Source organism: Chitinimonas sp. BJB300, from assembly GCF_002735695.1.
GTDB lineage: Bacteria > Pseudomonadota > Gammaproteobacteria > Burkholderiales > Chitinimonadaceae > Chitinimonas.
This window is the reverse complement of sequence record NZ_PDZH01000028.1, coordinates 1-42,594: the sequence shown is the minus strand read 5'-3', so window position 1 is coordinate 42,594 and position 42,594 is coordinate 1. Positions and strand designations below refer to the sequence as shown.

At 54.9% G+C, this 42,594-nt stretch carries 27 protein-coding genes and 2 pseudogenes; 22 read left to right on the top strand and 7 right to left on the bottom strand.

Features of this window, described 5'->3' with window-relative positions:
* The first annotated feature begins 627 nt into the window (after positions 1-627).
* The 9 genes and pseudogenes from CSQ89_RS06875 to CSQ89_RS06830 all read left to right on the top strand — a co-directional run.
* Positions 628-1,050, top strand: a complete 423-nt coding sequence (locus tag CSQ89_RS06875) for a hypothetical protein (RefSeq protein ID WP_099405440.1) — start codon at positions 628-630, stop codon at positions 1,048-1,050.
* 188 nt (positions 1,051-1,238) lie between these two features.
* Complete coding sequence (locus tag CSQ89_RS06870) at positions 1,239-1,469, top strand: hypothetical protein (RefSeq protein WP_099405439.1); 231 nt, start codon at positions 1,239-1,241, stop codon at positions 1,467-1,469.
* A 396-nt stretch (positions 1,470-1,865) separates the two neighbouring features.
* A complete protein-coding gene (locus CSQ89_RS06865; protein WP_158228928.1) occupies positions 1,866-17,801 on the top strand; it encodes an FG-GAP-like repeat-containing protein in 15,936 nt (5,311 codons plus the stop codon).
* Positions 17,798-18,184, top strand: coding sequence for an SMI1/KNR4 family protein (locus tag CSQ89_RS06860; RefSeq protein ID WP_099405437.1), 387 nt, complete (start codon positions 17,798-17,800; stop codon positions 18,182-18,184). The genes CSQ89_RS06865 and CSQ89_RS06860 overlap by 4 nt, the downstream gene beginning before the upstream one ends.
* A gap of 52 nt (positions 18,185-18,236) precedes the next feature.
* On the top strand, positions 18,237-18,809 hold the full coding sequence (locus tag CSQ89_RS06855; RefSeq protein ID WP_099405436.1) for a DUF2247 family protein: 573 nt from the start codon (positions 18,237-18,239) through the stop codon (positions 18,807-18,809).
* Between the two features lie 589 nt (positions 18,810-19,398).
* Complete coding sequence (locus CSQ89_RS06850; protein WP_099405435.1) at positions 19,399-19,680, top strand: hypothetical protein; 282 nt, start codon at positions 19,399-19,401, stop codon at positions 19,678-19,680.
* A gap of 64 nt (positions 19,681-19,744) precedes the next feature.
* Complete coding sequence (locus tag CSQ89_RS22000) at positions 19,745-20,011, top strand: hypothetical protein (protein ID WP_139022986.1); 267 nt, start codon at positions 19,745-19,747, stop codon at positions 20,009-20,011.
* Between the two features lies 1 nt (position 20,012).
* Positions 20,013-20,273 carry a hypothetical protein gene (locus CSQ89_RS06845; RefSeq protein WP_099405434.1) on the top strand — a complete coding sequence of 87 codons (261 nt, stop codon included), beginning with the start codon at positions 20,013-20,015 and terminating at the stop codon, positions 20,271-20,273.
* 1,164 nt (positions 20,274-21,437) lie between these two features.
* Positions 21,438-21,632 (top strand): annotated as a pseudogene (locus tag CSQ89_RS06830) (hypothetical protein); the annotation flags it as partial.
* A gap of 2 nt (positions 21,633-21,634) precedes the next feature.
* Here CSQ89_RS06830 and CSQ89_RS06825 read toward each other — a convergent pair.
* From CSQ89_RS06825 to CSQ89_RS06810, 4 genes are all read right to left on the bottom strand, one after another.
* Positions 21,635-22,603 carry a hypothetical protein gene (locus CSQ89_RS06825; RefSeq protein ID WP_099405431.1) on the bottom strand — a complete coding sequence of 323 codons (969 nt, stop codon included), beginning with the start codon at positions 22,601-22,603 and terminating at the stop codon, positions 21,635-21,637.
* Positions 22,604-22,814: 211 nt separating this feature from the next.
* A complete protein-coding gene (locus CSQ89_RS06820; protein WP_099405430.1) occupies positions 22,815-23,411 on the bottom strand; it encodes an SMI1/KNR4 family protein in 597 nt (198 codons plus the stop codon).
* A gap of 1 nt (position 23,412) precedes the next feature.
* Positions 23,413-25,824 carry an RHS repeat-associated core domain-containing protein gene (locus CSQ89_RS06815; RefSeq protein ID WP_099405429.1) on the bottom strand — a complete coding sequence of 804 codons (2,412 nt, stop codon included), beginning with the start codon at positions 25,822-25,824 and terminating at the stop codon, positions 23,413-23,415.
* 3 nt (positions 25,825-25,827) lie between these two features.
* The gene (locus tag CSQ89_RS06810; protein WP_158228927.1) at positions 25,828-28,104 is read right to left on the bottom strand and encodes a hypothetical protein; all 2,277 of its coding nucleotides are present in this window, start codon (positions 28,102-28,104) and stop codon (positions 25,828-25,830) included.
* Between the two features lie 737 nt (positions 28,105-28,841).
* Between CSQ89_RS06810 and CSQ89_RS22405 the strand changes: the two genes are divergently transcribed.
* Complete coding sequence (locus CSQ89_RS22405) at positions 28,842-28,997, top strand: hypothetical protein (protein ID WP_233202979.1); 156 nt, start codon at positions 28,842-28,844, stop codon at positions 28,995-28,997.
* Positions 28,998-29,345: 348 nt separating this feature from the next.
* Here CSQ89_RS22405 and CSQ89_RS06800 read toward each other — a convergent pair whose 3' ends face one another.
* Entirely contained in the window at positions 29,346-29,675 is a 330-nt protein-coding gene (locus tag CSQ89_RS06800) for a hypothetical protein (RefSeq protein WP_099405426.1), read from the bottom strand.
* Positions 29,676-29,935: 260 nt separating this feature from the next.
* Positions 29,936-31,231 carry a CAP domain-containing protein gene (locus CSQ89_RS06795; protein ID WP_099405425.1) on the bottom strand — a complete coding sequence of 432 codons (1,296 nt, stop codon included), beginning with the start codon at positions 31,229-31,231 and terminating at the stop codon, positions 29,936-29,938.
* Between the two features lie 289 nt (positions 31,232-31,520).
* On the opposite strand from CSQ89_RS06795, the gene CSQ89_RS06790 reads away from it, so the two are divergent.
* The 12 genes from CSQ89_RS06790 (at position 31,521) to CSQ89_RS06735 (ending at position 42,040) form a co-directional block, all read left to right on the top strand.
* On the top strand, positions 31,521-32,102 hold the full coding sequence (locus tag CSQ89_RS06790; protein ID WP_158228926.1) for a lytic transglycosylase domain-containing protein: 582 nt from the start codon (positions 31,521-31,523) through the stop codon (positions 32,100-32,102).
* A 277-nt stretch (positions 32,103-32,379) separates the two neighbouring features.
* The gene (locus CSQ89_RS06785) at positions 32,380-32,706 is read left to right on the top strand and encodes a TrbC/VirB2 family protein (RefSeq protein WP_158228925.1); all 327 of its coding nucleotides are present in this window, start codon (positions 32,380-32,382) and stop codon (positions 32,704-32,706) included.
* A gap of 18 nt (positions 32,707-32,724) precedes the next feature.
* On the top strand, positions 32,725-33,015 hold the full coding sequence (locus tag CSQ89_RS06780; RefSeq protein WP_099405422.1) for a VirB3 family type IV secretion system protein: 291 nt from the start codon (positions 32,725-32,727) through the stop codon (positions 33,013-33,015).
* Positions 33,008-35,548, top strand: a complete 2,541-nt coding sequence (locus CSQ89_RS06775; RefSeq protein WP_158228924.1) for a hypothetical protein — start codon at positions 33,008-33,010, stop codon at positions 35,546-35,548. Before CSQ89_RS06780 ends, CSQ89_RS06775 begins: the two co-directional genes overlap by 8 nt.
* Positions 35,545-36,234 (top strand): type IV secretion system protein, encoded by a 690-nt coding sequence (locus tag CSQ89_RS06770; protein WP_158228923.1) that lies wholly within the window; start codon positions 35,545-35,547, stop codon positions 36,232-36,234. The genes CSQ89_RS06775 and CSQ89_RS06770 overlap by 4 nt, the downstream gene beginning before the upstream one ends.
* A gap of 91 nt (positions 36,235-36,325) precedes the next feature.
* Entirely contained in the window at positions 36,326-37,336 is a 1,011-nt protein-coding gene (locus CSQ89_RS06765; protein WP_139023140.1) for a type IV secretion system protein, read from the top strand.
* Between the two features lie 6 nt (positions 37,337-37,342).
* Entirely contained in the window at positions 37,343-38,029 is a 687-nt protein-coding gene (locus CSQ89_RS06760; RefSeq protein WP_099405418.1) for a type IV secretion system protein, read from the top strand.
* Positions 38,026-38,973, top strand: coding sequence for a TrbG/VirB9 family P-type conjugative transfer protein (locus CSQ89_RS06755; RefSeq protein ID WP_099405417.1), 948 nt, complete (start codon positions 38,026-38,028; stop codon positions 38,971-38,973). The genes CSQ89_RS06760 and CSQ89_RS06755 overlap by 4 nt, the downstream gene beginning before the upstream one ends.
* On the top strand, positions 38,963-40,258 hold the full coding sequence (locus CSQ89_RS06750) for a TrbI/VirB10 family protein (protein WP_158228922.1): 1,296 nt from the start codon (positions 38,963-38,965) through the stop codon (positions 40,256-40,258). Before CSQ89_RS06755 ends, CSQ89_RS06750 begins: the two co-directional genes overlap by 11 nt.
* Positions 40,259-40,289: 31 nt before the next feature.
* Entirely contained in the window at positions 40,290-41,288 is a 999-nt protein-coding gene (virB11, locus tag CSQ89_RS06745; protein ID WP_099405415.1) for a P-type DNA transfer ATPase VirB11, read from the top strand.
* Positions 41,269-41,676 (top strand): hypothetical protein, encoded by a 408-nt coding sequence (locus CSQ89_RS06740; RefSeq protein ID WP_099405414.1) that lies wholly within the window; start codon positions 41,269-41,271, stop codon positions 41,674-41,676. The genes virB11 and CSQ89_RS06740 overlap by 20 nt, the downstream gene beginning before the upstream one ends.
* 7 nt (positions 41,677-41,683) lie before the next feature.
* Positions 41,684-42,040 (top strand): hypothetical protein, encoded by a 357-nt coding sequence (locus CSQ89_RS06735; RefSeq protein ID WP_099405413.1) that lies wholly within the window; start codon positions 41,684-41,686, stop codon positions 42,038-42,040.
* A 69-nt stretch (positions 42,041-42,109) separates the two neighbouring features.
* On the opposite strand, the pseudogene CSQ89_RS06730 reads toward CSQ89_RS06735, so the two are convergent.
* A pseudogene (locus CSQ89_RS06730) lies at positions 42,110-42,363 on the bottom strand (IS5/IS1182 family transposase); the annotation flags it as partial.
* Positions 42,364-42,594 lie beyond the last annotated feature (231 nt).

Sequence of the window (42,594 nt, the reverse complement as noted above, 5' to 3'; positions counted from 1 at the left end):
GGGTACTCGTGACACCGCTCCCCGGCATGGGCGTGTGTCATCGTATCGGCGATAGATCAATCAGCCTGCCTACGGCCAATTCAGCGCTCGGGGGCCAGATCAAATCCCCATAGGCCATCGCCTACTCAAATATCCCGCAGCATCCCGCGGTTTCCTCCCTGGAGGTTTATTCAACGTCTGCCCGCTGGCGCCATCTCGCGGGCACGCTCATCGCGTATGGGCAGACGTCGAACAAACCTAAACCAAAACAGACGTCCAACCCTGGGCATCTCAGTGTCTGGTTCTCGGCCTTATGGAAAGCTTTCCATAAGGCCGAAAACCGGACAGTCAGAAACATCAACCGATACTTACGCAACCGGCTGAACACGAACAAACTCCATCTGGTTTAAACCTCAACAAGCCGTTAGGCTAAACCATAGCCTTCTGCATGATGTGAATCCCCCCGGATATTGAGGAGGCTCCATTTTCTCAATATCCGGGGGGATTCAAACAACCAATTCTTGCGAGTGCACCCAGGCTTAGTGATCGATCAATCGCATTTAAACTACCGTCAACCAAAAGCAAATCTATATGAATCCCCGAGCTTCATTACCCCTGAAAGTCGCCTACTGTCTTGTACTCCTAGGCATGATCGTCCCATTCGGTCTGGCACAGTCAGGTTGGATAGGGGCTGCAACTGGCGGTAGCGCATTTTTCGGTATTTCTTTTGTTGGTCCACTCCTGTTCTTGGCGCTGGGTATTTATCGCATCTATTTGGTTGCTCGCGTTCCCGGCATTCTGGATTCGCAGACCTCCACTGGCTTCATTGCTTTCATGCGTGTCATCGGCACCCTTTGCCTCTACTTTGGGGCTGTAGTTACAGTACTCGGCTGGGTAGCAGGTCCGTTGATGCGCGTATTCAACACGGTGAAATCAGAAAGTGGCGTAGAGTATTTTGTTGTCGGACTGTATCTGACGCTTGCTGCTGGCATAGGTGTTGTTGGCTTATTTCTCTATGAGTACAGCCGATTACTTGCTTTCGAACGTAATGCGCTTCAAACCAGGGACTGACTACTTCGGGCCGGAGTTAGAATTGCGCATTACGATCAAACGTATACTACCTACCATTCTTACAGTGCTCATTTCTGCACTTTCTGTTTCACTCGCCGATCCATCAAATCAAGCCGAGCAAGCTGTTATCGTTCGCTTTTAACTACGGCTCTAACAACCTCTCACGGTTATTTCAACTTGAAGACAAGTTGGAGCAGGCAACGACACAAGCCAAGGTTGGCGAATATGACGGTCACGAAGTAGACGCCAATGGCGCTACGGTTCATTTGTATCTATATGGACCAAGCGCAGATCGACTATTCGAGACGGTCAAACCAATATTGAATTCAACTGAGTTTGTGACGAATCCAACCGTGAAATTGCGCTATGGCCCGCCCAAAGCTGGTGTTAAGCAAAAAGTTCTCGACCTCAAGCGCTGATTGTCAGCCATATTGTCTTGAGTCGACTCTTCGCAAACAGTCGCATGATCCATGTGATCGATAGGGCAACGGCCTCATCCAGGAAGAACTAAGCCCTACAGTCCTTCTAAGTCAGGTGAAAGTTACGCCGTTTTCGCCCCGAAAACTCTACCTCACTTACTGTTCTACAACTTTTTTCAAAAAATTTGCACCGGCCTGTGCTTCGCTGTAGGCCTATATTTATCAGATACATAGCTGCAAATATTGGGCATACAAAGTATACAAAATCAAGTTTTGATCAAAATTTCTCAACTTTTTTCATTCACCCCCTAAACAGTTGCGTACATCACCTGGACACATTGTTCGACTAACGCCGCTAACGCTATAGCGGCTCGCTTTTTTCGGAGAATGGTAGAGATGGTGGCAATCGTTGCAGGGCAGGATACGGGTTTGTTTCACGGCAGTCTGGCACCACGCTTGGGGGCCGGGCAGTCTGCCCAGACAGTTGGGCAGGCCGGCGAAGGCGTGTTCGTCAATGTCGCCCACGGCAATCTGGTCTTGCAACGCCGTGATGAATTACTGATCGGCCGCGGCGTGGACGCCGATGTCCTGCGTACCTACAACAGCCAAGCCAAGCTCACCGACGACAACGGCGATGCCTGGTGGCTCGGCGGCTATCGCCTGCTGCGCAACCTCACTGGCACGGTCAATACTGCCGGCAGCACGATCGAGCGCGTCAGTGCCTATGGCAGTGTGCAGGCCTTTACCTACGCCAATGGCCGTTATTCCAGCACCCAGGGCGACGGTGCCCACGACAGCCTGAGCTGGGACGGCAGCGCCTGGACCTGGACCGACGGCAGTACGCGGGTGCAGGAGCGCTATGCCGCCGATGGGGCGGTCTATCGCCTCAACCAGGTCAAGGACCCGGCGGGCAATGCGATTGCCTACCGCTTCAACAACGGCCTCTTGACCAGTGCCACCCTCGCCAATGGGGATAAGGTGGATTACGTCTACACCGGGCGTAACCTGAGCCAAGAGAAGATTACCCGTGTGGACGGCACCGCCGTCAGCCGTACCCACTACCAATACGACAGCGCCAACCGCCTCAGCGAAGTCCGCATCGACCTCAGCCCGGACGACAACAGCATCGCCGATGGCAAGGTGTATACGGTCAAATACACCTATGACGGTGCCAGCCAACGCTTGGCGGGCTTGACCCAGACCGATGGCAGCACCCTCAGCTTCACCTATCAGGAAGTCAGTGCCGGCGACTTCCGTATCGCCAGCGTCACCGACGGCCTCGGTCAGGTCACCCGCTTTGCTTACGATACCGCCCAACGCATCACCACCGTCACCGACCCACTCGGCTATGTCACCCGCTATACCTGTGATGCCCAGGGCCGCTTTACCCAGATCGACGGTCCGCAGGTGGACGGGCGTAGTCAAAGCCTGCGCTACAGCTACGATGCCGATGGCAACCTGAGCCAGACCACCGATGCCCTCGGTAACCGCGTCACTTACACCTACGACGCCCACGGCAATCAACTGAGCCAGCAGGACAGCGCCGGGGTGCGGATTGATCGGCGTTACGACAGCTTTAACCAGCTGATCGCCGAAACCACCTACCGCCAAGTGGACCCTGATGGCGCGGGGGCGGCCCAGGCCAGCGGCGCGCAGACCACGCGTTATGTGTATGACGACAAACAGAACCTGCGTTTCGTCCTTACCCCCACGGGCCGGGTCACCGAATACCGTTACGATGGCTTTGGTCAACGCAGCAGCCAGCTCGCTTACAGCCAAGCGCTGTATGACGTCAGTGCCCTGGGCATCGATGCCACCCCCACACTGGCTCAGCTGAGCAGCTGGGCGACGGCCCACACCAATGAGCAGGTCAGCCGGGAAGACTATGCCTATGATGGCCGCGGTGGTTTACAAACCACCACCCGCTTTGGCAGTGTCAATGCGCAAGGGGTGGGTATCGCGACCGATGCCACCATGACTCGCCACACCTACGACCTGTCGGGCCGGGTGCTGACTCAACTGGACGTCGCCACCGGCCGCCAACAAACCCATGGTTACGATGGCCTGGGCCGCTTGCTCAGCACCGTGGACAGCGCCACCCCGGCCCAGACCGTCACCCGCCAGTACGATGATGCCGGCAAGAAGTTGACGCTGACTCAGGTCAACGGGCGTATCGATACCCAGAGTTATGATAGCGCCGGCCAGCTCATCGGCGTGATCCAAGCCGGCCTCGCCCCCATCAGCTATCGCTATGACGCCCATGGCAACCGCATTGCCGAGATCGATGGCGACGGCAAGGTCACCCGTAAGGTGTACGACGGTAATCAACGGCTGCGCTACACGGTGTCGCCACTTGGTGTGGTCACGGAGCAGCGCTACGATGCCCTGGGCCGCGCCAGCCAGACCGTGGTTTACGCCAGCCCGATCAGTCTGGCGGACACGGCCAGCCTGCTGGGCCCGCTGACCCCGACGACGTTCGCTACCCGCCTCACCCCCAGCGGGGACGACCGCAGCAGCTGGCAGTTCTACGATCAAGCGGGCCGTCTGACGAAGAAGGTCGATGCCGAAGGCTATGTCACCAGCCTGAACTACGATGGCGCCGGTCGCCTGCTGAGCGAAACCCGCCACGCCACACCGACGGCCACCGCACTGCAAGCCACGTTGACGGCCGAAGCAGTCATCGTGGTGGCTGACGCTGCCAAAGACCGCACCACCCGCTACTTCTACGATGCTGACGGCAAGCAAACCGGGGTAGTGGATGCGGCAGGCTTTCTGACGGTGCACGACTACGATAGCGCAGGACGGCTGGTGCATACCGCTCGCCATGCCACGCCGCTGGATTACGCGGCGCAGATCAAGGCCAGCGGCGCCAAGGGTTATTGGCCCCTGAACGATGCCGATGGCACCGCGCGCAATGCCATTGCGGGTGGCCCCACGGGGCAATACCCCACCGCCGGTAGCACAGCGAATGGCTTAGCGGGGCATAGCGTCCAGCTCAATGGCGTTGACCAAGCCGTCAAGATCGAGAACCAGCCCCGCCTGATGGGTGATGGCAGTATCGAGCTGTGGTTTCAACCCACGGGTAAACAGACTTATCAGTATTTCTTTAATGGTCTTGCCGGTTGGCAATTCGGCACCGAAGCCCAACGTGGGCTGGCAATACATGACAATAATGAAATCGCTTATCGCGATTGGGTCACGACAGACGTTGCCACGGCCCTCCGTACCGGGGTGATCGCCGAACCAAACCAGTGGTATCACGCCGTGGTCACCCACAAAGCGGGGGTGGTCGAGGTCTACATCAATGGCGAGCTGAAGCTGTCGGCCACGCCAGCCCAGTCCGCCAATGCGTCTTCCACGCTGTTCTTTGGCGGGCTGGTGTGGCAAGCGGGGCAGAATCGCGCCCTCAATGGCAAAGTGGCGCAAGCCGCCATCTACGATGTCCCGTTATCCGCTGCCAGCATCGCACGCCATCATGCTTTGGGCCGTGCGACGCTGCCCGCCGATGCCCAACCGTTCTCTCTGGTGGCCTTGAGCCCGGCTGCTACACCCCAAGACCAGCACAGCTGGCGGGTGTACGACAGCCAGGACCGCCTGGTGGGCAGCATCGACGCCGAGGGTTATCTGACGGAAGTGCGCTATGACGCCGCCGGCCGTAAGATCGCCGAAACGCGCTATGCCACCGTGGCGAATACTCCCCCCACCGTCGGCGGCGTCCGCCCGACCCTGGCGGCATTGCGTCCTGCTGCCAACGCCGAAGACCGCAGCACCCTTTATACCTATACCGCCCGCGGTGAGATCGAAACCGAGACCGCTGCCGATGGCACGCTCACCCGGTATACCTACAACGCCGCCGGCCAGTTACTGCGCAAGACCACCGCGGCCAATGACGCCAGCGAGCAACGCAGCCTTCTTACCGACTACGACAACCTGGGTCGCGTCACGCGCGAACTGAGCGCCCAAGGCGTGCTGTTGACCGAGCAGGACACCCCGGCGGCACAAGCCGAACGCCAGCGGCTGGGCTACCCTGCCGCGCTGGCCAGCCTGAGCCCGGCGCAAAAGACCGCCCTGCAAGCGGCCCATGCCACCACTTACGCCTATGACCATGCCGGTCGCCGTATCAGCAGCACCGATGCGCGCGGCAACACCACCCGCTATTACTACGATGCCGCCGGCCAGCTGCGCTACACGGTCAACGCGCTGGGCGAAGTACGCCAGCTGGATTACACCGCGTTTGGCGAAGTCAGCCGCACGACGGTCTATACGCAACGGCTGGGCAACCTGACCGGCCTCAACGGCGGGCTGCTGACCGACGCGGTCAAGCAAACCTTGACCGCACTGGCCAACGCCAATGACGACAAGACCAGCAGCACGCACTACACCCTGCGCGGCCTGGTCAAGGAAGCGCTGGACAGTCTGGGCAAGTCCACCCGCACCACCTATACCGCCTTTGGGGAGATCGACACCCGCAGTGCGTCGATTGACGCCCATCGCCAAGTCCAGTCCCGTTTCCAGTACGACGCCCGCGGTAAGCTGATCCAGACCACGGAGGACGTCGGTGGCTTGCATGTCATCACCGCCACCGAGTACGATGCCTTCGGCCGCGCCACGGCCTTGACCGACGCCAACGGCCACACCACCCGCACCGAGTACGATCGCCTGGGTCGCACCGTGGTGGTGACCGACCCGCTCAATGCCAAACGCACCACGGCTTACGATGCGTTTGACCGCGTCCTCAAACAAACCGATGCGCTGGAGCACACCACCACCACTGAGTACGATACCGCCAACCGCCGTATCACCGTCACCACGGCCGATGGGGTCAAAACCAGCAGCGAACGCAACCGGCATGGGGAGGTGGTCAAGCTCACCGATGGCAATGGCAACACCACCACCTACCAGTACAACGCCGATGGCAAGCTGCAAAGCAGCACCGACGCCTTGGGCAATACCAGCCGTAAGGCTTACGACAGCGTCGGCAATGTCATCAGCACGACCGATGCCAATGGCACCGTTACGCAATACCAGTACGACGCCGCCAACCGGCAACTGCAAAAGCAGATCGACCCGACGGGCTTGAACCTCACCAGCCGCGTCACGCTGGACGGTCAGGGCCGCACGGTCACGAGCACCGACGCCAATGGCGTCATCACTCGCAATCACTTCGACCGCAAGGGCCAGCTGACGGCGGTGGTGGTGGACGAAGGTGGGCTGAAGCTGCGTACCGAATACGTCTACGACGACCAGGGCCGCACGCTGACGCTGATTGAAGGCGCCGGCACCCCAGCCGCCAAGACCACCCAGTACGAATACGACAGGCTGGGCCGACGGATCAGCGAGACGGTTGACCCCGCCGGCTTGAAGCTGACCACGCGGTTTGATTACGACGCCAAAGGCAATGTCATCGCCAAAACCGATGCGAGCGGAAACAAGACCCGCTTTGCCTATGACGCCTTGGGCCGCAAGGTCGGGCAGGTCAACGCCGCAGGTATCGCCACCGGATATGTCTATGACAGCGTCGGCAATCTAGTCAACACCACCACCTATGCCACCCCATTGAAGCCCAAGGAAGGCAGTGTCGACATCCTGGCGCAGGGGGACTTCAACGGCGACGGGATTCAGGACCTGTACGTCAACAGCCAGACCTTGGCCGGACTGCAACATATCCTGTACGGCACCCGCCATGGCAACTTCCGTGACCATGTGATGGCGCCGCTGCATAGCAGCTGGGCCGGCTACCAAGTACTGGCCAAGGGCGACTTCAATGGGGATGGCCGAACCGACCTGTACCTCAATGCGACCGATCTCGGTGGGAATAATCGGCAGCACATCTGGTACGGCAAGGCCGACGGGGGGTTCGAGGATGTGGGTATCGACCCCTTGTCCAAGGCCTGGGCCAACTATTCGATCCAAGCGACCGGCGACTTCAATGGGGACGGCAAGACCGACCTGTATCTCAACATCGAAAACCTCGGTGGCGGTAGTACCCAACATATCTGGTATGGCAAGACGGGCACTGGCTTTACTGACAGCGCTTTGCCGGCATTGCACAGCAGCTGGGCCAGCTATAAGGTGCATACCAGTGGTGACTTCAATGGAGATGGGCGTACCGACCTGTATCTCAACACGGGTAACTTGGGCGGCAATGGCACTCAACATGTCTGGTATGGCAAAGCCGATGGCGGTTTCCAAGATGTAGCGATAGCGCCCCTGCACAGCAGCTGGCTGCGCTACAAGGTCCGCGCCACGGGTGACTTCAACGGTGACGGCAAGACCGATGTCTACCTGAACATCGACAACCTGGGCGGCCAGGGTACGCAACATATCTGGTACGGCAAGGCGGATAGCGGCTTTACCGACAGTGCGTATGACCCCTTGCACCATACCTGGGGCAGATACGATGTGCTGGCGACCGGCGACTTCAATGGTGATGGCAAGTCCGACATCTACCTCAATGTGCCCGATCTGGATAAGGGCAATGCGACCCAGCATGTCTGGTACGGGCAGAATGCGCCCGGATTCAACGACCTGGGCATCGCGCCGCTACCGCTGGATTACGGCCCTTACCTGATCCTGGCCAGCGGCAATTTCGACGGCACGGCCAACCAACAGGAAATCCTGCTGGGACAGCGCGATCCGCTGGCAGAAGGTGCCAAGTTGCGCCTATGGCGCGGTAACGGCATGGTGGGGTTCTTGGATAGCGCCGTGGGCTTATCCCCGAGCTGGGACAGCTACACTCAACTCTTGGCGACGGTCACGCCGGCACAGAACCAACGCACCGAATACACCTACGATGCCCTGGGCCGCAAGCTGACCGAAATCGTCGACCCCAACGGGCTGAAGCTCACGACGAGCTTTACCTATGATGCTGCCGGCAATGTCATTACCAAGATCGATGCCAATGGCAATGAGACCCGCTTTGCCTATGATGCCGCCAACCGCAAGGTGGGGCAGATGGACGCAAAGGACGTCGCCACGGCTTACAGCTATGACGGTACCGGCAAACTAATCAGCACAACCACCTTTGAGACGACCTTTGCCAATTTCGATGCCCCAACATTTTGGGGTGGCGGCGGTGCACTAGGGAGCGCTGACGAAGAAATACAGGTACACGGCGACTTTAATGGTGATGGTCTGCCAGACCTGTTTGTAACCAGAAAGAGTCTGACCGGGGTGCAGACTATTCGTTATGGCACTGCCGACGGGGGGTTTCGCAACGAACAGTTGGGGGCATCAGATAAAAACTGGACAGGCTACCGAATCCTGGCGTCTGGGGATTTCAATGGCGATGGTAAGACCGACCTTTATCTGGATAGGGTCGATGGCAAGACCAAGGAGGATAGCCAACATATATGGTGCGGTCAGGAGAGAGGAGGGTTTAACGATGTCCGCCTCAAAAAGACCGGTGCGGAGTATGAACAAGCGAGTCACTATCCGGTTATAGCGAGCGGTGACTTTGATGGCGATGGCAGTACTGATCTCGTTCTGAGTAAAAGGGGCTATTTCCATTTTGTTCGCGGGATGAATACGACGGAAGATACTTTTTACAGCATCTATCCCGATCGACTCGGGGGCTTCAGGGCAAGCAATTTCAAGGTACTGGCAAGCGGCGACTTTAATGGTGATGGCCGGACCGATCTGTATCTAAGCTTCGACGATTCGCTCGATGCATTGGACTATCGGTCTCGTGGGACTGGATTTACTGCACTCTATTACGGGCTTGCTGCCTCAGACCCTGAAGCAATTAAGGGCTTTTCATTATCTGAGCCCGCCGTGTTGAAGAACACCGAATTGCTTGGTAGTGGTGACTTCAATGGCGATGGTAAAACCGATCTGTTCGTGGATGCCCCTGGTTTTGGTGAAGGCATTTGGTATGGTGGTTACACAGGGGAGGGTGAACAGACACTGGCAACACCGCACTGGCCTACCAACTTCAGACCCAAACCGAACCCGCCTACGGTCAACAATTCAGGCGGCGCCGTCTCCGCAGGCTTGCCCCCGGTCTCCAGCACACCACCAGCCACCCCTACACGCGTGTGGCGTGGCAAGGGGATGTCCGGTTTCTATGAAGCGCCGGGCAGCAGCCTGTCGGCCAAGTGGTCCCAGTATCTCAGCATCCTGCCGACGTTGTCGCCCGAAGAAAGCCGGCGTACTGAGTATGCCTATGATGCCGCGGGCCGACTGATCAAAGAGATTGTCGACCCGGCTGGCCTCAAGGTCACCACCGGCCAGCGCTATGATGCCAAGGGCAATGTAATTACCAAGACCGACGCCAACGGCAAGGCGACCCGGTTCGCCTACGATGCCGCAGGCCGTCAGCGCTTCAGCGTTGATGCGGCTGGGTACGTACAAGAACAGCGGTTCGACACGTCTGGGCAAATCATCGCCACAGCGCGCTATGACAAGCCGCTTACGCTGACCGGAGACCTCACCGAGGCAATCGTATTGGCGGCGCTCGCGGCGGCTGGCAGTACGCCCATGGTAACGGCCTACACCTACGACGCAGCGGGCCGTCGTCTCACGGAAGTCACCGACGCAGCGGGCCTTAAGCTCACCACCACCTTTACCTATGACACCCTGGGCAATGTCACCAGCAAGCAGGACGCCAATAGGGGCATCACGCAGTTTACTTACGATGCCTTGGGCCGCCAGCGCTTCAGCGTCGATGCCGAAGGCTATGTGCAGGAACAGCGTTACAACGCGGCCGGTCAGCTGGCCAGCAAGGGCAGCTATGACCAAAAGATCAGCCTTAGCGGCTTGGTCAGCGACGCCAGCATTGTTGCCGCACTGACAGCGGCGGGTGCGGGAAGCGCGCCCACCAAGATCACGGAATACACCTACGATGTGACAGGCCGAAAACTCAGCGAAACCACGGCAGAAATCGCTATCCGAGTTGACCTTCCTACCACCGCCGAAACACAGCGCGTCAAACTGGTCACCCGATTCGAATACGATCAGCTGGGAAATCTGAAGAAACGGACAGAAGCGGCAGGTATCAAGGGCAAGGAACGCATCAGCGAATTTGCTTACGACGCACTAGGCCGGCAAACAAAGCTTAAGCAGGCCAGCTTTAAGACACTGTCAGGGGCGTCAGGGCAGCTTACGAGTGATTGGATCTACAATCGGGATAGCCTTAGCTTCTACAATGGTTTTTCGACGTTTTCCCCCACCAGTCAAACCTATTACGACAGCTTTGGCAATGCGGTTGCCTACCAGGATGTCGGTGGCAACTGGCTATACAAAGCTTACGACCCGTTGGGTCATGTTCGGTTTGAATCCGATGCCGAAGGCTACGTCAGTGAATTCCAGTACGACGCCGTCGGTAATCGTACCGCCTTAATCCGCTACGCCACGAAATTCACGTTTGCCCAGCAGCGTAAGACGGGCTATTCCCAGCTCGATTTCATCAAGCTGGTCGAGACCAAACGCAGCCCCGCCGACCGTGCCATGCTGTACCAGTACGACCATGCCGGCCGGGTGACGCAGGTTACCGAACCAACCGCCTACCAACTGGACCGTATCGGCGACAAAGCCGCCGGCACCGAGGCCGGCAAGATTACCCGTAACCAGTACAACGCCCAGGGCTTGCTGGTGAAGCAATCGGTGTTGCTGGCGCAGGTGGGCTCTACCGAGCAATGGGCCGATACCACCTATTACTACGACGCAACGGGTCGCAAGTTGGGTCAAGTGGACGCCGAAGGCTATGTCACCCGATTGGCATACTTCCCCTCGGGCAAGATCAGCCGGGAAGTGCAATACGCCAAGGCCTTGGTAGCGGGTAGCTGGAACGAATCCAGCGATCTCGCCGCCCTGGCTGCCACCCTAGACGGACAGGTCGATGCCGGCAACGGCGAAACCCGCAGCACCCGTTACGAATACGACAAGCTGGGGAATCGCACGGCCGAGGTGAAGGAGCACCAGCTCGATCTCGGTGCGAACCTGTTCGATGCGGCTGACGATACACGGATCGAGGTCGCTACCCGCAGCCGTTACGATGCGTTCGGCAATGTGATTGAAACCACCGATGCGCGCGGCAACCGGGTGTTCAATTACTACGACGTACTGGGGCGCATGACGCACCAGGCGAAAGCCACCCAACGGGTAGGCAACACCGACCACTACACAGTGACCCAGTTCGAACGCGACGCCCATGGCAATGCGGTGCGCACCACCCGTTTTGCCACGACCGTGACCCTGGCCAAGGAGGCGACCCGGCCCGATAGCCTGACGCTGCCTGCTGCCAGCCCGATGTATGACCGTGTCGAGCAACGCGCCTTTGACGGGGCGGGGCATGAAACGGCATACCGGGTGGATCTGGATACGCACGACAAGGTCGTGGGCAACCAGATCATCAAAAAGACCTTCTACGACAAGTTCGGCCGTACCTCAATGGAATGGCAGGGCGTCAGGGATGCGGCCAGAGGGGAAGAAGCGAGCCAGAACAATCAGGTCAGCGTCTTTACCTACGACCGCAATGGTAACCAGATTGCAACCGATGAGCGCTTTGCTGCGCAGCAGGTCAATACTGGTAAGCCAGCGGAGGATGAATACGACGGTACGACCAGAACGAAGCGCACCCAAGCAAACTACAACGCGTTTGGTGAAGTCACCGAGCGCCGCATTGATGGCTTCGTCAACGGTAAATACGAATACGACAACGCCGGCCGCATCTGGCGCAAGTATGAGTCAGGGGTTTGGTCCGGGCATTTCTACAACCGGATGGGTTGGGAAGTCGCGCAGGTGCATTCCCCGCTCGAAGGGATGATCAACAAGGACACCGGCAAGGGAAGCACCCCGATTACGGGCAAGTCTTCCGCAGCCGCGCTGGTGCAGGAAGCCGTACTGACGGTCGGTACCAATGGCGGGTACCAACTGAAATACCTGACCGACTACGACCACTATCGCACCACCCATTCCAGCTACGACAAATTGGGCCGGCTGGTCAGCAAGGAAGGGCCGGCGATTCGGAGTTATCTGGATAGGCCGGACACCCTGCTGAGTGCCGGCTTGCCGGAGGGTGGCCAGATTGCGAGCCAGACTGCGCTGACGGGTGAGATCAAGAACGATGTGACTGAGGAAGGGCATAACGCCAAACTCGGACCCTGGAAAATCTACAGCCCGAATATCAATGTCAATTGGGCTCCTATCAACACCCCCGGACAATACAGCGCCATTCAGGTCGAAGTGTCGGCGATCATGAAATTTGGTAATCGCGCCACGATCACCAAAGTCACCAATGGCATCAGCCCAAACGCCACCAGTGCCAATGTCAGTTTTGCGTTTGAGAATAAAAAGAGTCAGGCTGAGATTGACCGTATCGATTGCATCACCATCTATGGCGTCAAACCAGACGGCAGCAAAGTCACTTTACGCCACACAGGGGATGGCGACATCACGGTGCTGCCTGTTCCCAAGCCTGCGGATGGTTCCAATACCTGGCTGCGGATGGTCGACAACGCCGGCCAGGTAACGCACGTGATTTCTCCCCCTATCACCACCTTGAGCGTGACTGACCTGGGCTTGTCGGACGGGGGCACTTTGACAGTGCAGCAAATCAACCTGCTGCATGGTGATAGCCTGACGGCGGATACCCGTGACGAAACTTTGGCTGAGCGCGCCACCAGTCGGCAGGACTACCTGCTGACTTTCCGCCAGGGCCAATACAAGCTGACCCCTGTTAACGGCGACAGTCGCTTTGTCAGTCATAGCCGCAGCGTGACCACCAGCGAGTTTGACCGCTGGAACAACCGTATCGGCACCACCCTGAGCAGCGTGGGTGAAGCGGCGCGGCCGGGTGGCAACCAAGCGATGACCACGCGCTGGCAGTACAACGGGCAGAACCAGGCGCTGGCAGAAACCGGGCCTACGGTGAACCAAGTCAGTGCGGGCGGGACAACACGTTCAGCGCTGACCAAACGCTTTGCGTACAGTCTCCATGGCGACCTGCTGGGGAACAAGGATGGCAATGGCAACCTCACCCGCCAGCAGTTCGACCAGTTCGGCCGTTTGACCGCAACCCGTTACGGCGCTTCGGCAACGGACGCAAGCGCTGGCCTGGCGGGCGATGAAAACGAATACGACACGCTGGGACGACTTTCGTTAACGAAAAGCACCGTTGGTGAAAAACCGCTGACGACGCGCCTCCGCTACAACCGGCTGGACCAATTGACCAGCATGGAGCGTGAAACGCAGGTCAACAAGATCCTGATTGGCACTAGAAATCAGATCTCACCAGCGTGGGGGGAGAGTGCACAGCCGAATGTTGAATGGGAAACCCATACCCAGTTCAATGCCTTCCATTACGACGCGGCCGGCAATCGGGTATTGGTAGAACGGTACGCCGGGGGAGCGTTCAACAAACAACAGACTTGGTACCGGTACAACACCCTGGGCAAGGTGACCGAAAGCGAGGTGCTGGAGCATCGCAACGGGGAAATCAGTCAGGGCCTGCGGCAGACCACCCGCTATGACGTGCTGGGCAATAAGCTTGGCGAAACTAGTGCCTGGGGCACGCGGGAGGCGCCCGGTCTTACAGAAAGAAAGACTTGGCAGTATGACATTGAAACCGGGCGGCTGATCGGTCATACCGACCTGGGCGGGCATGAGTACAGCAACTACCGCTACGACGGAACCGGGGCGCAGCTGGGCTATGACTTTACCTATCAAGAAAAGGTTGGCAGTACCTCCGCCATGCCTGGGTTTGTCTACGCAGTGCCGGACAGTGACGCCACGGCGGCCGCCAGTAGCGAAACGCCAACGACGTCCTCAGACAACTTGGTCCGTAAGAAACGAGGCCTGATCAAAGACATTGGCAGGGCGACCGGCGTTATTCCCAATGCCATTCTCGGTGGTGGCTCGGGGGGAGGCGATACGTTACTGCCTTTCGTGGATCGCGTCACCACCACGATCCATACGGTTCGCCGCAATAACACCTATGACGCTGCGGGCCGGTTGACGGAACAGCGGGACACCGAAGACACCATCCAAACGATTTGGACCGACACCATCGGGAACGAGCCTGCCAAGGAAACCAGTAATACCAAGCAGGTCTTCCTTGATCGCAACCTCGGCACACAGCGCCAGCGCTACGACCGGCTGGGCCGCCTGAGTTTCGAATCGATGGACCGTGGCGACAAGGGCCGCTGGAGCCAAGCCTCCGAATACGACGAAGCCGGGCGGGTACATGGGGTGTATGCCGAAGGCGTGGGTACCCAATATGGCTACGACGGCAACAACAACCGCATCGTCGTCACCGGCACCCATGGCGATAACCACGCCAAGACCGAATCCTGGTACAGCTATGATTTCATGAACCGTGTCACCCTCAGCCAGGGTGAGCGCATCAATGGCGAGGTCAGCAATCGCAACAAAGGGGAATACATCACCTACCTGGGCAGCACCCAGCAGCGCAGCAGCGTCTCGCGCTACCGAGCTGAGGGCAATACGACCACTGACAAGTTCTATTACGACGGTTTGGGACAAGTCACCGTAGTGGCGCAGCGCGACTCTGCACCCAATGCCCGCATGGTTGTGCTGCAAAGCCGACGCGAATACGACTACCTGGGGCGCACCTTCATCGAAGAAGTGCGCAAGCCCGATGGCAGCTTCGAGCAGCGTCGCCACAACAGCTACGACGCCAGCAGTCGACTGATCAAGCAGGAAAGCTACCTGAAGGAGGGCACTTGGAGTACGCCACCAAGGCCACAGCCACCCACGCCAAGCAACCCGGAGAATCGGGAAGTGCCGGCAGAGGCACGCTACCCCACCAACGTCGTGACCGCTGCGTTCACTGAACCGTTTGTATCTCAGTATATTCCGGGTGAGGTGGGGATGATCGTGAGCTACAGCTACGAGGGTTCACGCCTGAAAGGGACGCTCCTCGAGCACAAGGGGTTTGATGAACTCTATCTGGATGGTGACGGCACCATCAAAACGCGCTTGAAAGACCCCTATTCCGACAGCACAACCTATACCTACAAGGGGTTTGAAAGCTGGCGGGAAGTGGAGCAGGAACGTAACAACAGCCGACATGGGCAGAATTCCACCACTACCACGCTGGACTACCTTGGCAATACCCTCGCCGTCACCGATCCCTTCGCGTCCAGTGAGCACCACAAGCAGCGCAACTTGCTGACCGACCTCAATGGTCGTCTTCTGGAAAAGGCCGGCGGGAACAGCACCGTGCACTATGCCTATGTGGGCGGCAATACGGTGGCGTCCAGCGGGGGTATGGGCGAGGAAGCCAATGTCGACTTCGCCAGCGAAGTCCGTAGCAGTACGCACGCCCCCGTCGCTCAATCTACCTACACGGTGAATGTCGGCGACACGCTGCGCAAGGTGGCGTTCGCCGTATGGGGCGACAGCAGCCTGTGGTACCTGATCGCCAACGAAAACGGACTGACGGCCACTGCCGATGCGCTGCTTAGTCAAGGCACTGCGCTGCGCATTCCGAATGCCGTGTCAGCGGCCAACAACGCCGACACGTTTACGCCCTATAACCCTAGCCGATTGGTAGGCGACACCACGCCTGGGTTGCCGCCACCGCCCAAGGGCAAGTGTGGTGGATTGGCGCAGGTCATTGGTATTGCGGTCACGGTCATGGTTACCATGGCAACGGGCAATCCCGCCATAGGTGCAACAGCGGGCGATATGGCGCGCCAGTACAGCTATGCCGCCTTCAACAACCAGCTCGACTACGGCGACTTGCTCTTGCGTGGCCTGCCGTTTGGCATTATTGGGGGGGCAATACTGGGTGGTGACCTGAGGCGTCCGCCCGGCTTCACCAAGGACTACGAATACGACTACATGAGCACGGCGACTGCTGCCGCTGCGGCCGCCATCGGGAAGTACATTGTTGCGGACCATGTCGCCTGGGCGGGCGTTGCCGCACCGTCAGTTCAAGGCGCCGCCATGTACGCCACCAGCTATGGCTTGAACCGGCTGCAAGGCAACGATCCGACCTTCCGCTGGCGCGATATGGCTGGCGCAGCGCTGGGCAATGACCTGGCGGTGGGTGTTGCCGGCCATCTGCCAACCGCGAATGGGTTTGCCGGCCAGTTTGTGAACAAGATGGTGATCGGTGCCAGCTACCGTGCGGTGCAGATAGCCATCAATGGTCAAGGCAAGATGGAGTTCGCCAATATCGCGGCTTCGGCGTTCGGTGAAATACTTGGAAACAGCATTGCAGCTAATGGCCGGGAGCGGGTTGGGGCACAAGACCGTGCGTTGCGCGATCTAGACAAACAGTCCTACAACGTCGCCATGCGGCTAGCCGCCGCCACCGGCAAAGATATCAACGATCCAGCTGTTGCCCAGCAATTGGCTATGTTCGGTCGGTCAGCCACCAACCCAGACCTGAGCCCGGCAGAACGGTTGGCCGATGCAGATAAGTTCTACCAGTTTGCGGGTGCGACCGAAGAACAGGTGAAAGACCTGCATGGCATTTCCAAACCGTTCTTTGGGCGCAAAGATGCTGTAGTAGAGATTGGGCCGATGACGATAGTAGGCGAGGGTCAGATATCTGGCTCTGGCTACAACACCGCAGAAAACAACGGTACGTCTTTCTTTGGAAAGGATGTTTCCCGCTTCCTGAACAAGACTGGTGGATTAGCAACGGAGATCGGTCAGCAAATCGAGAACAAGCCGTATCTGAAGTGGGGCTTGGAAGCGATTGATGTCCTCGCGGGTCCAGTCGCTTATGCAGGTAGAAAGGCACTGGCCGCTAGCCCTGTGGGTGATTGGTTGCAAGCGCGCCAGATGGATGCGGTCAATTGGGTAGGTAATAACAGTTACAATCCAAGCGGTGAAGCAGCTTATGGCCAAACAACAGGGGTCGGTGGACTCACGTTAGCGTCCATCGGGGTAATGGGCACTACCGGCGCAATGAAGAATGTGAGAGCAGTTGCCGGTATCGGACCTTCAAGACCTGGAGGCTACGTCACACATGACATTGATTCGCATGGCATTCTGAGTCCTCAAATAAATAGGGCAAGTGGCTTTACGAATACCAAGGCGGACAATTATGTCCAATCACATCATCCAATTCAGGATAAGTGGGCGCAGGAAAATATTGTTGGTTATGACAGGAATGCAGCTCCAGCCATACTTTTGGAATCGTCTTCAGGTTCTCCGCATGCCAAAATATCAGCGGCTCAGCGCTCTCTTCGCCGAGAAATGAAGACTAATGAAATGAACCCATGGGGAAACACAATCAACCAAGAGTTCAATATTGGTTACAAGCAAATGATTGATGCTGGTGTACCCGCTAACCAGGCAAAGAAAGCCATCAAGGACAGCTATAAGTATTTCGACTCACTGGGAGCGTTCCAATGAATATAAAATCCATAAGTGGTGTAGCAGAAATTAACAAAGGCGCAACCCAGAATGAACTAATTTCTCTTGAGGTACAACTTGGGAATTCAATTCCCTCTGAGTATCGAACGTTGCTTGAAAATGCAAATGGGTTTGCTTTGAAAAATGGTTTAATAGTATATCCCACTGCTGAAATATTTGAACGAAATGAGACATTTGAAGTTACTGAATATGCACCAGGATATTTAGCGATTGGAGATGATAGTGGAGGTAGAGCAATACTTATTTCTATTGAAGGTAATGGAGTTTACTTAGTAGATCAGGGAAGTATGGACCCAGATGAATTTGAATTACTAAGCCCAACACTATCCGACTGGATTTTGCAAGGCTGTAAGCTTGTATAGGGTCATAATGAAGGGCCTAATTTATTAGGCCCTTTTATATATCTAGTCAAACATGAAGATTGATAACGTTTTTTTACGACTAGAAGCCCACTCACTTGTGGATTGGGGTGTACTGCTTCTTGGAATTCAAAATGAATTGCCAGGATTCTCAGATGAGCGATTGAGTGGAAAATTTGTTGAGGAATTTGCTACGGAAGAGCTTGCGGAAATCGGCAGTGGAGATGAATTGTTTGAGTTAATGGCTTCGCTCGCACTTGATGTTGATACGGCTTCACCTGAGACGAGGAAGTCTATTGAAGAGGTTTGCCACATAAAAAGGGTGGACACTCAGCTATCAATGCGCAAATGGCAGTTTGTAATAATTGAAGACTTGATGAATAGAATTGATCCGGATCCTCTGTATGGACTAATCCAACTATCCGAAGCTTGGGCAGCTTGGGGTTGGCCAAGTGATGCACCGACTTCCATGCGTAATGGCGGTGGAGGTATATCGGCAGATCAATATGGCTCATCTGATGCATTTCTACGTATTAAAGAAGAAGTAGAGAAATGGCTTAGAACCGAATTAACCGAGTTGAAGAAGGACAGTGATGTAACTCGTATAGCGGATTCGAGCAGAGCGTAGCCAGGAATAACTTCAAACCTCAAAATCATCCTCACAGCGCACCCAGTCGGCATTGCCGTCTAAAGGCGCGCACTCGTCCCGGTCGGTCCACCATGCCGGTGGGCCGGCAGGATGCCAAATCATTCCTGTCATTGCCAAATGCGTGCGAATACTCTGCCAATTGCACGGCAAAGCCGCGCTGGTAAAACGCACTTGGGCGGCGTCTTGGACGCCCCCCAAAAAGGCCCCTAAAAACCCCCAAGTTGTGTGCCATTAACTCGTGTCAAAATACCCCCCACACCAGATGCACCAGATGCACCACTTCGTGGGCTATAAGTCACCATCGATTGCATCTGGTAACTACTCGGCTCAGAGAGTAGCCGATGTTGTCGATTTGAGTGCAGCAATGGTTTCTGGAAGAGCAATTGTTCATTCGAGAATGTTCGCCACAACATCTGGTCCTTTTATTAGCGAAACAATGACAGTAACCCGAACATGGGGAACTGTCCCTAGAAATAGTGCAGATTGGCTTGGTGTATATCAAGCCACGCAAAACATCGGTGATGCATATGGCTATTAAATTTAATAACTCCATTTTTTATGGTGAAGAATGAAGAAATTCTTTATTACAACATCTCCTATTTTCTTCACCATGATTTTAGTCGTGTTTGGAGTTAGATATTTTCAGGGTAATTTTTTACTTGGTGCTTTTATTGTTGAGCTTGGACTTGCTGGCGGTGTCCAATCCACCTATAACTCGATCCGTAGCGAATCTGACAAACTTAGTGGTGCCGATAAAGTCATACTTGTGCTGTGTACCTTTCCACTATTGGTTAATTCAGTTTTTTTCCTATTGGTTAGTTTAAATTTCTTATCCAAAATGTTGGAATGACTTTTAGAAATAGTCTGTCCTATGCAGATCAATACATAGCTTACTATTGGAAGGCTAGTAACAAGTGAAGTATTTAATTGATTTTCTTTATCCTGCTTTTAGCTGGATAGCGTTCTTCTCATTAGGAATTATTGCAGTTGAGTCAAAAAACTACTTACTTATGATCGGACTTAGCTTAGGCTTTCCAGGGATGGCGCAAAGCCAATGGAGGAACGTTGTTAAACCAAGTTTAGGTAGTCGTTATTGGAAGTTTTCTTTTGGCCTCACCATAGGTGCAGCAGCAGCCTATTACATCTTTGCATTAGGTTATCTTTTACGAACCTGGATGTGAGATGAGTCTGTTAATAAAAATTGGTCATCCAATCTTTTGTTGGGTGTTTTTTATAATACTAGGGCTAGAAGCTATTAGAGATGATAATTTCATTACCATGCTAATTGTTGCGTTGGGATTGTCTGGATTCTCTCAAACGTACTGGACGCTGTACTTAAAAGACAAACATCCAGCAGAAAATGCAGATTGGATTTATTTTTTTGCTGGGGGGATGGCAAGCTTTAGTTATTTAGTTTTGATAGTCATCAACTGTTTGAAATAGCCTTCTATTCATAGCCCCAAGTCACCATCACAACGCACCCAGTCGGCGTTTCCGTCTAGATGCACGCACACATCCCGGTCGGTCCACCATTCAGGTGGGCCGGATTCGGCGCAGTGGTCGAAATAACCCGCATCAAAGGGTGGCGGTGCGTCTAAACCGGAGTCTTCCTCGGGGTTCCACCATGCTGGTGGCCCATCATCGGGGTAATCCTCGTCGTTTTGCGGGGTTTAGGTTGGTGCCAGTGGCTCGGTTGGGCATCAGCCAACAACTGCGTTTTCAAGCTCCGCAGGTTTTAGTACCAGCAGTTAGCAATGAGGACATACCATAATGCGCTCGTACATCCACTTCGTGGTTTATCATCCAATATTCACTCAGGTCTTGATCGCATATTTAATTTCGATTGCTGGATGTTACTCATTTCTCGGGTTTGCGTATTTGTTCCAATATATTGGGTTGAATATAGGGGAGAAAAGGATCATGAGTATGCTTATCTTAGGCAGTATCTTTGCGATTGGAATGACGTGTCTTTTTATTAGGTTTTGGATAAAACGATATCGCTTTGAGATGGACAGCAAAAAACGTTTAGATGAGCACCTCGGTTTGAAATAGCTTTCTATTCAAAGGATGAGATTGTCATCACTGCACACCCAGTTCGAAAAATAGTGCTAAATAATTGTTCAAGGAAAATAATATGGTGGTTACAGTTTGCTTTGAACTAGGTAGGCTATTGGCTTTTTTTGTTTCATTCTATGGACTGGATGGTGAGGTTGGACGAGGGCTGATTGGTTATATATGGTTTCTTGTTGGCTATTTAGAAGATGTTAGATTAGCCTATGGAAAATATAGGTTGTATTTCATGCCCATAATGCGTGGAACAAACAACTGGCGGAAACTAATGCTTCTGCTTCTCATTATTTCCACGTCAATAAATGGTATTGTTTTGGCAAAACATTCTAACTAGATGTAATTAAGATTTGAGACCAGACTGGCGAAAAGTACTGAGATGAACACCTGTAGCGAGCCACACTCCAACCGTAGCGCTTGCCGAATTATTTGTCGTTTGATTTGGAGAGAAACCGGCTGGTTTGCCAAATTACCGCTGTACGCAGTTGCCCAGGTTAGGACGGACCAAAGGCAGGAAGCGCCTGGATAATTCGGTTGGATTTTGGGAAATCACAAACGCGACCGATGCTCGGATTCAAGGACTTTCGTTCGGCCGCCAGGATAATTGCCGGTATCGAAACCATGCACATGATCCGCAAGGGGCAGCTTGACTGCCCCGAAGGGCAATCTATGTCTGCAGCTGACCAATTCTACCAGCCGGATCATATACAGACTGATAACTATTATTGTGAATGAGGTTAAAGTTCCGATAGACCTTCAATTAGGCGAGTCTCAAGGTTATTTGCTATGAGCCCATAGAATTCCGTATAACCTAATAACCCGACTGCTAATTCATCCATATCCATATAGGAAGTGTATTGATGCTCGCCAAGAGGGGACATATTGGCGAAGCTCAAAGGAAGAACAGCAAGTTTCTTATGAAATAAGCTCTTCTGTTTGCTACGCCTTAAATCCATACGAAAGTGTGCATTCTTGGGGTCCCAGTGCTGCACCCCATCAATGATTTCATACCCCCCTTCCAAATTCCCCCAAGAATCATTAATCATCGTCATATTAATGATCCATTCATCTACCAGCGGTTTTGTAAAGAATCGGGCAGTCTTGGTGGAAAGCTTCGGATTAGCAGTAAAGCCAAATCGCGCCAGTCCCTTGCCAAAAACTTCATAAGCAAAATCACGGGATTCTTCATTTCCACCACGTATCCGCGTATGTGGTGGTGGCAAGTGGCGTTCTATTTCCGCAGCCCTCAGTTTTCGAAATTCTACTTGGCAAGAGTGGCGACGGGCATCTGCTATGGCATAGTCAAGTTGCTCATAAGCTCTCCTGCAAGGACCCATCAGGAGATTCCACTCATCATCTCTGACCTTTGGATTCAGTCTCAACTCAATCCTAGGTTCATTTTTGGTTCGCAGCTCTTCTAAGAGCGCGGACTTATAAGGGGAACGATAAGCTAAACGCCCTTCCAGTTCAAAAAATGTATGGAACGGATTCGCAAAATTCTCCTTGGCACGCTCTTTCTCAAGTTCCCTATGCAAATCAAGTTCATGCTGGTCTTTGGCAAGTCCTTCGAATAAATTCAAGTTTGCCTGGAAAGCGACAAACCCGCGTTCTGCAAGTTGGTCGCCATAGCGGTAGTACGAATCACCCATATCCACCAACATGGATAGAAAATGCGCGGCAGATTCAAAAGTCAGTTCTTTCAGCATCGAGTTGGGTTCCAATCAAGATTCATACATACCGTTCCAGGCATCTTTAAATGATACCTTTATGGGAAAAGCGCCCACCACGGTACCGGAGGTGGGAGTGCTTAATTCGAGTAATTAGATTAAGCCAGTTCAATAGCTAATAAAAAGCCGGTGCGGATTTCTCCGGCACCGGCGATTTACTTCTTACTGCGAAACATTCAGTCGAATGGACTTATGCGTTTAGTGTGGAAGGTATTGTTGGTTCCTTGGGGTTGATTCTTTTACCTTCATTATCAAATTGAAGGGACAACCGCTTAGCCTCAGACAATAACATGTCCCAAAAGCTAGGCCACTCATTCAATACTGGCTGTGCTTCGGTTTGAGGGAAACGGAAAACCTTTAAAGTTTCCGTATCAATTACCAGTCTAGATCCATCATATTTGTACCCACCAATACTTAAGTGTGTATCTGGCGTACCTACTGGCTTCTCATAGACATTCGGGGTCTCTATGGAAAATGGTTGACGAGACGCGTCACCAAATCTTTCATTGTTTTGTCGGAGCCCATCAATGCTTAGACTACCCGAGAAAAGATTAAGGCCGTTTGTCATGCTCAAAAACTGTTTAAAGATGTCTGGAAAATTCTTGCCCGTTACGCTTTCCAGTTCACTGATTTGAGCATCCCCAAGAGGCGCATAGACGGTATGTAGCCACGCTTCTGCTGCAACATGTGGAACATGACCATAGAGGCGAACTCCATTACTTAAATTGTCATAACCAAAAGCTTTCGCTTTCTCGATTATGTCCATAAGTTCGATAAATGGCGTCATTTCATTCCCTATTAATCAATGGTCCAACGGAAGGGTTTTGCCATGAACCCTGATGCCCATTATTAAAATGTTCCGATGGCGTCATAAATCTTACGTTTCCAGGGTTGCTTGCCATACCAGGGTTATTAGCCACATTGTTAATATGATGGCCTTGCATACCACGAACTGAGCCATTGGAAAGTAGTTCACCCAATTGGGATTCAGTCCAACGTCTGGTGCCTTCGCCCGTTCTGCTAACCATACTGGCTTCGTCTTCCCATGCTCTACGCACTCCTAAGCCACGAGCATACTTTACATATTGCTCATAGGATCGTGAACACTGAGCATTATTTTGTCTTGCTAACAAATCCCGTAGGTAATTTGTCAGGCGTTCAACATCCTTATAACCATATGTACCTGTGCCTGGTGCCGAAGCGGTGGAATAACTATAGTTAGGTTGGGCTTGGCGAATAATATCTGTCAGACGCTGAACTTCACGGGCTGCACGTACATTCTCAAGAGATGGCCCGGACTGACTAGGAGGTGCAACTCTAACGCGGGATAAACCATCTGGGTCAACATAGGACAGAGGATTATTACCCACGTATGAAAACGTATTGATCCCACCTGCCAACCCAATCGGGTCAGATTCCAGATACCGGCCATTCTTGCGGTCGTAATTGCGGAAATAGTTGTAGTGGTGGCCGGTTTCCTTGTCGAAGTACTGACCAGGGAAGCGCAGGTTGAAGGTGTACTTGGCACCAGTGCCTTCCGGGTCTTCTTCCGCATCGGTAGCACCAAACGGCTCGCCCAGCTGCCAGGACCAGATCGCGTGCTTGGTAGCGTCCGTGACCAGTCGTGGCGTGCCAAGGTGATCGGAATGGATGTTACGGATGTCCATGCCGTTGTCGACCAAGGCTACGGGGGTGTCGCCCAGATAAATGTATTCCCGCTTCGTGACACCGAGTTGGTTCGACTCGGCAATCAGCCTGCCGCCTTGGTCGTAATGAAATACCGTGGTGGTGCCTTGGTAAGTCTTGGCTACCCGTTCGCCCAAGCCATTCAGGGTGAACTGTGCGCCCGACGCTTCAACTAGCCGGCCGCGGACATCATAGGTGTAGTTGTTGCCGCCACTGATACGGCTGCCGTTGGCGTCGTATTGGAAAACAGGGTTGGCACCATCCGGTAAGGACGCAGCTTTAAGCCGATTGCTGCCGGCTTCAATATCCTGCTTGAACACCATATCGTCGCTACGGCGTGAGGTGCGGTTGCCGTTGGCGTCGTAGCCATAGCCTTCGCTGGGCTCGAAGGCCAGCCCTCTGCGTAGGATGCTACGGCCGTCTTTCCATTCAGTCAGGCGGTCCAGCTTGTCATAGGCATAGCTGGCACGTTGCCCTACCGGTAAGCCCAGTCGCTGCAACATACGCTCCCACCAACCGCCACTGATGCTTTGCCCAGTGATGCGGCCTGCGGTGTCATGCGTCAACGTGACCGTGCTATCACCCATGCTGTAGCTGGTGATCTGGTTCACATTGTCGTATTCAGTGGTACGAACTTCGCCATTGCCCCAGGTCCAGGACTTTGCCGCACCGAAAGGCCGGTAAGCGAGGTTCTGGATAACGATCTTCTCGGGCTCGGTGCCTTGCTTGGTCGTGATCTTGTTGACTTGCCCGACATCGTTGTAGGAATAAGTCACCACGCGACCACTCGGGTAGGTCAACTGGCTGAAGCGCCCTTTGTCGTCATAGCCGTAGCCAGTCGTGTAGTCCTTGTTCCAGATGGAACGCTTTTCCGTAGCAACGCGGCTGAGTGGGCCATAGGTGTAGACGATCTTGCCACTAGGGTCGGTTGCTTCGGTAACCATGCCCGCGCCAGGAACGCCATTGGCCCCATAGGCATAGGTTTGCACCTTGCCATCGGCGAAGGTGACCTTGTTAAGCTGGCCGCCCGGTGTGTACTCATACTGGGTGAGTTGGTTCTTGGCATCGGTATGGGTAAGCACCTGGCCCACACCATTGCGGGTGAATTTGGTAACACCTGTATCGGGGCTGGTAATTTGCAGCACATTGCCCAAGGCATCGTGCTGGTAGCTGGTGACTAAGCCGCGTGGGTCGGTGACGCTGGTGATGTTGTCCAGGCTGTCATAGCCATAACGGGTCACACCACGCTCTGGATCAGTCACACTGCTCAGGCGGTTATGCCCGTCATAGGTATAAGTCGTAACCCGGCCAAGGTTGTCACGGGCTTCGGTACGGTTGCCATTGGGGTCATAGCCGTAGCTGACCCAGCCGCCATCAGGATAAATCTCCTTTTGCAGGCGACCCAGTTTGTCGTATTCGTAATCTTTGCTGTAAATCGTGGTGGCGGTGACCGGCGTCAACATGACGCACGCGGCGGCCAGCGCCAGCAGAAGTGGGCGGGAGCGGAATGGCATGACTTAGCTCGCTTGGGGGAAAGGTTGGGTGTTGGCCAGCAAATCGGCATCAATGCGCTTAGTGAGCGCACTGACGTTGCTATTGCCATCGCTGACTTCTTCTAAGGTACGGTTGCCCAAGGCATCCAACACATAGCGAATCGTGCTACCGAGCTTGTCGCGCACGCCAACCAAGCGGCGGGCATCGTCATAGGTGTAGGTCAGTTGCTGCCCATCAGGGGTACTGACACTGCCAAGCAAACCAGTGGCGGTGTAGCTATAGGTGGTGGTGAGTGCGCCGACCTTCTGGCTGATCAAGCGACCACGTGGATCGTAGGCCAGGGTGACCACTACGCCATTCGGACGGGTGATGCTCAGCGGCAAACCATCGGCGTTGTACTGGGTGTAGCGGGTAACAGACCCGGCAGCATCGGTCACGCTGGCAACGTTGCCGGCAGCATCGTAGGTGTAGCGGGAGATGCCACCGACTGCATTGGTACTGGCGGTAATCCGATTCTGTGCGTCGTAATCCCAGCGCAGGGTATAGGTGGCATTGTTGGTCAGGTCCGTGACCTTCTTCGCTGTCAGATTGCCCTTGGCATCGTAAGTAAAGTCGGTACGGTTGCCGGGCACTGTGATGCTGGCTGGCAAACGGAATGTCGGGTGCCATTCGGTTGTCGTCGTGTGAGCAATCGGGGTGCCGGCGGCTTCAATACGCTGGGTTTCCAGCCGTCGCACGGCATCGGCCTGGAATTGGGTGGCAACGCCCATCCGATCGGTCAGCTTTGTCTGCAAACCATTCGCGTCCACCTCAAACTGCTGGGTAGTGGTCGTGCAGGTTGGGCAGGACTCGGTAAGGGTTTTGAGGACCGTCTTGCCTTTGACACTCTGGAACGCGTAGGTGGTCGTCAAGCCCAGTGCATTCACCGCCGTTGCCTGGGTGCTATCGGGATAGCTGACGGTGACTTTTTCAACGCCGCCGCTGTGTTCGCTGCTGATGGCGCGGCCTTGCGCATCATAAGCCCAGGTGGCGAAGCGAATGCCGGCTTCATCCTTGATGCCGGTGAGGGCATTCGGGAAGCGGGTATCTTCATACAGGTACTGGCGCGACTTACCGTCCTGATAGGTTACGGTCGATAGCTTGCCTGCCGCATCGTAGCCATAAGCAATGGTTTGCAAGGCGGGGTCTTTGATGGACGCCAGACGGCCTTGCGCATCGTAGGTGTAAGTCAGCACCCGTGCATTGCTGTCGGTAATCGTGGTCAGCTTGCCGGCCGCATCATAAGCGTAGGTGAGGGTATAGCCGTCAAGATGCTGCACACTCAACAAGCGGCCATTGCTCAGGTCGTAAAGCTCGACCGCGTTGCTTGGCGTGGTGAGTTGCAGACGATCTGCCGTGATTTGCAGGGTATAGCCCACACCATTGTGGTCGGCACCGCCACCCACCAAGGGGAAGCTGATGACTTTGCCGTCGCCGCGCATGGCCTGCCAGGTTTCACCCACATCCACGCCATTGCTTGGCGTCGTTGGGACGCCTGGATCGACCGGGCCGGTACCGCCACCCGGTTCTTCGCCATTGAGATAAACAATGACGCCACCCGGCAACGAGTTGGGTTTCTTTTCAAACTTGGCAAAGCGTTTGATATTGGCGTCGTTCCATAGCCCATTCAGACTGTTGTAATGCCGAATGACGCTAAGCCGATTTGCCCCCGCGCCTTGGTAATCCACTTCTTTTTGATATTTATTGCCCGTGCCTGGTTGAATGGGGTTGGCGCACTGAGCAACGGTAGGTTGCGTCGCATCTTCGCCGCAAGTCTCACCTAGGTTGATATTGACAAGATTGTCGCCAGCGGCTGGTGCACCAACACTGCACTTGGCATGGGCATCTTCAAAAAACAGCATGCCGGGAATGGATTTCGGCGCAGTTGCGCCAGAAAAATCAACACCGTTGATGATGCCTTTGAAATTATTGTGTACCGCGACTTGATGCGTTTTGCAGCTATTTGCATAGTAGCGCCGCATATTCAACGCTTTGAGTTGGCTTTCCATAGCGGACGGCAATCCTTGCGCATCGGTGTCTGTAACAGCGGTAATCACGCCGTTGACACACTGCACCATCGCATAGCCAAAGTTGTAAGTACCATCACCGTAGTTATCCGACTTCGCGGCAACTTCCACGCCAATGGTTCTTATCCCATTCTTGGGATCACACGTGCCAGCCGCATAAGACAAGCCAGATAACAAACCGCTTGCCAACGCAATAGCCACTGCGCGCGTCACGGCCTTTGATTTAAAGTTCATTGAAGACATTCCTTGTTTCTTGGATGGGCGCTTGCCCGCGAGAGAATGACTAACTTCTGGATGGGCGATGGTTCCCGCCCCTGTGGGCGTGCGGGATCATACTTTAGTCAATGCTAAAGTACATAGGCATAATTTTGAATGAACTGATTCGGCTAGAGGCGCTGTTATCGCCGTCAGTGAAGTGGACTGCATTTGAAACGGGCCTGGCCTGCATTCAACACAATTTCAGGACTGAATTGGTTGCATCTAGCAAGCTATCCAATATTCATTGTTATGTGGGCTTAGATGGATATTGAAATAGGGATAGCTTTATTGGCTCACGCGATAGCTCATTTTTAGAACGATCATCGTTCAATAAACCAACGTCTATTGGGCGATCCTGGTCAGACGCAGCCAATTCTGGCTTGAACCCATGCAATGCGGTCCTAGATGATGGAATGCAGTCGCCATTGCAGCGAATGCTGTCCTGATAAGATGGATCGATGCAGTTAATTCGGTCCTAGGAGCACGCCGAATACAACCTTGGCCAGGTTCAAATGCTGTCGCTGACAGCTAACATATTGACAGTGACTACTCTCCGCCGGCCATACTCACAATGGTGGTTGTCAAGGATTTAGTATCCTACTTAATCCGATGTAACTGGGAATGGTGGAGGTAGTGCCGTGGTGTTGTCCTATTTAATCAAGCGGGAACGGAACGTCGGCGGGTTGGTGCAGGTACAGTATTGGAATAGCGCTGTGTGGTCCTCAACCGATGCCAAGGCCTACGCCCACAAAGCCACTGCTGAACGCATATTGCGGAAGTTGGTACAGGGCAACGAGGTACTTCCCAATGATGTGTGCTCTATCGAGCAATCGAAGGATTCAGCCCAAGTCGATCCGAATTTAGCGTAAAAATAGTTCCCGCTTTACCTTTAGATTTCCATCTTTCCCTCGCCTACACTTTCTTTTCCAGAATAACGGCGACTAGCCGAATAGGAGAGTGAAGTATGCGGTGTCCAGTCTGTGGTGCAGTGCAGCTAGCGGGGACTTTCCAAGATCAACCCTTTAGCAGTAAGGAGCAGTCAGCTTCTACCCTCTTATGGGCAAATGTCTGTTGCCCAACCTGCGCCGAATGGATTCAAGTGAATAGCGAAACCGAGCGCGCCGCGCAATACATGGGGGCTTACTCGAAATGCGGGCAACTCAGCCGGCGCTGAGCCGCTGGGATTGAAGCAAAAGCCCCGTGAGTCAACGCTATGCTCATGGGGCGGGCTTGTACAAACCATTGACGACGGTAATCCCGTGGCTGGTAAACCATACAATGGCTTCTTCTGCCTGTTCATGGCCACTCAGCGGCGAACTGAATTCACGAAAATCCTCCGATTCCACTATCAACAAGTTCACATAGACATACACCGTTATATCGTTTGAGTACGCATCCTGCCATTCCAGTTCTCGCTTTTGAGACGCATCAACAAAGCTGAGTAGGTTGTGTGGAGAAGGGAGGTAATGCAGCGTCATGCCACTTAACTTCAGCGATACCGGCACGACTTGTCGTGGAATGTGCCTTGGCAAGTCAATCATTTTCATATTGCATCCAAGGCAATTTGCCCTGTCAACTTTTAAAACGGGCAGCATGCCGCACCGGGGACAAGTTCCTTTTGCCAAGCCGAAATAGGTGCCCTTGGCAGCCTGCTGTTTACCTGTGTATTCCATCGACATTCACGCAACCGGATGGGAATCTCTCGATACATCCGGCACCTTTCATCCAACCATTCCGGTACGGGCGATCGACCCATTCACAGCAGCAAAGTCATTCCCCGAACAATGCCTCGCTGCCCTACACGATCTTAGGGAGTAACCGTGACAGTGGCTGCCAGAGTGATGGCAGGATCAGCACGATCATAGAACATCAGATGCAAGACCAACGTGTTCGACACTGCACCTGACCCAGTAATCGTAGTGCCATCTTGGTCGTCCTTAAAACCAGGGCTTGGAGACATATCGCCAGGGACTCGATCAACACTGTAGTTCTTGATACTCCAATAGCCACTCGGTGTCTTGACGGTAATGCGCAACGTATCGGTACCCTTCATCACCAGGTTTCCGGCTGGCAACAAGTCGATCTTGTCTGCTGTGGTGAATGACCAGGACTTCGTCAGGTTCAATCCGTTATCGGTACCAGTGAAGACAACCCGATAAGTCTGGCCGGCAGCAAGCGGCTTGAGCGGAACCAAATAGGCGGCACTGCTTTTCAGCTTCCGCGCTGGATCTGTTGCTGCCGTCAATAATCTGGCCGATAGCTTGTTGCCTGCCGGATCAAACAGCTCAAAGCTGCTGACGGTCAGGGTATTGCCGTTGGCCACCTGAATGCTGACGGGATTACCCACGAAACGTTGATCCACGGGATTGATGTCAGGCAGGGGGCGCGGTGACTCAACCGCATGTTTAAATCCGGTCGTCACGCCGGTCTGGCCGTCGAAGGGGTAGGTACCGACGAAACTGGCGACCGGGACTCCCGCCTCTATCTTGTAACCCGTGGCAATCACATTGGCCGCACCGGGCAGGACGGCAATACCGACATCGCGTAGGGCAGGGTTTAGCAATCCTGCACGGTGGTAGACAGAGTTGATAAACCAGTTTGCCGCGAATTGGCTTGATGCTGACCCGCAGGTTGCCACTTCACTACCATAGCTACCACTGTAACCGGCAGCATTGGCGCGTGAGAGCGGTACAGCGCCAGTAAAACCGGGTTTCCCGACCGTCTCCGAGTGTATCCATAAGAGTCCGGTACCTGGGTCGACACTTGCCTTCATTGAACAAAGGTTGTTCACCTTGATGTAATTCGCGTGCGCGGCGGCGGCCGTATCTAGCGCACCATTCTGCGCCAATAGGCCTATGCCCATTTTCTGGCGGATCGTATTGATCTGGTTAAATGCTATGAGCTCGTTGGCATCGGTCGCATAGGTCGGTGCCGGAACACTGACCTGATGGTTGTCGCACGCGGGCGCGTTACTGCTGCCATTCGTGCAAGCCTGGGTCTGCCCACTATTTGCCGTTGAGCCGTCTCCGCCGCCGCCACAGGCGGCCAAGCCTAGGGGCAGCAATAGACTCAGAGCGATGTTCGGAATTGTCTTGAAGACCATCTGGATACTCCTAGCGAAGTGAGCGGATGCCTTGGGTTTAGCCCCATACGGCTAGAGGACGATTTCCCAATAGGCATCGCTGAACGTAAGACAACGCGATCAGGTACGGACCAACCACACCGGAACCAACTTTTGGATGTTCATGTCTGTCATCGACGACAGCAGGCAGGGAATAGTTGCACCCCGGATGAATAGACGCTCCAACACGACACAGGGGATGAAGTGTGGACAGCAGCGTAGTGACGCGTTATCCCTGGTCAGCAGTCCGTCAGGAAACCGGCTCGGTCCTATGCGTTACGCTTCGATCTGTTCTGCGCAATGGCTCAGTTTCACCTTGTTGACGCTTGCCGCAGCCAGCGAGCCTCAACGTCCCAGAGAGCCCAAGCTTTCTCAACAGGCATTCGCGCATTTCCTCGCGAAATGCGCACCTCATATCCACCCGCTGACAATGTCCGCGGTGGCCGGCGTCGAGAGTAAGCGTTACCCACTCCGCATCCATATCAATGGCAACAAGCAGCTTGCGCACCAGCCCTATACCCTCCAACAGGCGGTCAGTACTGCCATCTGGCTTGAACGGAGGGGGTTTTCATTCGACGTTGGCATTGGCCAGCTCAACAACGCCAATGTCCGGAAGTACCGGCTCAGCTGGCAGCAGGCCTTCGATCCCTGTACGAATCTCTCCGTGGCCGGTGACATCCTGCTGGGCAACTTCCTGGCCGAACGACCCACCCACAGGAATGACCAGGCAGCCATCCAACGTGCGCTGTCGCGTTACAACACCGGCAGTCCGGCACGTGGATTCTCGAATGGGTATGTGAGGAAGGTCGAGGCTGAAGCAATCCGCCTCCTCAAGTCCAGCAAGTTGGAATGAGTACGACGGCAATCAATGAAGGTAGTGGCGTTGGACGACCAGATACGCGTACCTGGGTGAACGCGATATCGGCTGCCACGTTTACTCACTGGCTTCTCGGCCAACGACAGCTGTCATTGTCCTTGTGCGTACCGTGAACTCACGAGAATTAACTCTCTCTAATATTCCATTCACCAAAGACCTATTCTTTGCGCGAAATCCCTAAGCCCGGTGAATGAGGCACAGTGCAATCCGGACGGCAATACCAGACAAGTCACGATGTCAGGAGTATCCACACATGAAGCCCATCAACATCCAGGCCCGCAATGTGTATGCGGCTGTGTCCCAGGCCTACTATCGAACTGGCGCGAAGCTCACCATTGCTTTACTGGCAATACTGGCAATGATGCCCCCTGCCCATGCCGATGTGCTCCAAAGATTTCTAAACAAGGGGGTTGATCTTCTCACCAATAAATATGCCCGCGCCGCAGGGATCATTGCGATTGCGTGCTTAGGCTACAAGATGAAAATCGGTGAGCTCGACAAGCGCAGGGCCATGTTCACCATGTTCGGTATCGCCATCGTGATTGGTGCACCCACCATCTACGACCAGTTTGCCAGATAAGCTGAGCGTCGAACTCTTATGGCAGATCAGCATTACAAGATTGAAGACCCTTTCTATCAAGGCATGACCAGGGAGGCGAACTATTGGGGTACGCCCCTCGATTTTCTGCTGGGGAATGCCGTCTTTTCCATGATGGTGTTGATTCTTTCTGGCGCGTTCGCTGTGCCATTCTTTCTGTTCATCCAGGGTATTGGCGCACTCTATACCGCCATGGACCCAGATGGTTTGTCAGTTCTGATGGGCACGCTGTTTCAAGCGGGGGATGGCGCTAACCAGGATATCTGGGGCGGCCAGTCATACGATGTTTGACGCCCTTTTCCTTGCAGCGCCCGATTCTGAAGCAGCGATTCGCGTCAGGCGTGAGCGCAAGGTAGAAACGAAGCTACCGTTTGTTGCCCATTACAATGACACACAGATCCTCAATGATGACGGGACCCAATTCGCCGTCATCAAGCTACAGGGCATTGCCTTCGACACCCTCAGTGCTGATGAATTGGCCTTCAAGAAAGAACGCCTCAATACGTTGTTGCGCGGCTTCGCCCGGTCAAACATTGCGATCTATTCCTATCTGATCCGACGGCGGGACCATGTTTATCCCTCTGGTGCCTACAGCTCAGCATTCGCCGCAGAGCTCAACGCGTATTGGGCAGAGGAACAGCGTAAACACGCCGCGCTGGTCAACGAATACTACCTCGTTATCGCTCGCAGACCGGTGGGGAAGGGCGCTCAGGGCGTGATCGATCGCTTCAGGAAAGTCAGCCACACGGCTGAAATGGCGGCGGTTGAAAACCAACGCGCTGACATTGCCCAGGACATAGAGCGAATGTGCGCCCGCGCGCTCAAAAGCCTGGTTGACTATCAGCCGCGGCTGCTCAGTCTGTACCAGGATACGCACGGCGACTGGTTCTCCGAGCCCCTGGGCTTTCTTTATTATCTGGCCAACTGGCGCTTCTGCGAGGTAAGGGTGCCTCGCCAACCAATCAAGTCCTGGCTGTTTACCAACCGACCCGTGTTTGATAACGACTTGAAGACCTTTGTCCATCTTGGCAAGGTCGCCGACCGTTATGCAGCCGTGCTGTCCACCAAGGAATACCATTGCGAAACGACCCGTTCCGGCATGCTCAATGGGCTGCTCAAGGTGCCGCACGAACTGGTTTTCTGTCAGTCCTTTCTGTTTGAAGACAGCCGTGCCGCCACCACGGAAGTGGATCGCCAGCAGGGCAGGCTCGAATGTGCGGGCGACAAAGGTCAATCGCAGATCGACGAGCTGGATGCGCTGATGGATGACGTGACCAGCCGCAGAACCGCCATGGGATGGCATCAAGGGATAGTGATCGTCCACAGCAACAATCCACGCGATGTGGGCCATGCCTCCCCAGGCCGTCAGGCGGGTATGGAAACGGAGGCAAGGGCTGTCATCGACGTGATCGAGGCATTCGACCATGCCAACATCGAGATCGTCCGCGAGATGTCGAGCGCCATGGAGATTGCCTATTTCGCGCAATTCCCCGGTAACTACAGGCGACTGATCCGCAAGAAGCGCATCAATACCTACAACTTTGCGGCTTTCATCGCGTTCCACAATTACACCGAAGGGCGCATGGCGGGGAGTTGGTGGGGCAGCGCCGTGACCACGCTACCCACTGAAGGCGGCTCCCGGTACGCCTGGAACTGGCATAGCTTTGGCGGTGGTATGCATTATCCACCGGGCCATACCATTTTCGTCGCACCGACAGGTACCGGCAAAAGCAGCAAGCTCAATGCGCTGATTGCCCTCAGCGACAAGTTCGGCATGGTGTATGTCATCTTTGACAAGGACGATGGCAGCTACGCCTTCATCATGGCCAATGGGGGCAGGTATATCGACCTGGTACCGGGTCTCTCCACTGGCTGGAATTTCTGCCAATTGCCCGATACCCCCCTGAACCGCGCGTTCATGCAGTCGCAGCTTGAACTGATGCTGTTCGAACTCAGCCCGGAGGGACGACGCGAAGAAGCAGAGGATGGTGACCTGGAGAAGATCAATCGGGCGGTCGAAGGCAACTACCGGCATCTCCCCGAAGACCGGAAACTGGCCAACCTCGCCCAGTATTTCGGTGATCCCGGTATCAGCCGCCTTCGCCGCCGATTCGATCAATGGCTGCCGGGTGGAAAGTATGCGGGTGCGTTTGATAGTGACAGCGACACCTTGTCGTTCTCTGGTGCCCGTTACTTCGGCTTTTCGATGACACAGGTCTTCGCCACCAAGGATGATCGCTATATCACGGCGATCCAGGACTACATCCGCCACCGGATAGCCGCGTTTCAGCGTGCAGGCACCCGCCTGATCATCACGTTTGAAGAGGCCCAGACGCTGCTGAAGCACCCTGATTCGCGCGCCCAGATCGATGAATACCTGGAAACCGCACGCAAGAACGACACCATCATCATCGGCATCACGCCGAACCCGGCGGCTTTCCATTTGTATGGGACGGATGCGTTCATCCGCCAGAGCGCGACCAAGGTCTATCTGGCAAACCGGGGCGCCAAGGCCGAGGACTATTGCGATCACTATGGCGCATCGACAGCGCACCTGGAGCTGCTACGAAGCTGGTCCCCTGACGATCACAATATGTTGATCACCCATGAGGGAAAAACCGTGGTCGCCCACCTGGATTTCAGTGCACCTTCGCCGATGGCCCGGTTTCTGCCCCTGTTGAGCAGCAATAGCAACGCGCGCATCGCCATTGAGGCGTTGATGTCCGAAGTCGGTACCGCCCCACAGCATTGGGTGCCGATCTATATGGAACGCCATATACAGCAAGATCGGGCAAGGTTGGCTTCATGGAGAAAACACACATGAAACTCCCTATGCATCGCGCTGTTGTCGCCATCGGTATTGGGATCGGGCTTTTCGCCCAGTCCAGTGCAGCCGGCGTAGCGGTCTATGATGCGACCGCCAATACGCAACTCTACAAGCAGCTCTATCAGGCCTATCTGCAGGTCAACTTACTGCGCTCGCAATATGAAGCCATCAAAGGCGCATACGGGATGGGCAACCTTAAACAACAGGAACTCAACAAGGTGGTAGAGCAAATGCCACCCTCCTGGCGTGAGGTGGTGAGTCTACAGCGTTCCAAAGGCCAGATGCGCCAGGCCGACTACTACCGCCGGCTGCTGCAGGTCATCGAGAAAAATGTCTTCCAACAAGGCGATCGCCAATCATCTGCTATCCGGCTTAGCCAGGACAATACCCATGCCGCCTTTACCGCCACTGACGAACTCTATGCCGTACTGGGTGAACATCAACGGAACGTCATGGCGCTAACTGGCCAGATTGAGTCGGCACCCAACATCAAAGCGGCCATGGATCTCAACACGCGGTTGCAGGCCGAGCTTGCCATGGTGCAGGTCTCTTCCAGCCGTCTGCAGGTGATCCAGAATCAGCTGAAGGCAACCGAGCTAAACAATCAGAACCAGTCGACGATCGATCGCCGTCTCAACTTCAAATACAACCCGGCGTTCTCTTACCGAGGTGGCCAGCAATGAAGCCCCTGTTCCTGTTCATCTGCGTATTGATACTGAACGCCTGTGCCACCCAGCCCCCCAAGCCGGTCAACTGTACGGATGCCGGGGGACCGTGCGCTCGCCGCTCCTTACCCAACAACGGGCCGGTATACAGCTAGGCAAGACGGCCATGTCGCTTCCTTCGGTAGTGATCCACGCCTACGACGTGGAACTCGCGAACTTTGTCACCACAACCTGGGGACAGGTCGCTGTGATTGTGACGCCATGGATACGCAGCATGGCCATCATCCTCATTGCGCTCTATGGATACGGCCTGCAGTCGGGCAAGATTCAAGCCCCCGTCCCGGAGGCGATGCGCACCCTGCTTACGATCGGTCTGGTCACCCTGGGCGCCACGCAGTGGGAGTGGTTCCTCTATATCAACGACATCGCCAACCACGGCGACGATGCATTTCTGCATGTCTTTCTGGGTAGCCATAGCGCCGGGGCGGGTCTGGATGCCTTCTTTGATCGCGGCATGGATACCTGTTTCGCGATCTTTGCCAAAGCAGGTACCTATGACTTCGCCTTATATGGCCTAGGGATCATCGTGTTCCTGGCCACGCTGATTCAATCTGCCATGGCCATCTTCATCATTCTGGAAGCCAAGATCATGTCTGCGATGCTGATTGCCTTTGGTTCGATCTTTATCGCGATGTTCCTATTCCAGATGACCCGGGCCATTTTCATGAACTGGCTGCAAAGCCTGCTGGGCTTTCTTTTCATGAAAATCCTGGCTTTTGGGGTACTCGCGATTTCCCTGCGCGTGTTCAAGCGCATCGTTCCCGATGAAACCCTGTTCTCCGAGCAGGCACTATCACCGGAAGCGATGCAGGGCGGTGTACTCCCCTTGCTTTTGATGATGGCGGTCATTTGCGGCTTGCTGTGGAAGGTTGGTGGCATCGCCGCACGCCTCTTCAATGGCATGGCAGCAGATACGGGTGCTTGGGGTGGCTTATCCAAAGCCGGCAGATCCCTGGCCAATCTTGCCCGTGGTGCAAGGTCCAGCAGTACCAGGCGCCACCAGAACAGAGCGCACCAGGAGCTATTGGATGCATTGAAGTACAAGCGGACCAAGCGATAGCCCACCATGATGCCTAAGCCAACCGTGCTGAACGATCCCAAAGCGAGTGAATGGGATTACTCGACCAACAATGCGGCAGCCGTAGATCGAAACCGTTGGTTTATCGCCTTTCTCATCATGGCTTCCCTTTGCTGCCTGCTGGCTGTTGCCTGGATCATGCGCGGATCCATGGAACAAGTGATTCCCGTCATCCTGCATATGGATTACCGGAACGGCACCGTCGTATCCGTCAGTAACCCCCGGTCCAAGGACGACCTGACCCCGAGCGAACGCGAGGCAATTGCCATGGAGCGGGCAAGCACCCTAGTGATGGCGCGGGAAACCTGGGACAAAGCCGACCAGCTTCACCGCGATGCCTTGGTCCATGCCCTGTCATCCGAACAAACGTGGCAGTCATACCAGGCAGACGAAAAAGCCGAGAACAGCCGTGCCGTCAAATTCGCGGACAAATACCGTGTCGAAGTCGAGTTGGGCACCGTCACGCCCTTGCCGGACGATCCCAACACGATCCAAGTCCGCTTTGTCACGACCGTCATCGATTTCGGCAACGGGCAACGCGGCCAGCGCCAGTACAAGCTGGCCACCATCAGCAGCACCTATGCATCCGGCAAGCTCGACTATGCCACGGCATTGCTCAACCCCCTCAACTGGCGATCCAAGCGTTACCGCGTCGACAAAGATCCGAATCGATGAAACTCCCGGCGCTCTACCTGTTCGCTGTCGTTGCCAGCCAAGCTGCGATGACCGTTGACGCAGCCGAAGCGTGCACGCTCGCGGCAGAAGGCCGCATCCGGTCCTGCGCCTATTCCTCAGACCGCGTCTTTACGATCTTTGCCGCCTTTGGCCGGGCAGCGACGGTCGAGATTGAGGAAGGGGAAAACGTCCGCTATACCGCCCTCGGCGACTCCATAGGGTGGCAGAGTTTTACCTTGAAGGGTGTCCCTGGCTCACCCGTCCACATCAAGCCATCAGAGGCGGGCAACATCGACGGCAGCCGATCTCCCTCAACGAACGTCACCATCGTCACCGACCGCCGCAAGTATTACATCGAGGTCCAATATTCCTCGGCCAAGACGGCAACCTATGGCCTGCGCTTCATCCATGACAAGTTTCCAACGGTTGCGCTACCCACCGCGATGAGGGTGGACCTGCCGACGGAAACCAGCCAGGCGCAGCAAAGTAAGTCCGCACCATTAGCGCTGGGGGAAGGAAATATCGAACCGCCATTCATTCAGGAAGGGAGCCTTCGCGCCTCCGTGACTGGCAATGCAACGCGCCCCCCAACGCCCAATGATCCGATCACTGCCTGGAACTGTGATTATTCGGTGGCCGGTACTTACAACATCGAGCTCGTTCGGGTCTGTGACAACGGTTTATTTACCTACTTCCAATTCGCCGAGGGGGCGGACAAGCCGGCCATCTTCATTGTCGGGCCGGGTGGAGAAGAGATTCTGGCGGATGTAGAGCCTGACGGACGTCGCTATGTCATTGCCAAGAATGTGACCAGCCAATTCATCCTGCGCATCGGCAATGAAGCGCTGTGCGTCTTCAACGAGTCGCGGAAACTCCGTCAAAAGATGCACCCGATGCCACGCCGTGACCAACGCTCACAAAGGGTTGCAGGCCATGACCGATAACCCTGAATCGAACAACGCGCTGAATGAGCGTGAAGCGGCAATGGAGGCGTTACCTTCTCGGCCAGCTGGCCAGGCAAAGCGGGGACGTCCACAGGACAGTCGAAGTTGGCTCTCCAACGCGTTATGGATAGGTGGTGTAGGCAGCTTGCTACTGGGTGTGTGGTACCTGGATGAAGTGAAGGAAAACAAAAAAGCCGCCAAGGAAGCGGAGGTCGTATTACCCGATCCGCCTGCAGAAGGCACGACGGCTGTCGCTCCCCTGCGTGCCGGCCATACTGCTGCGAGCAGACTGGAGACTGTCGGCGAATTACCTGCACCCAAGCGCAACCTTGCCCTGGCAGACAGTAGCATGCCTGATGCGCAATACAGCGGGGATAGCGCAGCACAGGATCAAGCAGCGAGTCAGGCTGCGCGGGAAGCCCAACAGAAGGCGCAGCTGCTACGCGAGACACGCCTGCGCTCTGCGATCGCGATTTTCCCGGAAGGGGACAAATTGGATTTGCCCGCCGGCGCCTCCACGGAAGGCAACGCAAGCTATGGCCAGGGCGACTTCCCGCCCATGCCCCCCTTTTACGCGCAAGGCCAGCCCCCCTCAGTAATACCGGCAGCGCAAGAAAGCGTGATAACTGACGACACATCACGTAGCAATAGACCAGCCAAGATGCAGACCGGAGGTTTTCCTGCCAATGCCAGTGTTCGCAAGCTACTGAATCTTGAATTCACTGCCTTACAAGGCAAGATGATTGATGCGGTACTGGAAACACCAATTCAATCCGACAATTGTGGTTCTGTCAGGGCGATGGTCACCTCACCCCTTTACGCCGAAAAGGGAGACCGTCAGTTGCTACCTTGGGGCACGCGCCTGATCGGCACTTGCAATGCTGCCATCCGGGCAGGGCAAGTGAGGATCTACATCGTCTGGCTGCGGGCAGTGACGCCGCAGGGCATCGACGCCATGATCCACTCCGATGGAGCAGACGCGCTGGGTCGCGCAGGCATTCCTGCCCATGTAGACAATCATTTCTGGCGTATCTGGTCGACATCGGCCGCGCTATCGATCATTGGCGCCGGTGCCGCCACTTCAGGTCGTAACAATGAATCCCGCGGTGCAGCGCACTATTCCGCTCAGGTGCAATCGTCCTTTGCCAATACGGCGCAACAGACGCTCTCCAACAACCTGAACATCCCGCCGACTTTGAGCGTGAACCAAGGTATGCGTATCAAAGTGTTTCTACAGCTGGATCTGGATTTGAGCAACGTCCTGCAGGATAGTGGCCCACCATGAATCCCGTGCTCAGCATCCGCAAGGATGAGCGATGCCCTTCATAAACCAATTCAATGCGGCACTACGTACCCATCTCCGCCCATTTAGCGATGCCCTCGATACGGAAAATGTGAACGAGATCATCGTCAACCGACCCGGCGAATACTGGATGGAAAAGGTCGGCCACAGCGGGATGCAACGATTCGAGGTCAACGCTGACATGCGCTGGATGGTTGAATTGGCCAATCTGATTGCCGAATTTACCAAGCAGTCTGTGGGTCAAACACAACCACTGCTGAGTGCAACCCTGGGCGATGGTGTCCGGGTGCAGATCGTGATGCCCCCGGCGACCAAGGCAGACTATTTTCTGCTGTCGATTCGTAAGCCAGCAATACTGAACCTGACCCCGAGCTGGTATGACGAACGAGGTGCCTTCCGTTCGGTCAATCAACTCGGCGAGAAAAAGGAAAAGCTACGCGAAGCACTGAGCACGCTGTACCTGGCAGGTGACTGGCATGCGTTTTTGAAGCAGGCCATCCAGGGACGACAGACGATCCTGGTTTCCGCTGGCACCAATGCCGGCAAAACCACGTTCATTAACACTTGGCTCAAATACATCCCATTGCACGAGCGGCTGGCAACCATCGAGGACTCGCCTGAGCTACGGCTACCGCACGAGAATATCGCCCCGCTGTTCTTCTCACGCGGTAGCCAGAACGCCGCGAAATACAACGCGAATGATCTGCTGAGTGCCTGTATGCGTCTGCGGCCCGATCGCATCATCTATGGCGAGATCCGTGGACCGGAAGCGTACAGTTTTCTGAGCGGCGCCATTTCTGGCCATGATGGTTCCGTGACCACGATCCATGCCAACAGCTGTGAGATGGCTTACGAGCGTATGGCGATGTTGGCGCTGGAAGCCCTGCCCAATGCAAACCGCGATTTCATGCTCGCGTTCGTCAAACAAGCCATTCCTATCATCGTCCAACTTGACTATCGAAACGGGGAACGCTTTGTCAGCGAGATACATTTTGATCCATTACTGTCTTAACGCTGTCGCCCTGTCACTCATTGCGGCTAATGCCTGGGCTATCGCGCCGAAACTGCAGGTTGATCCGGTGATTCAGTCGCAACGCGACACGTTACGGCGCGAGATTTTGCAGAACGAAATCATCGAAGAGCAAAAGCTGGCGGAAAGAGCACGGGCAGCCATGGAGGAAGCGATTGCCGCTGGCGACGCGGCGGCGGCCAGACAGTTGCAAAACAATGCCCGATTGCACCTGAAGAATATTGACGAGATCACGCGGGAAATAGGGCTGACAAAGGCAACAACGCAGACTAAAGCGATGGATTCCCTATTCCACAAACCTCAACTTACACCAACGCCAACGTTGCAACAGCTTGGCGTTCCAACTTGGGTGAATTTCCCCCAGGAGTAACTTTCTTATGGGTAACAACGTACTCACGCAATCCCTCAGCGGCGCGATGCGGATTGCAGAACGGATCGGTCTGATAGCGCAAGATTGGGAAGTGAGCGGCACGGTGAGCCGTATCGGTTTTGTTCCACATTTCAAGGCAGCCCGTCAGGGCTACTACATTGTCCTGCTCAATGAGCCGTTGGAATTGATCCGCATCCCAACGGCAAACCTTGCCAACGCCTATATCGAGGCACTGGCACTCACCACACCGGGTGATGAAGTCAACATGGTGATTTCTGGCAACCAGCAAGCCATTGTAGAGGGCAATGCCAAGATGATCGCTTTTACCAACCATATGCTGGTTGGTGACCTTGAGCGCTTATAGAGTTGCCATGATCCCAATGGCGAATAACTCCGCAATTAATCAAATATTTGCGTAGGGTCTGTTGACGTTTCACATCGGTAGCCATAAAAAACCACTGGCTATGGAAACCATGCTCTCGTCGATCCTCTTCAACTGGTCAAACCGGAATGCCACTGCCCGGTAATACTTCAGCCCTGCAAAGGCGTCTTCAACCAGATGCCGGAGCGATACCACCCTCTGTCCAGATCCACATTGCCCTTCACCGAGTTGCGCCTCCTGGGTATCACTGCTTGAGCACATTGTGCTTCGATCTGTTCTCGGATGTACTCACTGTCATCGCCTTTGCCATCCAGGATGACCTTCTCGCATCTTGCCGTTGATTTCCTGGTTGTCAGTGCTGGATAACTCCGGTCATTTGGTCTTCTTCAAACGAATATATTGCGCACCCTGCTGAGAAAGGCAGCGGGTTTGGTGCTATCTTGCCGCGCCTTATCAGAAAACGATAAAGCACTGCATAAGTGCATGATTATTATAATGTCATTTTGTTTTTCCTCCCTGCTTTCCAGCCCTAAACC

Bases quoted from the DNA above. Each gene is read 5' to 3' on its own strand.
- CSQ89_RS06820 (WP_099405430.1), bottom strand. From the start codon at position 23,411: ATGACGCCATTTATCGAACTTATGGACATAATCGAGAAAGCGAAAGCT.
- CSQ89_RS06735 (WP_099405413.1), top strand. From the start codon at position 41,684: ATGGGTAACAACGTACTCACGCAATCCCTCAGCGGCGCGATGCGGATT.
- CSQ89_RS06800 (WP_099405426.1), bottom strand. From the start codon at position 29,675: ATGAAAATGATTGACTTGCCAAGGCACATTCCACGACAAGTCGTGCCG.
- virB11 (WP_099405415.1), top strand. From the start codon at position 40,290: ATGCCCTTCATAAACCAATTCAATGCGGCACTACGTACCCATCTCCGC.
- CSQ89_RS06750 (WP_158228922.1), top strand. From the start codon at position 38,963: ATGACCGATAACCCTGAATCGAACAACGCGCTGAATGAGCGTGAAGCG.
- CSQ89_RS06855 (WP_099405436.1), top strand. From the start codon at position 18,237: ATGAAGATTGATAACGTTTTTTTACGACTAGAAGCCCACTCACTTGTG.
- CSQ89_RS06770 (WP_158228923.1), top strand. From the start codon at position 35,545: ATGAAACTCCCTATGCATCGCGCTGTTGTCGCCATCGGTATTGGGATC.
- CSQ89_RS06865 (WP_158228928.1), top strand. From the start codon at position 1,866: ATGGTGGCAATCGTTGCAGGGCAGGATACGGGTTTGTTTCACGGCAGT.
- CSQ89_RS06760 (WP_099405418.1), top strand. From the start codon at position 37,343: ATGATGCCTAAGCCAACCGTGCTGAACGATCCCAAAGCGAGTGAATGG.
- CSQ89_RS06790 (WP_158228926.1), top strand. From the start codon at position 31,521: ATGCGTTACGCTTCGATCTGTTCTGCGCAATGGCTCAGTTTCACCTTG.
- CSQ89_RS06825 (WP_099405431.1), bottom strand. From the start codon at position 22,603: ATGCTGAAAGAACTGACTTTTGAATCTGCCGCGCATTTTCTATCCATG.
- CSQ89_RS06785 (WP_158228925.1), top strand. From the start codon at position 32,380: ATGAAGCCCATCAACATCCAGGCCCGCAATGTGTATGCGGCTGTGTCC.
- CSQ89_RS06810 (WP_158228927.1), bottom strand. From the start codon at position 28,104: ATGAACTTTAAATCAAAGGCCGTGACGCGCGCAGTGGCTATTGCGTTG.
- CSQ89_RS06850 (WP_099405435.1), top strand. From the start codon at position 19,399: ATGAAGAAATTCTTTATTACAACATCTCCTATTTTCTTCACCATGATT.
- CSQ89_RS06860 (WP_099405437.1), top strand. From the start codon at position 17,798: ATGAATATAAAATCCATAAGTGGTGTAGCAGAAATTAACAAAGGCGCA.
- CSQ89_RS06845 (WP_099405434.1), top strand. From the start codon at position 20,013: ATGAGTCTGTTAATAAAAATTGGTCATCCAATCTTTTGTTGGGTGTTT.
- CSQ89_RS06875 (WP_099405440.1), top strand. From the start codon at position 628: ATGATCGTCCCATTCGGTCTGGCACAGTCAGGTTGGATAGGGGCTGCA.
- CSQ89_RS06755 (WP_099405417.1), top strand. From the start codon at position 38,026: ATGAAACTCCCGGCGCTCTACCTGTTCGCTGTCGTTGCCAGCCAAGCT.
- CSQ89_RS06780 (WP_099405422.1), top strand. From the start codon at position 32,725: ATGGCAGATCAGCATTACAAGATTGAAGACCCTTTCTATCAAGGCATG.
- CSQ89_RS06795 (WP_099405425.1), bottom strand. From the start codon at position 31,231: ATGGTCTTCAAGACAATTCCGAACATCGCTCTGAGTCTATTGCTGCCC.
- CSQ89_RS06775 (WP_158228924.1), top strand. From the start codon at position 33,008: ATGTTTGACGCCCTTTTCCTTGCAGCGCCCGATTCTGAAGCAGCGATT.
- CSQ89_RS06815 (WP_099405429.1), bottom strand. From the start codon at position 25,824: ATGCCATTCCGCTCCCGCCCACTTCTGCTGGCGCTGGCCGCCGCGTGC.